This is a genomic window from Streptosporangium sp. 'caverna' (assembly GCF_003203775.1).
Taxonomy (GTDB): domain Bacteria; phylum Actinomycetota; class Actinomycetes; order Streptosporangiales; family Streptosporangiaceae; genus Streptosporangium; species Streptosporangium subroseum.
The window spans coordinates 5,481,861-5,538,502 of sequence record NZ_CP029711.1; the positions used below are offsets into that span (position 1 = coordinate 5,481,861).

Annotated in this window: 53 protein-coding genes (1 of these 53 only partly in view); 17 read left to right on the forward strand and 36 right to left on the reverse strand. The window is 70.7% G+C overall.

Annotation, left to right across the window (positions count from 1 at the left end; genetic code table 11):
* Positions 1-174 precede the first annotated feature (174 nt).
* The 11 genes from DKM19_RS24255 to DKM19_RS24305 form a co-directional block, all read right to left on the reverse strand.
* Positions 175-1,347: a CaiB/BaiF CoA-transferase family protein gene (locus tag DKM19_RS24255; protein ID WP_110698644.1), complete on the reverse strand. Its 1,173-nt coding sequence runs from the start codon at positions 1,345-1,347 to the stop codon at positions 175-177.
* Positions 1,348-1,452: 105 nt separating this feature from the next.
* Positions 1,453-2,904: an ADP-ribosylglycohydrolase family protein gene (locus tag DKM19_RS24260; protein ID WP_110698646.1), complete on the reverse strand. Its 1,452-nt coding sequence runs from the start codon at positions 2,902-2,904 to the stop codon at positions 1,453-1,455.
* Positions 2,901-4,073: an ADP-ribosylglycohydrolase family protein gene (locus DKM19_RS24265; protein ID WP_110698648.1), complete on the reverse strand. Its 1,173-nt coding sequence runs from the start codon at positions 4,071-4,073 to the stop codon at positions 2,901-2,903. The genes DKM19_RS24260 and DKM19_RS24265 overlap by 4 nt, the downstream gene beginning before the upstream one ends.
* Positions 4,070-5,041, reverse strand: a complete 972-nt coding sequence (locus tag DKM19_RS24270) for an ADP-ribosylglycohydrolase family protein (RefSeq protein WP_110698650.1) — start codon at positions 5,039-5,041, stop codon at positions 4,070-4,072. Before DKM19_RS24270 ends, DKM19_RS24265 begins: the two co-directional genes overlap by 4 nt.
* A gap of 122 nt (positions 5,042-5,163) precedes the next feature.
* Positions 5,164-6,261 (reverse strand): ADP-ribosylglycohydrolase family protein, encoded by a 1,098-nt coding sequence (locus tag DKM19_RS24275; RefSeq protein WP_110698652.1) that lies wholly within the window; start codon positions 6,259-6,261, stop codon positions 5,164-5,166.
* Positions 6,258-7,583 carry a sugar ABC transporter substrate-binding protein gene (locus DKM19_RS24280; protein ID WP_239514403.1) on the reverse strand — a complete coding sequence of 442 codons (1,326 nt, stop codon included), beginning with the start codon at positions 7,581-7,583 and terminating at the stop codon, positions 6,258-6,260. Before DKM19_RS24280 ends, DKM19_RS24275 begins: the two co-directional genes overlap by 4 nt.
* Positions 7,584-7,641: 58 nt before the next feature.
* Positions 7,642-8,460, reverse strand: coding sequence for a carbohydrate ABC transporter permease (locus DKM19_RS24285; RefSeq protein ID WP_110698654.1), 819 nt, complete (start codon positions 8,458-8,460; stop codon positions 7,642-7,644).
* Between the two features lies 1 nt (position 8,461).
* Positions 8,462-9,394: a carbohydrate ABC transporter permease gene (locus DKM19_RS24290; RefSeq protein WP_110698656.1), complete on the reverse strand. Its 933-nt coding sequence runs from the start codon at positions 9,392-9,394 to the stop codon at positions 8,462-8,464.
* Positions 9,391-10,404, reverse strand: coding sequence for a LacI family DNA-binding transcriptional regulator (locus DKM19_RS24295; protein ID WP_110698658.1), 1,014 nt, complete (start codon positions 10,402-10,404; stop codon positions 9,391-9,393). Before DKM19_RS24295 ends, DKM19_RS24290 begins: the two co-directional genes overlap by 4 nt.
* Positions 10,405-10,760: 356 nt before the next feature.
* A complete protein-coding gene (locus tag DKM19_RS24300; protein WP_239514404.1) occupies positions 10,761-11,789 on the reverse strand; it encodes an NAD(P)-dependent alcohol dehydrogenase in 1,029 nt (342 codons plus the stop codon).
* A gap of 133 nt (positions 11,790-11,922) precedes the next feature.
* On the reverse strand, positions 11,923-12,174 hold the full coding sequence (locus tag DKM19_RS24305; protein WP_110698660.1) for a hypothetical protein: 252 nt from the start codon (positions 12,172-12,174) through the stop codon (positions 11,923-11,925).
* Positions 12,175-12,262: 88 nt separating this feature from the next.
* Here DKM19_RS24305 and DKM19_RS52775 point away from each other — a divergent pair, with 88 nt between their 5' ends.
* Positions 12,263-14,464: a LuxR C-terminal-related transcriptional regulator gene (locus DKM19_RS52775; protein WP_162641708.1), complete on the forward strand. Its 2,202-nt coding sequence runs from the start codon at positions 12,263-12,265 to the stop codon at positions 14,462-14,464.
* A gap of 114 nt (positions 14,465-14,578) precedes the next feature.
* On the opposite strand, the gene DKM19_RS24315 is transcribed toward DKM19_RS52775, so the two are convergent.
* Positions 14,579-15,163 (reverse strand): TetR/AcrR family transcriptional regulator, encoded by a 585-nt coding sequence (locus DKM19_RS24315; RefSeq protein WP_162641709.1) that lies wholly within the window; start codon positions 15,161-15,163, stop codon positions 14,579-14,581.
* Between the two features lie 66 nt (positions 15,164-15,229).
* Positions 15,230-15,688, reverse strand: coding sequence for a DNA-binding protein (locus tag DKM19_RS24320; protein WP_110698666.1), 459 nt, complete (start codon positions 15,686-15,688; stop codon positions 15,230-15,232).
* 240 nt (positions 15,689-15,928) lie between these two features.
* Between DKM19_RS24320 and DKM19_RS24325 the strand changes: the two genes are divergently transcribed.
* The 3 genes from DKM19_RS24325 (at position 15,929) to DKM19_RS24335 (ending at position 17,860) form a co-directional block, all read left to right on the forward strand.
* Complete coding sequence (locus tag DKM19_RS24325) at positions 15,929-16,132, forward strand: hypothetical protein (protein ID WP_110698668.1); 204 nt, start codon at positions 15,929-15,931, stop codon at positions 16,130-16,132.
* Positions 16,122-17,042 (forward strand): RNA polymerase sigma factor SigJ, encoded by a 921-nt coding sequence (gene sigJ, locus DKM19_RS24330; RefSeq protein WP_110698670.1) that lies wholly within the window; start codon positions 16,122-16,124, stop codon positions 17,040-17,042. Before DKM19_RS24325 ends, sigJ begins: the two co-directional genes overlap by 11 nt.
* Positions 17,043-17,221: 179 nt before the next feature.
* Positions 17,222-17,860: a DUF4232 domain-containing protein gene (locus DKM19_RS24335; RefSeq protein WP_110698672.1), complete on the forward strand. Its 639-nt coding sequence runs from the start codon at positions 17,222-17,224 to the stop codon at positions 17,858-17,860.
* On the opposite strand, the gene DKM19_RS24340 is transcribed toward DKM19_RS24335, so the two are convergent.
* On the reverse strand, positions 17,851-18,810 hold the full coding sequence (locus DKM19_RS24340; RefSeq protein ID WP_110698674.1) for an alpha/beta hydrolase: 960 nt from the start codon (positions 18,808-18,810) through the stop codon (positions 17,851-17,853). The two genes, DKM19_RS24335 and DKM19_RS24340, sit on opposite strands and share 10 nt — an antisense overlap.
* 180 nt (positions 18,811-18,990) lie before the next feature.
* On the opposite strand from DKM19_RS24340, the gene DKM19_RS24345 reads away from it, so the two are divergent.
* Complete coding sequence (locus DKM19_RS24345) at positions 18,991-19,905, forward strand: helix-turn-helix transcriptional regulator (RefSeq protein ID WP_110698676.1); 915 nt, start codon at positions 18,991-18,993, stop codon at positions 19,903-19,905.
* Positions 19,906-20,103: 198 nt separating this feature from the next.
* Here DKM19_RS24345 and DKM19_RS24350 read toward each other — a convergent pair whose 3' ends face one another.
* From DKM19_RS24350 to DKM19_RS24365, 4 genes are all read right to left on the reverse strand, one after another.
* A complete protein-coding gene (locus DKM19_RS24350; RefSeq protein ID WP_110698678.1) occupies positions 20,104-20,298 on the reverse strand; it encodes a ferredoxin in 195 nt (64 codons plus the stop codon).
* A gap of 95 nt (positions 20,299-20,393) precedes the next feature.
* Positions 20,394-21,620: a cytochrome P450 gene (locus DKM19_RS24355; protein WP_110698680.1), complete on the reverse strand. Its 1,227-nt coding sequence runs from the start codon at positions 21,618-21,620 to the stop codon at positions 20,394-20,396.
* Positions 21,621-21,770: 150 nt separating this feature from the next.
* A complete protein-coding gene (locus DKM19_RS24360) occupies positions 21,771-22,976 on the reverse strand; it encodes an NAD(P)/FAD-dependent oxidoreductase (protein ID WP_110705938.1) in 1,206 nt (401 codons plus the stop codon).
* Between the two features lie 80 nt (positions 22,977-23,056).
* Positions 23,057-23,698, reverse strand: a complete 642-nt coding sequence (locus tag DKM19_RS24365) for a TetR/AcrR family transcriptional regulator (RefSeq protein WP_110705939.1) — start codon at positions 23,696-23,698, stop codon at positions 23,057-23,059.
* A gap of 180 nt (positions 23,699-23,878) precedes the next feature.
* On the opposite strand from DKM19_RS24365, the gene DKM19_RS24370 reads away from it, so the two are divergent.
* A complete protein-coding gene (locus tag DKM19_RS24370; RefSeq protein ID WP_110698682.1) occupies positions 23,879-25,345 on the forward strand; it encodes an MFS transporter in 1,467 nt (488 codons plus the stop codon).
* A gap of 277 nt (positions 25,346-25,622) precedes the next feature.
* On the opposite strand, the gene DKM19_RS24375 is transcribed toward DKM19_RS24370, so the two are convergent.
* The gene (locus DKM19_RS24375; RefSeq protein WP_110698684.1) at positions 25,623-26,054 is read right to left on the reverse strand and encodes a nuclear transport factor 2 family protein; all 432 of its coding nucleotides are present in this window, start codon (positions 26,052-26,054) and stop codon (positions 25,623-25,625) included.
* A gap of 64 nt (positions 26,055-26,118) precedes the next feature.
* On the opposite strand from DKM19_RS24375, the gene DKM19_RS24380 reads away from it, so the two are divergent.
* Positions 26,119-26,715, forward strand: a complete 597-nt coding sequence (locus DKM19_RS24380; RefSeq protein WP_239514405.1) for a PadR family transcriptional regulator — start codon at positions 26,119-26,121, stop codon at positions 26,713-26,715.
* The gene (locus tag DKM19_RS24385; RefSeq protein ID WP_110698686.1) at positions 26,702-27,511 is read left to right on the forward strand and encodes an SGNH/GDSL hydrolase family protein; all 810 of its coding nucleotides are present in this window, start codon (positions 26,702-26,704) and stop codon (positions 27,509-27,511) included. Before DKM19_RS24380 ends, DKM19_RS24385 begins: the two co-directional genes overlap by 14 nt.
* Positions 27,512-27,538: 27 nt before the next feature.
* Here the strand turns inward: DKM19_RS24385 and DKM19_RS24390 are convergent, their stop codons facing one another.
* Positions 27,539-28,246, reverse strand: coding sequence for an SDR family NAD(P)-dependent oxidoreductase (locus DKM19_RS24390; protein ID WP_110698688.1), 708 nt, complete (start codon positions 28,244-28,246; stop codon positions 27,539-27,541).
* A gap of 101 nt (positions 28,247-28,347) precedes the next feature.
* Between DKM19_RS24390 and DKM19_RS24395 the strand changes: the two genes are divergently transcribed.
* The gene (locus DKM19_RS24395) at positions 28,348-29,187 is read left to right on the forward strand and encodes a helix-turn-helix transcriptional regulator (protein ID WP_110698690.1); all 840 of its coding nucleotides are present in this window, start codon (positions 28,348-28,350) and stop codon (positions 29,185-29,187) included.
* Positions 29,188-29,194: 7 nt separating this feature from the next.
* Here DKM19_RS24395 and DKM19_RS24400 read toward each other — a convergent pair whose 3' ends face one another.
* From DKM19_RS24400 to DKM19_RS24425, 6 genes are all read right to left on the reverse strand, one after another.
* Positions 29,195-30,517 carry a serine hydrolase gene (locus tag DKM19_RS24400; protein ID WP_110698692.1) on the reverse strand — a complete coding sequence of 441 codons (1,323 nt, stop codon included), beginning with the start codon at positions 30,515-30,517 and terminating at the stop codon, positions 29,195-29,197.
* Between the two features lie 82 nt (positions 30,518-30,599).
* Complete coding sequence (locus DKM19_RS24405; RefSeq protein ID WP_162641711.1) at positions 30,600-31,745, reverse strand: aminotransferase class V-fold PLP-dependent enzyme; 1,146 nt, start codon at positions 31,743-31,745, stop codon at positions 30,600-30,602.
* Between the two features lie 259 nt (positions 31,746-32,004).
* Positions 32,005-32,889: a sigma-70 family RNA polymerase sigma factor gene (locus DKM19_RS24410; RefSeq protein ID WP_110698696.1), complete on the reverse strand. Its 885-nt coding sequence runs from the start codon at positions 32,887-32,889 to the stop codon at positions 32,005-32,007.
* A gap of 142 nt (positions 32,890-33,031) precedes the next feature.
* Positions 33,032-33,916 (reverse strand): helix-turn-helix transcriptional regulator, encoded by an 885-nt coding sequence (locus DKM19_RS24415; protein WP_110698698.1) that lies wholly within the window; start codon positions 33,914-33,916, stop codon positions 33,032-33,034.
* Between the two features lie 483 nt (positions 33,917-34,399).
* A complete protein-coding gene (locus tag DKM19_RS24420) occupies positions 34,400-35,131 on the reverse strand; it encodes an SRPBCC domain-containing protein (protein WP_110698700.1) in 732 nt (243 codons plus the stop codon).
* A complete protein-coding gene (locus DKM19_RS24425; protein WP_204358988.1) occupies positions 35,128-35,715 on the reverse strand; it encodes a helix-turn-helix domain-containing protein in 588 nt (195 codons plus the stop codon). The genes DKM19_RS24420 and DKM19_RS24425 overlap by 4 nt, the downstream gene beginning before the upstream one ends.
* A gap of 359 nt (positions 35,716-36,074) precedes the next feature.
* On the opposite strand from DKM19_RS24425, the gene DKM19_RS24430 reads away from it, so the two are divergent.
* Positions 36,075-37,472, forward strand: coding sequence for an FAD-binding oxidoreductase (locus DKM19_RS24430; protein WP_204358989.1), 1,398 nt, complete (start codon positions 36,075-36,077; stop codon positions 37,470-37,472).
* 148 nt (positions 37,473-37,620) lie between these two features.
* Here the strand turns inward: DKM19_RS24430 and DKM19_RS24435 are convergent, their stop codons facing one another.
* Entirely contained in the window at positions 37,621-38,061 is a 441-nt protein-coding gene (locus DKM19_RS24435; protein WP_239514406.1) for a helix-turn-helix domain-containing protein, read from the reverse strand.
* Positions 38,062-38,174: 113 nt separating this feature from the next.
* Between DKM19_RS24435 and DKM19_RS24440 the strand changes: the two genes are divergently transcribed.
* A complete protein-coding gene (locus tag DKM19_RS24440; RefSeq protein WP_110698702.1) occupies positions 38,175-38,897 on the forward strand; it encodes a DsbA family protein in 723 nt (240 codons plus the stop codon).
* Between the two features lie 100 nt (positions 38,898-38,997).
* On the opposite strand, the gene DKM19_RS24445 is transcribed toward DKM19_RS24440, so the two are convergent.
* A complete protein-coding gene (locus DKM19_RS24445; RefSeq protein ID WP_110698704.1) occupies positions 38,998-39,786 on the reverse strand; it encodes an alpha/beta fold hydrolase in 789 nt (262 codons plus the stop codon).
* Between the two features lie 72 nt (positions 39,787-39,858).
* Complete coding sequence (locus DKM19_RS24450; RefSeq protein WP_110698706.1) at positions 39,859-42,228, reverse strand: ATP-binding protein; 2,370 nt, start codon at positions 42,226-42,228, stop codon at positions 39,859-39,861.
* A 403-nt stretch (positions 42,229-42,631) separates the two neighbouring features.
* Between DKM19_RS24450 and DKM19_RS24455 the strand changes: the two genes are divergently transcribed.
* Positions 42,632-44,788 (forward strand): hypothetical protein, encoded by a 2,157-nt coding sequence (locus DKM19_RS24455; protein ID WP_110698708.1) that lies wholly within the window; start codon positions 42,632-42,634, stop codon positions 44,786-44,788.
* A gap of 159 nt (positions 44,789-44,947) precedes the next feature.
* Here the strand turns inward: DKM19_RS24455 and DKM19_RS24460 are convergent, their stop codons facing one another.
* The 3 genes from DKM19_RS24460 to DKM19_RS24470 form a co-directional block, all read right to left on the reverse strand.
* Positions 44,948-46,030: an LLM class flavin-dependent oxidoreductase gene (locus DKM19_RS24460; RefSeq protein ID WP_110698710.1), complete on the reverse strand. Its 1,083-nt coding sequence runs from the start codon at positions 46,028-46,030 to the stop codon at positions 44,948-44,950.
* A gap of 269 nt (positions 46,031-46,299) precedes the next feature.
* Complete coding sequence (locus DKM19_RS24465) at positions 46,300-46,968, reverse strand: NADPH-dependent F420 reductase (protein WP_110698712.1); 669 nt, start codon at positions 46,966-46,968, stop codon at positions 46,300-46,302.
* On the reverse strand, positions 46,965-47,492 hold the full coding sequence (locus DKM19_RS24470; RefSeq protein ID WP_110705944.1) for a MarR family winged helix-turn-helix transcriptional regulator: 528 nt from the start codon (positions 47,490-47,492) through the stop codon (positions 46,965-46,967). The genes DKM19_RS24465 and DKM19_RS24470 overlap by 4 nt, the downstream gene beginning before the upstream one ends.
* A gap of 94 nt (positions 47,493-47,586) precedes the next feature.
* On the opposite strand from DKM19_RS24470, the gene DKM19_RS24475 reads away from it, so the two are divergent.
* Positions 47,587-48,639 carry an LLM class flavin-dependent oxidoreductase gene (locus DKM19_RS24475; RefSeq protein WP_110698714.1) on the forward strand — a complete coding sequence of 351 codons (1,053 nt, stop codon included), beginning with the start codon at positions 47,587-47,589 and terminating at the stop codon, positions 48,637-48,639.
* A 237-nt stretch (positions 48,640-48,876) separates the two neighbouring features.
* Here DKM19_RS24475 and DKM19_RS24480 read toward each other — a convergent pair whose 3' ends face one another.
* The gene (locus tag DKM19_RS24480; RefSeq protein ID WP_239514407.1) at positions 48,877-49,500 is read right to left on the reverse strand and encodes a TetR/AcrR family transcriptional regulator; all 624 of its coding nucleotides are present in this window, start codon (positions 49,498-49,500) and stop codon (positions 48,877-48,879) included.
* Positions 49,501-49,616: 116 nt separating this feature from the next.
* Between DKM19_RS24480 and DKM19_RS24485 the strand changes: the two genes are divergently transcribed.
* On the forward strand, positions 49,617-50,462 hold the full coding sequence (locus tag DKM19_RS24485; protein WP_110698715.1) for an NAD(P)H-binding protein: 846 nt from the start codon (positions 49,617-49,619) through the stop codon (positions 50,460-50,462).
* Positions 50,463-50,619: 157 nt separating this feature from the next.
* Here DKM19_RS24485 and DKM19_RS24490 read toward each other — a convergent pair whose 3' ends face one another.
* Positions 50,620-51,729, reverse strand: a complete 1,110-nt coding sequence (locus DKM19_RS24490; RefSeq protein ID WP_110698717.1) for a ricin-type beta-trefoil lectin domain protein — start codon at positions 51,727-51,729, stop codon at positions 50,620-50,622.
* Between the two features lie 1,309 nt (positions 51,730-53,038).
* Here DKM19_RS24490 and DKM19_RS24495 point away from each other — a divergent pair.
* Positions 53,039-53,857: an alpha/beta fold hydrolase gene (locus DKM19_RS24495; protein ID WP_204358990.1), complete on the forward strand. Its 819-nt coding sequence runs from the start codon at positions 53,039-53,041 to the stop codon at positions 53,855-53,857.
* A gap of 105 nt (positions 53,858-53,962) precedes the next feature.
* On the opposite strand, the gene DKM19_RS24500 is transcribed toward DKM19_RS24495, so the two are convergent.
* Entirely contained in the window at positions 53,963-54,589 is a 627-nt protein-coding gene (locus DKM19_RS24500; RefSeq protein ID WP_110698721.1) for a TetR/AcrR family transcriptional regulator, read from the reverse strand.
* A gap of 48 nt (positions 54,590-54,637) precedes the next feature.
* Here DKM19_RS24500 and DKM19_RS24505 point away from each other — a divergent pair, with 48 nt between their 5' ends.
* Positions 54,638-55,591 carry an NADP-dependent oxidoreductase gene (locus DKM19_RS24505; RefSeq protein ID WP_110698723.1) on the forward strand — a complete coding sequence of 318 codons (954 nt, stop codon included), beginning with the start codon at positions 54,638-54,640 and terminating at the stop codon, positions 55,589-55,591.
* A gap of 16 nt (positions 55,592-55,607) precedes the next feature.
* Here DKM19_RS24505 and DKM19_RS24510 read toward each other — a convergent pair whose 3' ends face one another.
* On the reverse strand, positions 55,608-56,504 hold the full coding sequence (locus DKM19_RS24510; RefSeq protein ID WP_110698725.1) for an alpha/beta fold hydrolase: 897 nt from the start codon (positions 56,502-56,504) through the stop codon (positions 55,608-55,610).
* Between the two features lie 121 nt (positions 56,505-56,625).
* Here DKM19_RS24510 and DKM19_RS24515 point away from each other — a divergent pair, with 121 nt between their 5' ends.
* A protein-coding gene (locus tag DKM19_RS24515; RefSeq protein ID WP_110698727.1) for a BTAD domain-containing putative transcriptional regulator crosses the window boundary here: on the forward strand, positions 56,626-56,642 show its beginning. 1,960 nt of this gene lie beyond the right edge of the window; 17 of the gene's 1,977 nt are visible here — the first part of the coding sequence; the start codon lies at positions 56,626-56,628; its stop codon lies beyond the right edge, outside the window.

The following is a 56,642-nucleotide window of genomic DNA, read 5'->3' on the forward strand; positions in this document are numbered from 1 at the left end:
CAGGCGCGTGTGGGGTGGCCGGTGTCGCGTCCGTCTCGCACGAGGTGGTCGGTGTCGTGCCTGTCTCGTACGAGCGGTCCGGCGTCCTGTCCGTCTCGGGTGGTGTGGCCGATGACGTGTCCGTCTCGTGCGAGGTGGTCGGTGTCGTGTCCGTCTCCTGTGGGCGGTCCGGCATCAGACCACTCCCTTCTCGCGCAGCGTTTTGATGTCCGAGGCCGACAGGCCCAGCTCCGACAGCAGGCCGGAGGTGTCGGCGCCGTGGGGGCGGCCGGTCCAGCGGATCTCCCCGGGAGTGTCCGACAGCCGGAACATGACGTTCTGCATTCGCAGCGGCCCCAGCTCGGGATCTTCCACGGTGGTGACGGCGTCCAGGGCGGTGAGCTGCGGATCGGTCAGCACGTCGCGCACGTCGTAGATCGGCGCCACCGCGGCCTGTGCCTCCTCGAACGCGGTCAGCACCTCGTCGCGGGTACGCGCGGCGACCCAGGTGGCGACGGCCTCGTCGAGCTCGGCGGCGTGCTCGACCCGTCCCGCGCCGGTGGCGAACCACGGCTCGGCGATGTACTCGGGCCTGCCGACCAGGCGCATGACCCGCTCGGCGATGTTCTGCGCCGAGGTCGACACCGCCACCCAGGAGCCGTCCGCGCACCGGTAGGTGTTGCGCGGCGCGTTGTTCACCGAACGGTTGCCGGTGCGCGGCGGCACGATCCCGAGCTGGTCGTAGATCGTCGGCTGGGCCCCGAGCACCGTCAGGATGGGCTCGATGATCGACATGTCGACCACCTGCCCCGCGCCGGTGGATTCACGCGCGCGAAGTGCCGCCATCACGGCATAGGCGGTCGCGAGGGCGCAGATGCCGTCGGCCAGGCCGAACGGCGGCAGGGTCGGCGGCCCATCCGGCTCGCCGGTCATCGCGGCGAACCCGCTCATCGCCTCGGCGAGCGTGCCGAACCCGGGTCGCTTCGCGTACGGCCCGAACTGGCCGAAGCCCGTGACCCGGGCGAGCACCAGGCGCGGGTTGGCCTCACGGAGCCGGTCGTAGGAGAGGTTCCACCGCTCCAGCGTCCCCGGCCGGAAGTTCTCGATGACCACGTCGGCGTCGCGCACCAGGGCGAGAAGCAGGTCCTGGCCTTCGATCGTGGACAGGTTCAGGGTCATGGCCCGCTTGTTGCGGCCGAGCATCTTCCACCACAGGCCGCCGGGCCCGTGCCCTCGCGAGGGGTCCGGCTTGGCCGGATGCTCGACCTTGACGACCTCGGCGCCGAAGTCACCGAGCAGCATCGCCGCCATCGGTCCGGCGAACAGCGTCGCGAGGTCGAGGACACGGACGCCTTCCAAGGCTTTCATCGGTGTTCCTCCAGGTTCTCGGTCACGCCGTACGGGGATTCGACGCGGCGTTCCGTACGGCCCGACCTGGCGGAGCCGGTCATCGCCTCGGCCTCGTTGCGTCCGTCATGGGGCGGAGACCGCCAGGGTGCGGCGGGTGAGCTCGTCGAAGCCGATGCCGTCGAAGCCTCGCAGGCTGCTGGCCAGCCGGTTCTCCAGCGCCCACTCGGCGGGGATCTGGGACGCGCCGAGCAGGCCGCCCGCGATCGATCCCACCGTCGCCCCCGCCGAGTCGGTGTCCCAGCCTCCGGCGACCGCCCCGGCGATCGAGGCCGTGAAGTCCCCGCGCCCATGGGTCAGGGCCGCCGCGACCAGCGCCGCGTTGTTGATCGTGTGGACCCAGTGCAGATCGCCGTGACGCTCGTACAGCCGGTCCACCACCCGCTCGAAGTCCGGCTCCGACTCCGCGTCGGCCACGGCGTCCCGTACGGCCCGCGCCAGCCGTGACCCGGCGGGCACGACGGAGAGCCCCGCGGCGACGACCTCCTCGACCGAGGAGGCGACGAGAGAGCTCGCGCACATGGCCGCGACCATCATCGCGCCGTAGATCCCGTTGGCGGTGTGGCTGAGCCGGGCGTCCCGCCAGGCGAACTCGGCCGCGGTGCGGGGGTCGCCCGGGTTGACCCAGCCGTACACGTCCGCCCTGATCAGCGCGCCGATCCATTCCCTGAACGGGTTGCGCCACGTCGCGGTGCCCGGGGGCTCGACCCCGTCGAGCAGGTTGCGGTACGCCACCCGTTCCGCGGTGAAGACGCGGCCCGCGGGCAGCTCGTCCAGCCACATCGCGGCGACGTCCGCGGTGGTGAAGTCCCGGCCGGAGCGCTCCAGCAGTGACAGGGTCAGGAGCGGGAAGTTGAGGTCGTCGTCCTCGGGCACGCCGTCGATGTTCTCGGCCAGGGAGTTGACGGCGCTGCGCCTGTTCCACGGCCAGCGGGCCGCCACGTCGTCCGGAAGGCCCACCGCGGTGAACCAGCCCCGGATGGGCCAGTTGCCGGTGGCCTCCGCGATCTCCCTGATGCCCTCGCGAGGTATCTTCTCCACCGGCTTGCCCAGCACGCACCCGGCCGCGCGCCCGAGCCACGCGCCGAGCAGCCGTTCGGAGAGCCCGCCGACGTCGGCGGTCACCAGGGATGACCGTCCGGTGGCGGCCACCGGGGACGGGGCTCCGGAAACGTTCAGGGGGACGACGGAAATCCCGGACGGCTCGGAAAACCCGGACGGCACGGGAAAGGGAATCCCGGACGGTTCGGGAAAGGGAAGTTCCGACGGCTCGGGAAGGGGAGACGGGATCGCGGCCAGCTCGTCCAGCAGTTCCCCGGCCAGGCGGCGCAGCTCCGGTGTGACAGGTCCCGGAGAGGCCCCCGCCCGGGGCGGCGCGTCATGCCCCCCGGCGGAGTGCCACCGGGCGGCGATCCCCGCGACCTCCGCCGAACGGCCGTCCTCGGCCGCCTGGCGCAGCTCGTGACCGACCAGGTCCTCCGGCTGCACCCAGGTCAGCCGGACCAGGCGATCGGTCATGCCCCCTCCCCCGCCGAGGTGTCCCAGGTCAGGGAGGTGAAGGCGCTCTCGTGGGCCCGGCGCGTGGCGAGGTCGGCGGCGTGGACGCTGCGGGCCACCTCGGCGATGGACACGCCGGGAGCCACCAGGTCGATCCTGCTCGCCTCCGTCACCGGGTCGAGCCACTCCGCCGGCACCGCCTTGGCGCCCGAGAGCGCCCCGGCGATCGCCCCGCCCATGCTCGCGATCGAGTCGGCGTCACGGCCGTAGTTCACACCCCCGAGAACGGTGTCGCGGTAGTCGCCCCCGGCGATCAGCAGGAAGGCGAGCGCCAGCGGCAGCTCCTCGATGCTGTGCAGACGGCTCGGCCTCCGGGCGCCGAGTCCCTGGTCACGGTAGGTTTCCGCGACGGTGTCGTAGGGCGCGACGGCCTCGCGCAGCGCGCCGAAGGACCCTTCCCAGTGGCCGAAGCCCCGCGCCCGCTCACAGACGGCCTCGATGGCGGCCCGCGTACCGTCCTGCGCCAGGCGCAGGCACGTGGCGACCACCGAGTCCGCGCTCGCGCCCGGGCGCATGGCCTCGGCGACGGCGGCGGCGAGCACCCCGGCGGCCTCCCGGCCGTAGCTGGACTGGTGGGCCCCGGCCAGGTCGACGGCCTCGGCGTACGCCGCGTCGGGGTTGGCCGCGTTCACGATGCCGACCGGTGCCATGTACATGGCGGCACCGCAGTTGACGATGTTGCCGACCCCCGCCTCACGCGGGTCGACGTGGCCGTAGTGCAGGCGCAGGACCAGCCATTTCTCGGCGAGGAAGACCCGCTGCAGGGGTAGCGCCTCCGCCTCCAGCTCGGGGATCCAGCGCTTCTCGCCCATCATCTCGGGCACCAGATACTCGGCCGCCGCGTATGCGTCCAGGTGCCGTCCGGCCTTCTCGTACACGCGGATCAGCGCGTGGGTCATCAGGGTGTCGTCGGTGATGTGGCCGTCGCCCTTGTGGTACGGAGCGATGGGCCGGGCGTTGCGCCAGTCCTCGAAGTACGGCGGGACGATGCCCGTCACGTACCCGTCGTAGCGGTCCTGGATCTGCTCGGGCGTCCAGCCCTCGGTCGCGCCGCCGAGCGCGTCGCCGACCGCCGCGCCCGTCACGCATCCGACGGCCTTGTCGGTCAGCAGATCGTCTTGCGGCGTCATGCAAGTCCTCCAGCGATGTCGATGAGATCCATTCCTGCCAGGTCGGGCAGGCCGCAGCCGGTCAGCGTGCGCGCCGCGGCCCGCCAGCCTTCCGGAAGAGCCTCATACCCGGTGAAAGCTCCGGTGAGCGCTCCGGTCAGGGCCGGGGCGGAGTCGGCGAGCGAGGGCAGGCACGCGGCGGCGGGCACGGCCGCGCTGAGCGAGCCCCCGGACACCTCCGCGAGCGCGAGCGCCACCGCGACCGTCTGCGAGGCCGCGACGCCGTAGCTGTAGACGTGGTCGAGCAGGGCCGCGTCCAGGGCCGGGATCGCCGAGAAGGGGTCACCCGCCTTTCGCGCCACCGCGAGCGCCGTTCTCGTCGCGTGGCCGATCGCGGTGTCCTCGGGCAGCTCGGCCAGTGCCGCCTCGACGGCCGAGGCCATCGAGGCGCCCGCGACCAGCTCGGCGACCGCCGCCGCCACGGCCATGGCCGCGTGGACGCCGTCCCCGGCGTTGGTGACCGAGGCGTCGGCCCTCGGGTCGGCCCCGATCGCCCCGAAGGCGACGGCCCGTACGGCCGCCGCGTCGTCGAAGAAGTGCGGGTTGTCGTGACCGCTGGCCGGGGGCGGCTTGCCCGCCGCCAGGTTGTCCAGCGCCGAGCGTACGGAGATCCGCACGCGCAGGTCCGACCGGCCCGCCAGCCTGCCGAAGGCCTCGGCGCGGTCCTCGTGGATGGTGAGCGCGGTCCAGGCCAGCCACTCGGCGTCGTCGGACGGCCCGATCGCCAGCGGCTCGACGGGCTGGTTCAGTGTGAAGGGCACGGGCGGAGTCGTGACCCGGTGCTCCTCGGCGAAGCCGTCCAGCTCCCTCGCGAGCCGCCTGCTCCAGGGCGCGAGCAGCGCGGAGCGGTGCCGCGCGGACGGCCAGCCGGCCGCGTCGCCGATCGCGAGGCCGATGAAGGCGCCGCGGATCCTGTCCCCCGATGACATGTCTCTCCTCTATCCCTTGGCCCGGTGCCGTGAGCGTGCCCGCCGGCCCGCGCGGGCGTTCGTGCCGGTCTCCCCGCCGCTGGCCCGGTGCCGTGAGCGTGCCCGCCGATCCACACGGGCGTTCATGCCGATCTCTCCGCCGCGGCCACCAACTCGGTGGCGACGTCGAGCACGTGACGTCCGGCGACGACCGGAAGGCACCTGCCGGTGACCGGGCCGATCTCCCTGGCCCACCGCACCGGTACCGCGCTCTCGCCGCGCCCTGCCCCTGCGAGGGCGCCGGCGATCGCCGCGGTGGTGTCGGCGTCCCTGCCGAGATTGGCGGCCGCCACCACGGACGCCTCGACCTCGCCCGCGCCCATGAGGTATCCGGCGAAGGCGAGCGCGACCGCCTCGGGCGCGAGGTCCGTCCAGGGGTAGTGGCGCACGACCACGGCCGCGTACAGCTCCGCGACCGCCTCCGCCGCGTACGGCTTTCCGTCCGAGCCCGCCGCGTACGGCTCCGCGGTCGAACCCGCCGCGTGTGGCTTTCCGTCCGAGTCCGCCGCGTGCCGCTTTCCGGCCGGGCCCGCCGCGTACAGCCTTCCGGCCGGGCCCGCCGTGACGGCCGCGACGGCGGCCCGCAGGTTGCGGGAGGTCCAGGAGTCCTCGGGGACGGCGGCGATCCCGGCCTCGACGACCTCGTCCGGAGAGGCCCCGGTCATGGCGACGGCCACGGCCGCCGCGACCGCCTGGCCGCCGTAGATGCCCTCGCCGCTGTTGCTCACCACCCCGTCGACCGCGACCAGCCGGGCCGCCTCGCCCGGGTCGCCGGCGGCGAAGATCCCGTACGGCGCGGCGCGCATGGCGAGCCCGTCCGACCATCCGTGCTGGTGCCACAGGCCGGACAGCGGCGGCTCGATGCCCCGGCGGAGCGCCTGGATCGCCCCGAGCTCGGAGAAACCCGCGCCGCGCATCGGCCCTTCGATGTTCGGGATGATCTGCTCGCGGTACTCCCTGGCGACGTCGGCGGAGGTCATGGCCGAGCCGTACCTGCACAGCAGGGAGGAGGCGAAGACGGTGTACTCGGTGTCGTCCGTGCCTCCCATGCCGGGCTCGATCTCGGTGAGACGGCCCCAGCGCCGGGCGATCTCCTCCGGGGCGAGGTTCTCGGCGGGCCGCCCGAGGGCGTCGCCGGCCGCCAGGCCGAGCAGGCACCCCCGGGCGCGGGTCAGCTTCACTTGTTGTAACGCTCCAGCACCTTGTTGCCCTCCTCGACGAGCGTCTTGGCCGCCTGGTCGAGGGTTATCTTGTCTGCGAAGTACTGCTGCAGGGTGGGAGTGGCCACCTTGCTCTTCCACTCGTCGAACCCGTTCACCCGCAGGTAGGGAGCGACCACGAGGTCCTTGGCGGAGGCGGTCGCCACGTCCCAGCCGTTCTCCGTGGTCGTCATCGACGGGTCGCTCGCGGCCTTCACGCTGGTCGGGAGCAGCCAGTCACCCTTGGCGAGCTTGGCCTGGTTGGTGCTGTTCAGGAAGAACGAGATGAACTTCGTCGCCTGGTCGGGATACTTGCTGTCGGCGGCGACCGACAGGGTCTGCGAGGTGGCGCCCTGCTCGGAGGTGGTGCCCTTCAGCGGCGGGATCGTGATCCACTCGAAGTCGGCCGGGGCCTGCTCCACGACCTGCTGGCGAAGGTAGACGCCCGCGGGGAGCATGGCGTACTTGCCCGCGTAGAAGCCGGGCAGTGGGTCGGCGGTGCCCATGCCGAGCGCGGACGGGTCGGCAGACCTGTCCTTGTAGAGCTGGTCGTGGATGCGCTGGAGCACCTCGCGCTCCTCCGGGCCGACCTTGACCGTTGCCTTGGTGCCGTCGGTCGTGAAGAAGGTGCCGCCGAAGTTCAGCCCGAGGTTGAGCACCTTGTTGACCGGCGACTTCAGCGGCCAGGCCACTCCGAAGGCGCCGTCCTTGGTGAGCTTCTTGCTGATCTCGGCGTACTCGTCCCAGGTCCAGGGGCTGTCCGGGGTCGGGATGCGGACCTTCGCCGCGTCGAGCAGCTTCTTGTTGGCGATGATGACCTGCGACTCCTGGAGGAACGGCACGCCGTACACGCCCTGGCCGCCCTTGCCGTCGGCGAAGGTCACGGTGTCCCAGGCGGGCTGGGGGATGTCGCTCTTCAGGTCGGCGGGGAGCTTGCCGGTGAGGTCCATGAGGTAGCCGCGCGAGGCGAAGCCCGCGAGCGCCGGGGAGTCGTCGTGGATGACGTCCGGTGGATCACCGCCCTCGAACGAGGTGACGAGTTGGTCGTTGACGTTGTCCCAGCTGCCCTGGACGTATTCGACCTTGATGGTGGGGTTGGCCTTGTTCCACTCGTCGACGAGCTGCTTGTTCGCGGCGATGGACTCCTTCTGCCACGCGAGGCTCAGGAACTTCAGGCTCACCGGCCCGGCCTGGTCACCGCCGCCGGCGCCACCGGCGCCACCGGCGCCACCGCCCGACGAGCAGCCGGCCGTCAGCGCGGCCATCGCGGCCGCCGCCACCGCGAGTGCGGTTCTGGTACGCAAGAGATTCTCCTATCGGGGGGTGCTGGCTTCGCCATGCTTGAGGGAGGATTCGCCGGTGCTATCCCTTGACGGCGCCGGCCATCAGGCCCGATCTGAGCCTTCGCTGGATGATCGCGAAGAACACCAGGCTCGGGATCGTCGCGAGCAGCGACGCCGCCGCGAGCGGGCCGAGACGTACGACCCCCTCCGCGCCGGTGAACTTCACGAGGGTCAGTGGCAGGGTCGCCACGTCGGGGTCCTTGAGGACGACCAGTGCGAACAGGAACTCGTTCCAGGAGGAGATGAACGCGAACAGCGCCGTGGCGACCACGCCGGGGGCGAGCAGCGGCGCGACGATCTTCACCAGGGAGCGGATCCGGCCCGCGCCGTCGACCGCCGCGGCCTCCTCCAGCTCGCGCGGCACCGCGCGCACGTACCCCTGGAGCATCCACAGCGCGAACGGCAGCACGAAGGTGACGTGCACGACGGTGAGGCCGGGCAGGGTGTTCACGAGGCCCAGGCTCCGCAGCACCATGAAGAGCGGGATGATGATCAGGATGAACGGGAAGACCTGGCTGACGAGCACCCACCCGACCGCGAACCTGCTGACGAGCGAGCGGTAGCGGGCCATCGCGTACGAGGCGGGCAGCGCGAGCACGATGGTCAGCACCGAGCACGCGACCGCCACCGCTAGGCTGCGCAGCGCGCTGCCGACGAGGTCCTGCTCGCCGAACGCGTCGGCGAAGTTCGACAGGATCGGGTGGCGCGGGATCCACGTCGGGACCAGGCTCGCCATCTCCCGTGACGACTTGAGCGCCGTGGACAGCAGCCAGACCATCGGGAAGGCCAGGAAGACCACGTAGCCCAGCAGGGCGAGATACTGCAGTGGCCTGCGCATGTCAGTTCGCCTCTCGCATCTGCCGCCATATGTAGAGGCCGAGTACGGCCAGCACGACGATCACGAAGGCGACGCCGAGCGTGGCCGCGTACCCGAAGAAGCCGTAGCGGAAGGCCTCCTCGTAGGCGAAGAGCATCGGCAGGCGGGTCTGCCCGCCCGGCCCGCCCTGGGTGAGGACGTAGACCAGGCCGAACTGGTTGATGTTCCAGACGAAGTCCAGGGAGGTGATCGTCACGATGACCGGGCGCAGCTGCGGCAGCGTGATGCTCCAGAAGCGCCGGAAGGCCGAGGCCCCGTCCATGTGGCCGGCCTCGTACAGCTCCTTGGGCACGCCCTGCAGTCCCGCGAGGAGTACGACGGTCGTCTGCGGCATGCCCGTCCAGATCCCGACGACGATCACCGCGGGCAGCGCGATGGAGAAGTCGTTGAGCCAGTCGATGTTGTGGTCGAGCAGGCCGACGTCGTTCAGGACGCTGTTGAGGATCCCGGCGTTCGGATGGTAGACGAGCCGCCACATCAGCCCGATGACAACGGGCGGCATGGCCCACGGCACCAGGACCAGCACCCGGGTGAACGACCGGAACCGCAGGTCCTCGTTGAGCAGCAGGGCCAGCCCCAGCGAGGCCAGGAACTGCAGCACGGTCACCGAGACCGCCCAGATCAGGCCGATGCGGAACGACGCCCAGAAGTCCGCGTCGGTCATCAGGTCGCCGAAGTTCGACAGGCCCACGAAGGAGGTCACGGCGTTCCGCCCCGACCTGGCGTCGGTGAAGGCGAGGAAGATGCCGTAGAGCAGCGGTCCGACGCTGAAGATCAGCACCGGCACGAGCGCGGGCAGCATGAGCACGAACGTCTCGCGCCCCTGCCGGCTCCTCTTCCCCGCCCCGCGGTGATCCGCGGCGGGCCTCCGCGTCCTGTCGGCCGTCAGGGTCATGGGCCCTCCTCCCCCACGGTCGAGGCGCGGATCACGAGCCGGGGCTCGACGGTGACGACCCGGGGCGCGCGGTCGCCGTGGGCCAGCCGGTCGAGCAGGAGTTCGGCCGCCGCCCGGCCGCGTTCGGCCGAGCCGAGCGAGACGCTGGTCAGCGGGGGCCAGGCCACCGTGGCGAGGTCGGTGTCGTCCATGCTCGCCACCGCGACGTCCTGCGGCACCCGCCGTCTCTCGCGCCGCAGGACGTCGAGCGCCCCGAGCGCGATCAGGTCGTTGGCGCACAGCAGCGCGTCGAGGTCGGGCACGCGTCCGATCAGGCGGGCCGCGGCCCGGGCGCCCTCGGGGCGGTAGAAGTCGCCCACCTCCACCAGGTCCGGGTCGTACGGCAGGCCGAGCCCCGCCAGCGCCTCGGCGTAGGCGGCCGAGCGGGCGGCGCCGGGGACGGTGTCGAGCGGGCCGTTCACGAAGCCGATCCGCCGGCGACCCAGCCGGTGGAGGTGCTCGACGGCGAGGCGCACGCCCTTGCGGGAGTCGGTCCTCACGTTGTCGACGGGGGTGCCCTCGGGGACCGAGCCGATGATCACGATCGGCGCGCGGGCTGCGGCGAACATCTTCAGGTGCTCGCCGGTCACGCGCAGCGGGATCATGATGAGGCCGTCGACGTACCGCTCCCCCAGGCCGCGCAGCACGTCGATCTCGTCGGCGGCGTCCACGTTGGTGGAGTGCAGGACGAGCCGGTAGCCGGCCGCCTTCAGCAGCGGCTGGATCTCGCGGATCATCGCGAGGTACACCGGGTTCCCTATGTCGGCTATCGCGAAGCCGACCTGGTTGCTGCGCCTGGACTTCAGCGACCTGGCCGCCGAGTTCGGCACGTAGCCGAGCTCCCGTGCGGCGCTCATCACGCGGCTCTCGGTCTCTGCCCTGGTGGGCAGCCCGTTGAGCACGCGCGACACAGAGGCGATCGACACGCCCGCGCGCTGGGCGATCGTCGTGATCGTCGGCACGTCACTCACGGGTCACCTCGGTCGTCAGAAGTGGTAAACGTTTACAGGAGTGATGGTCAAAAGCCCTGAAAACGTTTACGGGGTGAGGACATGTAACCCGTCGGACATATCCGACGTCAAGTCACGATCAGATAAATCGGACGTCCGCAACGCCTCCTCGCAGAGGGTGGAACGAGTGAACCACTCCGCTCTTCGGGGAGGCTCGTTTCCCGAAGAGCGGGCCGGCTTCACCACGTCCTCACCGTACCGGCGACCGGGCGCGTGAGTGCCGGACCACACCCGCCCAGATCGCCGTGCGACACCTGCGCCGTCCTTCTTCACCGGGGCACGGCCTGGGTGGAACCACGGGGAACGCCGAGGTTCGCTCAGACGGTGATGACGATCTTCCCTCGCGCCTTTCCGGCATCAAGGTGGCGCATGGCCTCCGGCATTCGATCCAGCGAGTAGGTTCCGTCGATGCTCGGCGTCACCTTGCCCGCCTCGATGTGATCGGTGAGCCGTTCGAGGTCGCTGAAGTGCTCCTTGGGGATGAAACCGGTCAGCTTCTGGCCCACGAACCGTGACAGGACCATGGCCCGCGCCTGCCGGTCCAGGCCTCCCGTCAGGTTGCCGCCCTCCTCGCCGCCGGTGAGGACGGCCGTCCCCGTGGGCGTGAGCGCACGGCGGAGCCGTGACAGGCCGGGGTTGCCCGCGATGTCGACGATCAGGTCGTAGCGGTGGACACCGTCGGCGAAGTCCTCTCGGGTGTAGTCGATGACATGGTCGGCGCCGAGGGATCGCACCAGGTCGAGTTTCGCCGTGCTGCACACGCCGGTGACCTCCGCCCCGAAGGCCTTGGCCAGCTGTACGGCGTAGCTGCCGACGCCGCCCGACGCACCGGTGACCAGCACCTTCTGACCCTGCTGGACCCCGCCGACATCGCACACACTCCGCAGGGCGGCGACGGCCGAGACCGGAACCACCGCGGCCTGCTCGAAGGTGAGGTTCACCGGCTTGCGGGCCAGCTTGTCCTCCAGTGCCACGGCGTACTCGGCGAGAGCCCCTTTCCCGAAACCGAACACCTCGTCACCCACGGAGAACCTGGTCACCGCCGAACCGACCGCGACGACCGTGCCGGCGACGTCTCCCCCGAGCACCGGGTTCTTCGGTCTGCGCATTCCGAAGGCGAGGCGGAGCAGATACGGCCGGCCCGTCATCAGATGCCACGTGCCCCGGGAGAGACCTGTCGCGTGCACTCGTAGGAGCACCTCGTTGTCGGCGGCCTCCGGTCGGGTGATCCGCGCGAGGCGCAGGACGTCGGCCGAGCCGTACGCGTCCAGCACGATCGCCCGCATCGTGTTGTCCGCCGCCGTACCGTCGCCGCCCATCGCAGCGTGCTTCCGTTGAGCTTTCATGACCGCTTCCCTCCGTTTGATGGTTTTCATGCGCGCCGTCCTGACCGCCCGCACCGTCGTCACCGGGCCACAGCCGATCGGTCGAACAATGTTCGGTTCGTGTCTCTCCGGTACGGAGCCGGCACAGAGGCGGTCACCTGGACGAGTCGGTCCGAGGTTCGCCGTCCGCGGGGCCGTCGAGGGGCGCGATGGAGATCACCTCGATGTTGACCGACGTCAGATGGGCCATGACTCCGTGCAGGTGAGAGGCATCACCGATGTCGCCGACCAGGCGGGTGACGCCGTGGCTCGCGTGGTCGATGGTGAAGTCGTCAAGGAGCGGCCGCAGGAGCCGAGCGCCGACTCGGCCTCGGATCACGATCTCGTAGGTGGTTGGCTGGCGCATGCCTCGATCATCACGGCGAGCGGCAGGACGCTGCCTCACCCGACTCGTCATCTCACCCGGGTGAGATCCCGGCTGTAGTGTCTTGAACGTGACCACGGTGTGGGAGATGGGCCTGGCGGCTACGAAGCTGCATCCACCTGTGCCACCCGGTCAGCTGGTCCGCCGGTCCCGGCTCGACGACATCCTCGACTCCGGCGTCGACAGCCACGTCCGGCTGGTCCTGGTGAGCGCTCCGGCCGGCTCGGGCAAGTCGACCCTGCTGGCGTCGTGGCTGGCCGGCCGGCCCGAAGCCGTCGCGTGGCTGCAGGCGGAGGAGAGCGACTCGGATCCGGCCCGGTTCTGGTCCTACCTGGTCGAGGCGATCGGGCGGGCCCACCCGATCGCCGCAGGCGACGTGAAGCCGGTCGTGGTCGGTTCCAAGGGCGACGACCTCGTTGTTGTGTCCGCTCTGGTGAACGAGCTCGCCAAAATCGCCGACCCGCTTGTTGTCGTCATCGACGACTACCACCTGATCGACAACGGCAGCGTGCATCGAGGCATGGAACGCCTCATCGATCTCTGTCCGCGCCAGGTCACCGTCGTGCTCTCCACCCGGATCGATCCGCCCTTCCGGCTCGGCCGGCTCCGCGTACGCGATCAGATCGCGGAGGTTCGGGGTGCCGATCTGCGGTTCGACACCGACGAGGCCTCCGGCCTGCTCGGCTCCGCGGGGCAGTCGCTCGACCGATCTCTTCTCGATCAGCTCTGCGGCCGCACGGAAGGCTGGGCCGCCGGGCTCGTGCTCGCGGGTCTCTCCCTAGAACGGGCTAGCGACCCCGGCGAGTTCATCGAGGCGTTCCGGGGCGACGATCAGTTTGTCGTCGAGTATCTCCACGACGAGTTTCTCGCCGTGGTCGATGCGAACGATCGTCAACGCCTCCTGGAGACATCGGTTCTCGAGCAGTTCAACGGCGCCCTCGTCGATTCGCTCACCGGCACGACCGGCGGCGCGAAGTGGTTGAGCGACACCGCGGTCGTGAACCAGCTCCTGATCGGTCTCGACCGCACCGGCACCTGGTTCCGCTACCACCACCTCCTTCGCGACCTGCTCCGGCTCGAAGCGCGTCAGGCTTTCCCCGAGCGGATACCCGGCCTCCACGCACGCGCCGCGGCGTGGTTCGAATCCCAGGGCGACCATGGCCAGGCGATCGTCCATCGCCTGGCCGGCGGTGACGTCCACGGGGCGGCCCAGCTTCTGCTCGTCCATGGACCGCGGCTTCTCGCCAGTGGCCAGACCGAAACCCTCAGGGGTTTCCTCGACCAACTCGGCGACGTGGCGAAAACGGTGACGTGGTGCGCCCTGCTGTACGGCTGGTGCGAATACATCGCCGGTCGTTACTCGCAGGCGGAGGGCTGGCTCGACGTCATGATCGAGGTGGCGCCGGAGGGATTCGACCAGACCCCGGCGACCTCCCTGCGCATGAACATCTCTCTCGGCCGGGGTGACGTCGCCACCGCGCTCGACGCCGCTCGGAAGGTGACCGCGACCCATCGGCTGGTGTCGTACTCGTGCGATCTCGTGACCGCCATCGGTGCGGCCCACGCCTGGGCGGGTCAGGCCGGCGAGGCCAGGCGGACACTCCGGTTCGCCGCGGAGAAAGCCGAGGCCGAACGGTTCCGGACGGCGCACGTCCTGGCCCTCGTGTACCAGGCCATCGTGGAGCTCGACGACGGCTCCGCGGCGAGCGCCCAGATCGCCGCGTCCGCCGCGGTGGACACCGCGCAGAGGTTCGGGCTGGCCACCTACCACGGAGTCGCACCCGCGTATGCGATTCGAGCGCGAACCGGCGGCGACCCCGTCCGTGCTCACGCGGACGCGCTGCACGCCCTGAACCTGGCCAGACGGGCGTCCACCGATCTTGCGCTCGGTTACGTCCTGACGGCCTGCGGCGACACGCTTGCCGGCCTGGGTGATTCCGCCGGAGAGCCGCTCCTCGCGGAGGCCCGGTCCGTCTTCGCCCGGTGCCCCGACCCCGGCGTCGCCGGTCGATACCTGACGCGCGCCGAATCTCGCCATGGCATCGCCGAGGTGAGCGGCAGTCGAGTCGCCACGCTCGTCGAGCAGCTGACCGAGCGGGAGATGGCCGTCCTGCGGTATCTGCCCGCGAACATGTCGCAACGCGACATCGCGTCGGAGCTGTATGTGACGCTCAACACCGTGAAGACACACTGCCGCGCGATCTACCGCAAACTCGGGGTCGGCGACCGCAAAACCGCGGTCCAGGCAGCGCGAGACCTGCGCCTCCTCTAGCGCCGCGTTCCCCGGAGAACCCGGTCTTCCTCACTGCCGGCCGAGGTGGCGTGCACCCTCGATCACCGCCGGGTCGATGATCGCGCTGAAGCCGCCTTGACCGTCCTTCTGGGACTACGGCGTCGCCGAGATGGCGTCGAGCGCGGCCTCGAGGTAGGGCACGAGCTTTTCCAGGTCTCCGGTGGTGAGAGCCCTGTTCCCCAGGATGTCGCGCATGAGCTGCACGCCGGAGCAGACGGCGATCAGCAGGGCGGCGCGTCCGGCCGCGTCCGGACCGGCCAGCTCGTCGGTGACCACGCGCTGGTAGTTGCGTTCGAGGTTGGCACGCATGATCGCGGCGGCGCGTTCGTTGGAGGCCGACCGCAGAGCTATCAGCATGCCGTCGGCCGGCTCGGGCGTGCTGTCGACCAGCAGGGAACGGGCCGCCTGATGGTTGTGGCCCGGCCCCATCATCATCGTCTTCTCGAAGGCGAGGTCGACGACCTCGGTGAACAGGCCTTCCTTGGAGCCGAAGTAGCGGCCGATCAGCCGGGCGTCGACACCGGCACGCGCGCCGATGTCGCGTATCCCGGCCCGGTCGTAGCCGAGCTCGGCGAACACCTCCCGCGCCGCGAGCAGGACCGCCTCCCGCGTCGCCGTGGCGTCGCGACGCCGCGGAGGGACCGGATCAGACGTCGAGCGGGGCCGGCCGCTGCTCACCCGCTCGCTCATCACACAGGCCAGGATACATGGGCCGTTCACATGTCATCAGCTGAGGACATCGCCTCATGATCGCCCAGGAACCTCGGGAGCGTCCTCGGTCAGGCGGCTGGTCAGCCGTTCGTAGCGCTGCCTGGCGGCCTGGGAGGTGCCGAGTCCGAGGCCGAAGGCGATCTCCTGCCAGGTGAGACCGCGGCCTCGTGCCATGAGAAGGAGCCCGGCCTCCAGCTGGTCCATCTCGGCGCGCGCCAGCGGAACGAGCGTCAGGGCGGCGGTGATATCGGCGTTGTCCACCTCCGCCTCGGCCTCTTCGAGCTGTGCGGAGCCGCCCGCGAGAACCGACACGAGCCTGATGGCCTCGTGCGGGCCGAGGACGTCGGGGTGAACCTGCCGGGAACGCTGCGCCTCGGTGGTCGCATGCCGCTCGGCGATGCGCAGGAGGGACGCGTACACGCGGTGCGCCCGCACCTGACCGGGATCGGGAGGCGTGAAGGGATCGAACGACTGACCGGGTTCGGAGGACATGCGTCCAGCATGGATGATCAAACAATTCATTGTCAACACAGCGAAGCAAACAATCTGTTCACATCACCCGTACGGATTCCGGACCGGTGCCCCGGCAGCCGATCGATGGCCTGCCCCCGCATGCCGGGCGCCGACACCGGCCGTCCGGCCCGTGGTGGGGCGGCTCTTCACGAGGCCCCGCCCCTCGGGGTTTCTTCACATTTCCGCAGGCTGCGTCGCCCAAAGGGTATGAAGACGAACATGTCACGGCAGAGAACGGTCATCCTCGGGGGAGGTCACGCGGGGGTGATGTGCGCGGACCGCCTCGCCGGCACGGTCGGCGATCGGGTGTCCGTCACCCTCCTGAGCCCGATCAAGGACTTCGCGGAACGCCTCCGGCCGCACGAGAGCAGACCCCGCACCGGCGCGGCCCCGTACCCGCAGGAGAGTCGCCATGCCGGATGACGAGCCGGAAACAGGCCCCTCGGTCTTCGGTGAGCGTGCCAAGCTGATGAACATCGCGTTCAGGATGCTCGGCACCACCCACGATGCCGAAGACATCGTGCAGGAGGCTTACGCGCGGTGGTACGCCATGTCCGAGGAGGCACGGCTCGCCATCGAATCACCGCCCGCCTGGCTTGTACGGGTGACCGGCAGGATCTGCCTGGACCACCTTGCCTCGGCGCGAGTGCGGCGCGAACGGTACGCCGGCGAATGGCTCCCCGAGCCGCTCCCCGACCACTCCTCATGGAGCAGCACCGCGACGCTGGACCAGGCAGGCGGCGACCCCGCCGACCGCGTGACCCTCGACGAGTCCGTCAGCATGGGCATGCTGATCGTCCTCGAATCCGTGACCCCCGCCGAGCGGGTCGCCTTCATCATGCACGACGTCTTCAAGATGCCTTTCGCTGAGATCGCCGACATCGTCGGGCGCACCCCCGCGACCTGCCGGCAGCTCGCGACGTCCGCCCGGCGTCACATCGAGTCCAACCGCCATCAGGCCATCGCCCCCGACCAGCATCGCAGCGTCGTCTCCGCGTTCAAGAGCGCCTGCGGAACGGGGAATCTCGACACGCTGATCGATCTCCTGGATCCCCGCGTCAGCGTGCACACGGACGGCGGAGGCAAGGTCCGCTCGGCCCGGCGTCCCATCCTCGGCCCCGAGAAGACGGCACGGTTCTTCCTCGGCCTGCTACGGAAGGAACCCGGCCAGGAACTCACCGAGAAGAACGTCAACGGGCGTCCCGGGCTGGTCATCTCCCACGACGGCGAGGTCGTCGCCGTCATCGCCACCGAGGCCCGCGCCGGCCGCATCACCGATATCTGGATGATGGTGAATCCCGACAAGCTCCGCGCCTGGGAGCGTCACCGCTGAATATCGGATACCACGCGTCCTCCCCTCCGTTCTTTACCCGAGATGTCTTTACCCGAGATGTTCGACGTAGCCGGCGCTTCGTCGACGCCGGCCGTGGTTCGGCGGCGACATGCCCCGTGACCTGGAGGTCGGCGAGGCCCCGGCTGAACAAAACCCATGCGGTGTACGTCTAAGAGGACATGGAACGAATCAACAGGGCTGGGCGGCGCGCGGTCGTATCCCTTCTGACAGCGGGCACGCTGGTGGCGGCGGTGGCATGCGCCTCACCCGGGCAGTCCGGAGCGGACGTCACGACGGCAGGATCGGGCTCCGCGCGACCTCTGGAGCGTCCCGCCGTCAAGAGCCCGGCCACGGACGTGCGGCTCGGGAGCTTCAGGACCGCGAGTTCGTCCACCGTGGAGGCGGCGGCCAAGCGTTGCAGCACCGGAGGGCTCAAGGCCCGCGTGGGGGCGGTGAGCGCGGGGGCGGGGCAGCGCTACGCGCCGCTGGTGCTCACCAACACGTCCACGAAGTCCTGCTGGGTCTACGGTTTCGTCGGTTTGATCATGTTCGACGGCAGGGGCGACGCCCTGCGCACCAGGGTGCGCAGGGAGAGCGTCCGGCCACAGCGGATAACCCTGCGGCCGGGTGCGGGCGCCCACGCCAGGATGCACTGGACCGTGACGGTGACCGGGCACGAGTCCACCTGCCCCACCTCGGCGCGGCTGATGGTCATCGCGCCGGACGAGGTCGCGCACCTTGAGATCCCCTTCACCTCCGTGATCTGCGACGACGGCCGCCTGGACATCACCCCGATGGCGGCGGGCACTCACCTCTGAGCCTCCCCGCCCCCGTGGCGGTCGTCCGGCTTCGGCGCGCCCAGATGGGCTCCGAAGAAGTCGGCCAGCTTCGCGACCGCGGTCGGCAGGTACTCCTCCCTGTCATACAGGTCGACGTGGGTGGCGCCGTCGATCCAGAAGAGCTCCTTGGGCTCCTGGGCCTTCTCGATCGCCTCGCGGCTGAGGTAGGCGGTGGCCGCCTCGGTGCCGGCGATCATCAGCAGTGGGCGGGGTGAGATGAGGTGGACCAGGTCGAAGGCGGAGAACTGCGCGATCAGGTCGATGCTGCGGAGCACGAACCGGTTCTCCGACCGCGGGTGGTGGCCGCGCGGTGTGCGGTAGTACTCCCAGCCGTCGTAGGTGTGCCGCCCGAGGCTCCTGGCCTCCTCCTCGGTGTCCGGGTGGATCTGCTGCGGGCGCGCGGGGCCGCCCCGCGCCTCCTCGACGCGCGCGACGCCGGCCGCGTCGAGCATGCCCTGAAGGATCTCCGGGCTCTGCTCGCGGCCGATGCCCTCGCGGAACAGGCTGCCGGTGTCCACGGCGCTGACCGTCGCGACGGCCTTGATCCGGTGATCGGTCGCCGCGGCGGGCGTGACGTAGCCGCCCGAGGCGCAGACGCCGAGCGCGCCGATGCGCTCGGCGTCCACCTCGTCCCGGAGGCTCAGGAACGTGACGGCGGCCTTGATGTCCTCGACGCGATGGGACGGATCCTCGAGCAGGTGCGGCTCCCCTTCGCTCTCCCCCTGGTAGGCGGCGTCGAAGGCCAGGGTGACGAAGCCCGCGCGCGCCAGGCGTTCGGCGTAGATGCCCGCGGTCTGCTCCTTCACCCCGCTCATGGGGTGCCCGACGACGACGGCGGGGCGGCGGCGGCCGGCCTGAAGATCGTCGGGTGTGTAGAGGTGTCCGGCGATCTTCAGGCCGGCGCTGGAGAAGGTGACGTCTGTTCTCATGGTGGTGCTCTCAACCGCGTAAAAGGGACGGGACTCGCGAACATGCGAGCTCCGGCGGCCGTCTGAATCCTCCGGCCGCACGCCCCACCATCGCGCCGCCCGGTACGGGGTGCCAGGGAAGGTGCTGCCTATGCGGGCCAGTACCAGGCACGCGGCCACGGCCGGGCGCACACTGGAACCATGGAACACCGTGGCGACCCCTCCGGCGGCCCCTCCGGCGGCAACGAGCTGGGCGACTTCCTGCGCGCCCGCCGCGCCGCCCTCGACCCGCACCGGTCGGGCCTGCCGGACGACGGCCGCCTGCGCCGGGTGCCCGGTCTGCGCAGGGAGGAGCTGGCCCAGCTCGCGCACGTGAGCCCCGACTACGTCGTACGGCTGGAGCAGGGCCGGACCCGCCGGGTGTCCCGCCCGGTCCTCGACGCGCTCGCGGACGCGCTGGAACTCGCCCCGGACGAGCGCGCGTACCTCTTCACCGTGGCCGACGTCGCGCAGGCCGCCCCCGCGCGGCAGCCGGCCAGGCAGCAGGTCGACCAGCAGCTGCGGCAGCTGCTCGACGGCATGCACGGCATCCCCGCACTGCTCCTGAACCGCCGCCAGGACGTGCTGGCCTGGAACGCCGCGGCGGTCGCCCTGCTGATCGATTTTGATGCGCTGCCCCCGGGCGAGCGCAACCTGATCCGGCTGACCTTCCTCGACGACGCCTACCGGGCCCTGTACGCGGACTGGCCGCGCGCCGCGCGCGAGTGCGTGGCGGTCCTGCGGATGGAGGCCGGCCGCAACCCCGGCGACCCGGCCCTGACCGCGCTGGTGGGCGAGCTGAGCGTACGGGATCCAGACTTCAGGGCCTGGTGGGGAAGCCACCAGGTGCGCGGGCCCCGGCAGCTCAGCAAGACCTACCGTCATCCCGTGGTGGGTCCCCTCACGCTGGACGTCCAGCAGCTGTCCATCGACACGCAGCCCGACCAGCGCCTGGTGGCCTACACCGCCCCACCCGGCTCCCCCTCCCAGGAGGCGCTGCGCTTTCTCCTCCAGTGGTCCGCCCACACCGCCGACCGGCAGGATGATCACGCCGCGGACGGGAAGGGCCGCCGCTGAATCGCTTGACGTCGCGGCTCGCGCCCGCCGCCTCAGGATCCCCGATCACGGCCGGAGGGGAGTCGCGTGGTCAGTCGTCCGCGGCCTGCGCGGCCCTGCTGCCGACGCCCCCGGTCCGGCGGCCGCGCCGAACGAACCGGCGCCTCGCGAGGCGCCGGACCGCGCTCGCGCCCTGGTGCGCCCCGCGACCGCTCGCCCTCACTCCTCGATGTGGATGGCCAGGGCCGGGCAGACCACCGCGGCGTGCCGGACGTCGGCGGCCTGCTCCGCCGGCGGGTCGGGGTTGAGCAGCACGGCGACGCCGTCCTCGTCGCGCTGGTCGAACACCTCCGCGGCGGCGACCACGCACTGTCCGGAAGCGACGCACTTGTCCTGGTCGATGGTTACCTTCATGAGATCCCCCTTGTTGTTGTCCGTCTGCCGTGCGAGAAAACGTTGTTGCCTGTCCGCCGTACGAGGTTGTTGTCTGTCCGCCGTACGAGGAGATGTCACCAGGTCACGGGGAGCTCGTAGACCCCGTAGACGGACCCGTCGTGCTTGAACGGGATCTGGTCCAGATCCCCGGCCAGTCGCAGGGTGGGGATGCGCCGGTAGAGGGTGCTGTAGACGACCTGCAGTTCCATCCGGGCCAGCGGCTGGCCCAGGCACTGGTGCACCCCGAAGCCGAAGGCCACGTGGTGGCGGGCGTCGCGCTGGATGTCCAGCCGGTCGGGGTCGGGGAAGGCCCCGGGGTCGCGGTTGCCGATGTCGTTGGCCACGATCAGCCCGTCGCCGGCGCGAATGACCTGCCCGTCGATCTCGATGTCCTCCAGCGCGACCCGGCGGCGCCCGTTGTGCGTGATGTGCAGGTAGCGCAGCAGTTCCTCCACCGCCGAGGAGACCAGCTTCGGATCGTCGGCGTCGCGGAGGAGGGCCAGTTGCCCGGGGTTCTCCAGCAGGGCGAGCGTGCCGAGCGCGATCATGTTGGCGGTGGTCTCGTGCCCGGCGATCAGCAGCAGCACCCCCATCTGGGCCGCGCCCTCCCGGGACAGCTCCCCGGTCTTGATCCGCTCGGTCAGCTGGGACAGCATGTCGTCGCCGGGGTTGACGAGCTTCTCGTCCAGCAGGTCGTTCAGGTAGCCGGCCAGCCGGCCGAGGGCGGCCGACCGCTGCTCGGGCGTCGCGCTCCGCTTGATGATGGTCTTGCTGTTCTCCTGGAAGAAGTCGTGGTCGGCGTACGGCACCCCGAGCAACGCGCAGATCACCAGGGAGGGCACCGGCAGGGCGAACGCCTCGACCAGGTCCACCGGTTTCGGTCCGGCGAGCATGGTGTCGATCAGATCGTCCGTGATCTTCTGCACGGCCGGCCGCAGCGCCTCCACCCGCTTGATGGCGAACGGAGCCGTCACCATCCGCCGCAGCCGGGCGTGCTCGGGATCGTCCATCAGGATGAAACTGATGGGTGACGAGCCCCTGATGGGGGTCGGGCTCGGATAGCCGGGCCGGGTGACGTCGACGCTGATCCTCGGGTCGGCCAGCAGCGCCCGTTGCTCGGCGTAACGGGTCACGATCCACGGGGTGCTGCCGTCCCACAGGCGGACCTTGGCGAGCGGGCCCTCCTCCTGCATGGCATGCAGGGCCGGGGGCGGATCGAACGGGCAGCCCGCCGCCCTGGCCATCGGGTACTCCGGAATTTCGGCGGGGTGCTCACCCGCCGGATTCAACGTGCTGGTCATTGATTCCTCCAATGGAACCCGTACCGCAACGTGTCTGCGGTAGGCATTGATGCGCACCTCCCCGATGAGGGGTCGGCGCGTCGGACGAGAGCGGAACAGAGCGCTCGGCGGTTGTCGCCGAGGACGGTGCCGAGCCGCCTTTCCCGGCTGTCATCGCAGGGCCGGTGCGAGGTCGGGGAGTGCGTCGATGACCTCCTGCCGTCGTAGGCGGGTCTGTTTGGGCATGTTCCAGCCGAGGACGCCGGTGACCCTGCCGTCGTGGCGGTAGAGAGCGACGAAGCGGCGGCTCGCCGGGTCACCGTCGGTCACGGTCACCTCGGCGCCGGCGGGCAGCACCCCGTGCACCTGGATCCTGGCGTCGAACTGGTCGGTCCAGAAGTAGGGCACGGGTCTGTAGGGCTGGTCATCGCCGAGGATGTTGGCCGCGACGGTGTCGGCCTGCTCTATGGCGTTGGTCCGGTTCTCCAGCCGCAGCGAGATACCGAGCCGGTCGTGATGCCAGCGGGCCACGTCGCCGACCGCGTAGATCCCCTCCGCCGCGCGGCAGCGGGAGTCGCACACCAGCCCGTTGTCGGTCCGCAGTCCGCTGCCCGCGAGCCATTCGGTCGCCGGGTCGGCCCCGATCGCCACCACGACCACGTCGGCCGGCAGCACTTCGCCGGTGTCCAGACGCACGCCCGTGACCCTCCCGCCATGGCCGGACAGCCGGCTGACTCCGGCGCCTAGCCGCAGGCGGACCCCGCGCTCGGCGTGCAGTTCGGCGAGCAGTCCCGCGACCAAGGGCCCGACCTGGCTCGCCAAGGGGGCCGGCTGAGGGCCGGCCATGGTGACCTCGAGGCCCATGCCGTGCGCGGTGGCGGCGATTTCGGCGCCGAGCACGCCCTCCCCGACGACCACGAGCCGCGAGGAGGCCAGCAGGTCGGCCCGCAGCGCCAGCGCGTCGTCGAGGGTGCGCAGCACGTGGACTCCGGCCAGATCCGCCTGCCCGGGAAGCGTCCGGGGTCGCAGTCCCGTGGCGACGACCACGGTGCCGGCCCGTAGGGCGCGCCCGGACGCGGTGTGGACGGTGCGTGTGGCCGGGTCCAGGCCGACGGCCGGGTCGGCGAGGACAAACTCGGCGTCCAGGGCGGACAGGGCCGCCTGCGGTCGCAGGTGAGCCCGTTCGGGGTCCCAGACGCCGGAGAGGACCTGTTTGGACAGGGGCGGCCGATCGTAGGGCAGGTGTGGCTCGGCGCCGAGTACGGTCAGGCCGCCCCGGTAGCCCTTGCGCCGCAACGCCTCCACGGTGGCGAGTCCCGCGGCGGAGGCGCCGACCACCAGAACGCCGCGGCCGTCCTCGTTCGCGATGACTTTCATCGTCAGCTCCTCCTCTGTCTGCGATTCGCCGAGCCGCAACGGGTCCCGTTGTGGAAGGGTCCGCCGCGGCTCCGTCATGGTCAGGACACGACCGGTGCCAGCCACAGCCCGACGAGCGCGTCGATCAACCCGTTCGCGGCGCCGTGCCAGCTGGACCGGGGTGTGGGGGTGTCATCGGCGAGAGCGCGCTCGCGCTCGGCGCACATGTGCACCATGAGCTGACGGGCCATGTCCTCACGCTCGGCGCGCACCTCGGCCGGCAGCGAGGGAAGGCACCGGTTCAACCCGTCGATGATCTGTTGCAGCGAGGGCGAGGTGAGAGACTCCTCGACCATGATCTCGCGGAGTGCGGGATCGGTCATCACCTGGGCGCCGAACCGGGCGAACCACGTGGGACTGCCCAGGGCGGCCAGATGGTCGGTCACCGGGCGCACCAGGCAACTCACCCAGTCCCGTACATCGGCGGGCTCGATCTCGGCCACCATCCGCAGGCGCAGCCGCTCGATCTGCTCGGCGTGTTTACGCGCGATCGCGCGTACGAGATCGGCTTTGGTGCCGAAGTGGTATCCGACCGCGGTGTTGTTGCCCTGGCCCGCGGCTTCGCTGACCTGACGGTTGGACACGGCGAACACCCCGTGCTCGGCGAACAACCGCTCCGCCGCCGCCAGGATCAGCTCCCGCGTCGCACTGACCTGCTCGGCTCGGACGGTCTTGCCGGTCATGGTCGCCACCGCACCGGAACGTCGCGCGACCCGCCGTCGCATCGGCTCACCAGGACCTCCTCCGAAAACCGACCTCCAATTCATGATCAGTTAACCTGGCCTGTTAGCTTAAGTCAAGCGACTGATTTAAAATCTACCAAGTCGCGTACTTCCGCAACTGCCAAAAACGGAGACTTTGCCATGCCCCATGTCCCTGAACCTGTAGGGGCATCCGCCCCCCCGCGACCGAATGCCATCGTGATGGTGCTGGCCTTCTCCGGGATTGTGGTCTCGCTGATGCAGACCCTGGTGATCCCGCTGATCCCCCAACTTCCCACGCTCCTGAACGCCAAGGCGTCCGACACCATCTGGGCGATCACCGCCACGCTGCTCGCTGGCGCCGTCGCGACGCCGGTCGTGGGACGACTTGGAGACATGTACGGCAAGCGGCGCATGCTCCTGGTCAGCATCGCCCTGCTGGTTGTCGGTTCGGTCATCGCCGGCCTCAGCGACACATTGACGCCCATGGTCATCGGACGGGCCCTTCAGGGTCTGGCGGCCGGTGTCATCCCGCTGGGCATCAGCATCATGCGCGACGAACTTCCGAGCGAACGGCTCGGCTCGGCGACCGCGCTGATCAGCGCCTCGCTGGGCGTGGGCGGCGCGCTCGGGCTGCCCGCGGCCGCCTTCCTCGCCGAACACGCCGACTGGCACGTGCTGTTCTGGGTGGCGGCGGGTCTCGGCGCCCTCGCCGGCGTACTCGTGCTGACGCTCGTGCCGGAGTCCGCGGTCCGCTCCGGAGGACGATTCGACCTGCCGGGTGCGGCCGGACTGTCGGCCGCGCTGCTCTGCCTGCTGCTGGCGATCTCCAACGGCGCCGGCTGGGGCTGGAACAGCGCCCTCACGATCGGCCTGTTCGTCGCCTCGGCCGTCGTGCTGGTGCTGTGGGGCTGGTGGGAACTGCGTACCACCCAGCCGCTGGTGGACCTGCGCACCACCGCACGTCGCCAGGTGCTGTTCACCAACCTCGCGTCCGCCGTGTTCGGCTTCGCGATGTTCGCGATGTCCCTGGTGCTCCCGCAACTGCTGCAGCTGCCGAAGAGCACCGGCTACGGGCTGGGACAGTCGATGATGGTCATGGGCCTGGTGATGGCGCCCTCCGGCCTGGTGATGATGGCCACGGCACCGCTGTCCGCGCTGATCTCGAGGGCCAGGGGCCCCAAGGTGACGCTGATGCTCGGCGCCGTCGTGGTCGCCGCCGGCTACGGCCTGGGCGTCGCGTTCATGTCCACCATCTGGCAGCTCGTGCTCGTCTCCGCCGTGATCGGGGCCGGCATCGGTCTCGCGTACGGGGCGATGCCCGCGCTTGTCATGGGGGCCGTGCCCGTGTCGGAGACCGCCGCCGCCAACAGCCTCAACACGCTGATGCGGTCCATCGGCACCTCGACCTCCAGCGCGGTGGCCGGTGTCGTCCTGGCCCAGATGACCATCACGCTCGGCCCCATCAGCGTCCCCTCCGCGGACGGCTTCCGCCTGGTCATGATCATCGGCTCGGGCGCCGCCCTCGTCGCCCTCGCCTTCGCGGCCTTCCTCCCCGGCCGACGCCCGGCTTCCGCCACGCCGGCGACGCACCCGGTCTCCGCGGTACCCGCCAACGCGGCTTCGTAGGCCGAGCACGGCGGGGGCTCAGGCGAATCGTCGTCACCCGCCGCTGAGAACCGGTGTGACAGGGAACGATCCGTTCCCTGTCACACCGGCGATTCTCCGAGTGTTCTCATCCGCGGCGTCCCGTCGACCGCGTTGATCTCTTTTCTGTCCTGGGAGCGACCACCGGGCGCCTGCTCGATGGGCGGCGGGCGCGAGATCCGCCCCTCCCGGGCCCCGCGCCACGGGAGGTGGTCATCACCGACCCCGGCCGACCCGTTTCAGCCGGCAGGGCCCCGCTCTAGTGATCAGCCGATGCCGGGATGAGGCCGTCGGCGACGAGGCCGGCGTGGACCGCTTCGCCCAGCGCGTGGACCGCGGACTGCGGGCGGACCATCACCGTGAACTCCTTGATCAGGCCGGCCTCGTCGAACTGGAGGAGGTCGATGCCATGGATCTGCCTGCCCTGCACGGTGGCGCGGAACAGCAGGACGACCGATGGGGCCTCGGTGCCGCCGGCGCTGGTCTGGGCGGTGCCGTCGAGGTTCCCGATGTAGCGGAAGTCCTCGAAAGTGCGCAGCAGGACGCCGAAGAGGCCCGTGACCAGGGGCTTGCCCTCGAAGGGGGTGAATTTCACCGGGCTGTACAGGCGGATGTCGTCGGTGAGCAGGTCGCTCAGAGCGGCGAGATCGCGGTGTTCGACGGTGGCCCGAAAGCGGTCTGCGGTAGTCATGACTGCACCTTTGTAGTCAAGGAAGCGATTAGTCACTTTATTGACTATCATGATGGAGGCGCGTTTGGAAAGAGAAGAGGAGGGCGTCTCGATGGCGTTACGGCACGCCGTACTGGCGGCACTGCTGGACGAGGAGCTCAGCGGATACCAGCTGGCCAAGGCGTTCGACATGGGCGTGGCGAACTTCTGGCACGCCCTGCCTCAGCAGCTGTACACGGAGCTGGCCAAGCTGGAGAAGGACGGGCTGGTCACCGGCCGGGAGGTGGTCCAGGACACCCGGCCCAACAAGCGCCTTTTCAAGGTCACCGAGGCCGGTCTGGCCGAGCTGGAACGGTTCGCGGCAACCGCCAACAAGCCCTCCTTCATCCGCGACGACCTTCTCGTCACCGTCCAGGCCGCCGACCACGTCGACACCGACGAGGTGATCGCGCAGCTCACGGAGCGAGCCGCCTTCGCCGACGCGAAGATCGAACTGTTCGGCGGGCTGCTGCGGCAGATGCGCGGCGACAGGAGCGAGGAGGAGTTCCTGCGCCACGGCGAACGGATCGGTCCCTACCTGACCTGCCTGCGCGGCCTCGCCTTCGAACAGGGCAATCGAGACTGGTGCCACCGGAGCGCGGCGATCCTGAGGGAGAGGCGGACGGCTCATGCCCAGCGGTGAGTATCTACGCTACGTCGCCCTGGGCGACAGCCAGACCGAGGGGCTCGGCGACGGCGACGACATCACCGGCCTGCGTGGATGGGCCGACCGGCTCGCCGAACAGCTCGCGGCGGGCGGCTCCCGTCTCCAGTACGCCAACCTGGCCGTACGCGGACACCTCGCCGCCCAGATCCATGCCGAACAGCTCGGCCCCGCCCTCGCCCTGCGCCCCGACCTGGCCACCGTCGTCGCCGGAGTCAACGACCTGCTCCGGCCCCGGTTCGACGCCGACGAGGTGGCCGGCCACCTGGAGGCGATGTTCGCCGCGCTCACCGCGCAAGGCGCCTGCGTGGCGACCCTCACCTTCCCCGACATCGCGAAGATCACCCCGCTTGCCCGGCCGATCAGATCTCGCGCCGTCTCCCTCAACCACCGCATCCGCGCCGCGGCCCTCCGCCACGGGGTCGTCGTCGCCGAAACCTCCCACCACCCGGTCGTCACCGACCCACGGCTGTGGAGCCGGGACCGGCTCCACGCCAGTCCCCTCGGACACGAGCGGATCGCCGCCGCCGTCGCCCACGCGCTGCGACTGCCCGGCAGCAGCGACGCCTGGACCCACCCCCTGCCTTCGCCGGCGGTCACCTCCTCCGGATGGCGCGCCGCGGCCGTCGAACTGCGCTGGGCCGCCGTCTTCCTCGGTCCCTGGCTCGGCAGGCGCCTGCGAGGCCGCTCCTCCGGCGACGGCCGCACGGCCAAACGCCCGAACCTCCTCCCCCTCCCGGCTCTCCCCGGGGAAAGCGGACCGGACCGACGATGACCTTTTGAGGATCACGCCCGGTTCGGATCACCAGGGGAGGGCGCCTTCGACGTCGAAGAAGCCTCCGGTGGGGCCGTCGGGGCCCACCTGCGCCATGCGCACGATGATCTCGGCGCCCTGCTCGACGGTCTGGATGCCGGTGTTCCCGTTCAGGTCGGTCTTGGTGAAGCCGGGCTCCACCGCGTTGATCCGCATGTTCGGGAACGCCTTCGCGTACTGCACGGTGATCACGTTGACCGCGGTCTTCGACGCCGGGTAGGCCACGCCCGGGTAGGCGTACGTCGGGGTGCCGGGGGTGGTGACCCGGGTCAGCGAGGCCAGGCCGCTGCTGACGTTGACCACGACCGGGGCGGCGGAACGCCGCAGCAGCGGGAGAAACGCGTGGAGGACGCGCACCGTGCCGAAGACGTTCGTCTCGAACGTCTTCCGTATCACGTCGGCGGTCACGTCCGCGGGGCCGATCACGACGTTGTTGTCGCCCCTCTCCTCGACGCCCGCGTTGTTGATCAGTACGTCCAGCCCTCCGTCGGCCTCGATGACCCTCACCGCTGCCTCCACGGACGCGTCGTCGATGATGTCGAGCCCGACCATCCGCGCGCCCAGCTGTTCTGCGGCCCGGCGTCCGCGTTCGACGTCCCGGCTGCCGACGTAGACGGTGTGACCTGCCGCGATGAGTTGGCGGGCGGTCTCGAAGCCCAGCCCCTTGTTCGCTCCGGTGATCAGTGTTGTTGTCATGCCCCCAGGTTTCCGTGCGGCGGCACCGGCAGCCAGTCGTCCCGCCGTCCTGGGATTACCGGTACCAGGCACGTCCCCGACCGGCGGTGTTTACTGAGGGCATGACGGCGACGGAATTCGGTCAGGCGATGCGGCGCTGGCGCGACCGGGTCTCGCCCGAGACCGCCGGGCTGCCCGCCGGCGGGCACCGGCGCGCGGCCGGGCTGCGCCGCGAGGAGCTGGCCCTGCTGGCGGGGATCTCCGTCGACTATGTCACCCGCCTCGAACAGGGCCGGGCGACCAACCCGTCGGCACAGGTCGTCGAGGCCCTGGCCCGGGCGTTGCGGCTGTCGGGAGACGAGCGCGCCTACCTGTTCCGGATGACCGGGCTCGTGCCGCCCGGACCCGAGACGGTGCCCGCGTACATCACCCCGAGCGTCCAGCGGATGCTGGACAGACTGACCGGCACTCCCGTCGGGGTCTACGACGCGGCCTGGACGCTGCTCATGGCCAACCCGCTGTACGCGGCGCTCATGGGCGACCCGTCCGGGTGGCGGGGCCACGAACGCAACGGCGTGTGGCGCAACTTCCTCGGCTCGGGCAGCCGGGTCCGGCAGACACCGGAGGCACATCGCGCGTTCGAGGCCGGGCTGGTCGCCGACCTGCGCTCGACCGCCGGCCGGTATCCCGCCGACCAGCACCTGCGGCGTCTGGTCGCGCAGTTGCGCACGAACAGCGACCGGTTCGCCGAGCTGTGGGACGCGGGCGTCGTCGGCTGGCAGCAGGCCGCACGCAAGACCGTCGAGCACCCGCAGGTGGGCCCCCTGACGCTGGACTGCGACGTGCTCAGCGTCGCGGGCAGCGACCTGCGCATCATGATCTACACGGCCGAGCCCGGCACCCAGGACGCCGAACGGCTCGCGCTGCTCGCCGTCCTCGGCACCCAGACCCTCGTCGGGTAGCGGCCCGTCAGCACGGACGCAACTCGCAGGAGTGGCTGAGGAAGTTACCGAGCCGGCCTTCGGCGTCGCCGTTTTTGTAGGCGTAGGCCACGCCGGTCAGCCCTTCCCCCTCCCGGCGGAGGGCCAGTCCCAGGACGGGGCTGTTGATCCGGGCGTCGGCGGTCGGCAGCTGCACCGGGAAGGTCGCCTGGACGTCCCAGGCCTGCGACGCGCCGGCCAGGCTGACGGCGCCCTCACCGTCCAGCCGCAGCTCGACCCGGCGATCGGCCAGCACCCGCAGCTCGACCGGCACCTCCTTCTCCGGGGTGCTGATCCGGCCCTCCCAACGGCCCTCGGGCAGGTCCATCGGGTGCACCGGGTCGTGGATCACCGGGGTGATCTGCTCGACCGCGTATCCGGGGACCAGCGTGCCCAGCACGTACTGCAGGATCGCATCGCGGGCCGCCTTGTTCGTGGAGTTGGACAGCACCGCCACCGAGAGCCGCCGCTCGGGCACGGCGACCACCATCGCCGCCACCCCGCCCCCGCCGCCGCCGTGACTCTGCACCACGGGCCCGTCGCCGTACGACACGCTCCAGCCGAGTCCGTAGCCCACATGCTCGTTGATCGGCGGTGCGTCCCGTACGGCGGCCGCCGTGTCCGGCTTCAGCAGGCGCTCGTATGACTGGGCGAAGAGCGCCAGCTCGCCGGCGGGGGCCCAGCCGAGGGTGGCGCCGGGGTGGCCGCAGTCGTAGTCCGGGTACGCACGGCCGTCGACCGTGTACCGGATCGCCGACGGCGCCGGGCCCGGATAGGTCCGTCCGACGTGGCAGCCGGTGAGCCCGAGAGGCTCGAACACCCGCTCGCGGACGAACGCGCCCAGCTCCTGCCCGGTGGCCGTCTCCAGCAGCCGGCCCAGGAGCCGGTAGCCGAGGTTGGCGTACGCGAAGCCGGTGCCCGGCCTGCGGTACAGCACCGTATAACGGTCCGCGTCGATCGGCCGCTCACCGTCGCCGTAGTCCCAGGCGTAGTACGCGCCGAGCCCGCCCCGGTGCTGCAGCAGCTGACGCGCCGTCGGCGCGGGCCACCGGAAGTCACCCGGCACCGGCGCGTCCAGGTCCAGCAGCCCCTCGTCGGCCGCGAGACAGACAGCGGTCGCCGTGATCGGCTTGGTGACGGAGGCCAGCCCGTAAACCGTGCCGGGCGTGGCCGCACGCCCGCCGGCGACGTCGGCCAGCCCGTACGCCCCGGTGAGGACCACCTCGCCCCGCTCGGCCACCGCGACCGAGACCGACGGGCAGCCGTGCTCGGCCAGTGCCTCGGTGCAGTACTCGCCCAACCTGTCCAGCATGCTCGCCCTCCCCGGCCGAAACGCAACAGGACAGACAGTAGCCCGATGCTCTCGAGCCGCGGTCGGCGGTGCTCCCCGGTCGTCAGAGGGTGTCGGCGAACCGGCGCACGGTCTCCTCCGTCGTGGAGACGTGGGGCGAGAGCCGCAGCAGCCCGCCGCGGACGGCCGCGGTCACCCCGCCCTCGGACAGCCGGGCCAGCGTGGCCTCGGGAGCCTCGCCGGGCAACCGGAAGGACACGATCCCGGCCCGCCGCCGCTCCGGCCAGTCGTCGCCGAGGACTTCGGCGCCGCGGTGACGCAGCACGTCGAGCAGCACGGCGACGACCTGTCCGAGCCGGTCGGCCAGTCGTGTCGTACCGGCCTCCACGACCAGGCCGAGGGAGGCGTGCAGCCCGGCGATCGCCTCCAGGTCGGTGTTCGTCGTCAGCAGCCGGTCCGGCCCCTCGGCCGGTGCGCCCAGCTCGGTTCCGGCACTCCCCCCGTACGGATCGGCCAGGCCCGTCCAGCCGCCCAGATCGGGTGCGATCAGTTCCAGCGCGCGGGGCCGTACTCCGAGGATCGCCGCGCCCCATCCGGAACGCAGCCACTTCTGACCGCCGGCCACCACCACGTCCGCGACGTCCAGGTCCAGCTCGGTGACCCCGAAGCCCTGGATGGCGTCGACGATGAGCAGGCGGTCGGGGCCGAGCACCTCGCGGAGTTCGGCGAGCGGGGCCTTCCACCCGGTCCGGTAGTCGACCGCGCTCACGGTCAGCCCGACGACGCCCGCGTCGAGCGCCGACCGCAGCGCCCCGGCCGTGATCCGCCCGGCGTCCTGCGGCACCCGCCGTACGGCCGGACCGCCCCGCGCCGCCGCCCGGAGCCACGGCACGGCGTTGGCGGGGAACTCGCCCTCGGGCACGAGCAGCGTGCCGGAGGCGGCCAGGCCGAACGCCGTGGCGAACAGGCCCGCCGTGGTGGACGCCGCGAACGTCACCCCGACGTCGCCGCCGATCACGGCTGCGGCTCTCTTGCGGGCCGCCTCCCGGATCTCTTCGAGTGGTCCCACCGGGTCGGAGGTGGCCGTGACCCGCAGGGCCGCGTGCCGTGCGTCGACGGCCGCGCGCAGCGGGGGCCCGACGTGGGCGAAGTTGAGGTAGCCGGCGGGCTCGTCGCAGTGGGCGACGTACGCGGCCAGCTCATCGGGCGCGCGGTCGCCGGTTGTCGCGGAGAGGAACTGCCTGGTCAAAAAGGCTCCCGGGGGACGCGATAAAGAAGAAAAACATACAAGACGCCTTCGTGGCCCGCCTTCACCGCAAAGGGCTACGCGTGCTGGACTCGTCGCGACCGGCATTCCGCGCGCGCCGGCACGCGGACCGTGGAGCCCGGCGCACGGACCGTGAGCCCGACGCATGGACCGTGGAGCCCGGCGCACGGACCGTGAGCCCGACGCATGGACCGTGGAGCCCGGCGCGCCGAGCGCGCGGAATGGCGGTGCGGGCGTCGTGTCAGGCGTCGAGAACGGCGAGATCGAGTTGGCGGAGGCGATCCGGGTCCGCGATCACCTCGATTTCGGTGATCTTGTCATCGGTGATCGTGAAGACGAGCACCAGGAACAGCCGTCCGCGGGGGGCCATCACGAGTCCGACCGCTCCGTTTATCAGCGCCGGCTGGGTGAACCGGACCCGTTCCGCGGCGGCGGACGCGCCCTTGGCCACGGCGTGGGCACCGTGGAACACGATGGGTGCGGAGGTGGGGCCGACCGCCCGGTCGGCGCGGAACACCACGTCCGGATCGAGCAGCGCGACCAGCGCGTCGAAGTCCCCGCCGCGTGAGGCGGCCTGGAAGGCCTCGACGACTCGGCGCTGGCGGGTCAGATCGGCGTCGGGCACCGAGGCGACCCCTCTGACCCGGCGGCGGGCGCGGCTCGCGAGCTGCCTGGTCGCGGCCGGGGAACGCTCGATCATCGGGCCGATCTCGTCGAAGGGCACGGTGAACATGTCGTGCAGCACGAAGGCGAACCGCTCGGCCGGCGTCAGCGTGTCGAGCACCACCAGCAGCGCCAGCCCGACCGAGTCGGCCAGCAACGCCTCCCCCTCGGGGTCGCTCCCGTCATCGTGGCTGATGATCGGGTCGGGCAGGTGCGCCTCGAGAGGTTCCTCGCGCCGCTGCTCGCGCGAGCGCAACACGTTCAGGCACACGCGCGCGACCACCGTGGTCAACCACGCACCGAGGCTCTGCACGTTGCCGGTGTCGGCGCGGTTGAAGCGCAGCCAGGCTTCCTGCACGGCGTCGTCGGCCTCGCTCACCGAGCCGAGCATCCGGTAGGCCACCGCTCGCAGATGAGTCCGATGCTCCTCGAAACGCTCGGTCAGCCGTTCGCGCTCATCCACCGTGTCACATTCCTTACTCGCGAGGTGTCGTAACAGTAGACCCGCGAAATTCAGCCGATGTGACCGGGAGGCAGGCTCTCGGGCCGCATCTCCTCGCCCGCCGTACGGTCCGCCCCGAGTCGGCGGGGGTGTTCGCCGGTCGTCATGCCGACTTGGGTGTTCGACCCGTTCTCGCGACGGTGTGCCGGTGCCGTCTGGCCGGCTGCCTGGCGTGGGTGGTCGAGAGCTCGCGCAGCTGTCCGGCCGCACGACTACCGGCGGCCGCGGTGAAGGCGACGAGCAGCTGCCCGAGGCCCTCGGTTCTGAGGATCTGGCATTCCAGGTCGAGCATGCCGACCTCGGGGTGCACCAGGGTCTTGGTGCCGGATCGGCAGATCGCCACCCGCTGTTCCTGCCACATCCGCTCGAACTCGGGGCTGCGGGCGCGGAGCGTGCCGATGAGCCGGTCGGCCTCCGAGTCTCCGACGTGCACCGACCGCGCGCGTAGCTCGGCCACCCGGGCGCAGCCCTCCTCCTCGTGCTCCTCGGGCGGGTGGATCGCCCGCGAGGCCGGGTCGGTGAACCAGCGGTAGGTGCTGTTGCGGGCGTCGCCGGTGTAGATCGAGTGATCGCCGAGCAGGGCGGCGGCCGCCGGGTTCTGGATGATCGTCTCGCCGAGGAGCGTCATGACCTGGGCCGGGGAGTCGCCCAGCCCGGCGACGAGCTGCTGCAGCGCGGGAGCGACGTGCCGGCTGAGCGCGGGCCGCGGGGGTGGTTCGCGGTCGGCGACCCGGTACAGGTAGTCACGTTCGTCGGCGGTCAGGCGCAGAGCTCGTGCCAGGGCGTCCAGGATCTGCGGCGACGGCGGCCCGATGCGGGCCTGTTCCAGACGGCGGTAGTAGTCCGTCGACATGGTGGCCAGCTCGGCGACGTCCTCGCGCCGGATCCCCTGGGTACGCCGACGTGACCGGGCACCCAGACCGATCTCGTCGGGCTGCATCGCCGCGCGTCGGGAGCGCAGGAAAAGGGCCAGTTCGTCGGAACTCACACCGCCATTATCCCTGCTCAGGCCGCCGGCCTACCGTCGTGAGGCAGCCCGCCGGTGCGACCCGGGCATCGGTTGAGTGACTCCACGGCCCGGATCCCGGCCCGCACGCGGCACTTGGGCCCGCGCGGGCCGGACCGGAAAAATTCCGGAACCACCGGGGACGGCCGTCTCGAAAGCCCTACTCCCACGGACACGTTCAGTGGCGGCGATCTCACGGACGGCCAGGGTCGCCTCCACCGCGAATCGGCTCGCGCCTCGGGAAGAGGCCCGCGGGCACCGCCACCCGGGCGGCACCGGCGGCGGTGCCGGCCCTGGCCACTCTGCAGCGACCGGCCGGCAGGTGGCCCGGGTCGCCACGGGTCGGTAGGTGCACACGCGCGCCCGGACCGCCACCGGTCGGTAGTGCACACGTGCACGCCCGGACCACCACCGGTCGGTAGTGCACACGCGCGCGCCGGACCGCCACGGGTCGGGACCGGCCGGTCAGCCGAAGCGCTCGGCCATCCAGGCCTCCCATTCGGCCTGCTCGTCACGGCCCGAGAAGTTCTGGTGGCCGAGCACGATGGCGTCGCCGCGGGCGGCACCGGAGTAGATGAACCGGTACAGGCCATCGGCCGTACGGACGCCCAGGTTGACGGGCAGGTTCGCGTAGTAGACGACCCCGGCGGAACCGTCCGGGAGCAGGACCTCGTCGCCCTCCCCGACGTCCGGCGTGGCGTCCAGCGACTCCGTGACGATCTTCCAGGCGGCGTCCGGGCCGCCCGCTCCGGGCCGGAAGACCGTGGTGACCAACGGGGTGCGGCCGGTGAAGTGCGCGAGGTACTGCTTGAGGGTCTCCAGGTAGATGGGCCAGCCGGCCTTCATCGCCTCGAACTCGGTCTCCCAGTCGTCGCCGAGCATGCCGCTCTGCACGAGCCGCAGCACGGCCGTGCCGCCGTCGCGCCCCTCGATGAGATACTCCATCGCCATGAACCGGCCGTCGGGGGCCTGCGCACTGCGGGTCGCGAGGCGGGTGCCCGGCTCGTAGGCGGTGATCGTGGCCTGCTCGGTGTGGCCCATCATCGTGAGGCCGGCGGGACCTCCGACCGACGTGCCGAGCTCGGTGTGTCCCATGAACCAGGAGTCGACGCCCGGCCCGGTCGCGATCGCGTCCCAGACCTGCTCGGGGGTGGCGCCGAGTTCGATTTCCTGATTCAGCTCGAACGGGTGCGTCATGTGGATTCCTTCGTGCTCGGGTGGACTGCGACGACGATTCGGTGGTCGCGGCCGCGCTCGGCGGACTCTTCGTGGTACTTGGACACCAGGGCCGTCACGGCCCCGGCGAGCTCCTGGACGAACGCGGCCCGGTCGGCGGCCGAGGCGAAGCGCACCTCGCCGTCGATCGCGAAGGTCGCGACGCGCTTGCGCGCCTGGGCTGCGCCGGTGATGAGCGCGCCGACGTCGCGGACCAGCCGGGCCGCGACGGCCAGCAGCCAGCTCGCCGACAGCTGGTCGGGTGAGCGGGCCGGGTCGGGCTCGACCGACGACAACGCGATCGGGGAGATCACGTAGGAGGCGGCGGTCGCGCGCATGATGCGCTCGGTGACATTGCCCTTGCGCCGCTCCTCGATCATCTCGACGAGCCCGTGCGCCTCGAGCGTCTTCAGGTGGTAGTTGACCTTCTGCCGGGACAGGCCGACCTTGGCGGCCAGCATGGTCGCGGAGCCGGGCTCGCTCAGCTCGGCCAGCAGCCGGGCCCGGATGGGGTCCAGCGAGACCTCGGCGGCGGCCGGGTCCTCGATCACGGCGATGTCCTGCATGACCACAGGTTAGATCCGACAAATTATATTGTCAAGGAAGCCTTATTTTCCGGACCATCGCGCTTCCCAAGCCCAGGCGAGCCCGCAGGAGTCGGCGCCGGTCTCGATGAGGCAGCCGCCACGGGCGAGGCGACCTCCACGGGCGAGGCGGCCGACGATGACGGCGCCGACGTCGACGGCCGCGACGGCTCATCGATGCGCCGGAGACGTCACCGGACATAGCCAGGGCAAGGTTCTCCCCTGGTAACAACATGCGCGGTCGGTAACAGTTGGTGCGCGACAAACGGGTTGATTTGTCTGTCTTATGCATATTCCTGCAGTTTGCAGGTGATTTGCCCATGCCCCGGGGGGAACAGCAAGTGACCATCGAAAACATGCGGTCGGAGAGATCCGGACGCGACCTGTCGTCGCTGCGAGGGCTGGCGGGCGGGGGCGTCTATCTGCCGGGCGACGAGGAATACGATCGCGCCCGGACGACCTGGGCGCTCGCCGTCGACCTGCGTCCCGCCGCGGTGGCCTTCCCGGACAGCGCGGAGGAGGTCGCGGCCGTGGTCCGGGCCGCCGCGGCCGCCGGGCTGCGCGTCGCGCCACTGGGTAGCGGGCACAACGCCCACCCGCTCGGCGACCTGGCCGACAGCGTGCTGATGCGTCTGTCCGGTATGGCCGGGATCAAGATCGACACCGAGGCCCGCCGGGCCCGGGTCGAGGCAGGCGCCCTGTGGTCGCCCGTGGTGGAGGCGGCCGCGGCGCACGGCCTGGCCGCCCTGCACGGATCGTCGCCGGATACCGGCGTGGTCGGCTACTCCCTCGGCGGGGGCATCAGCTGGTACGCCCGGTCGCTGGGACTGGCCGTCAACAGCGTGACCGCCGTCGAGCTGGTCACCGCGGACGGCTCGCTGCTCCGGGTCGACGCCGAGCACGGGCCGGAGCTGTTCTGGGCGGTGCGCGGGGGCGGCGGCGCCAACTTCGGAGTGGTGACGGCGATCGAGTTCACGCTCTACCCGATCGAGACCGCGTACGCCGGCATGCTGGTCTGGGACCTGCGGGACGCCCACCGGGTGCTGAGCCGGTGGGCGCGGTGGGCCACCGACGCGCCCGATGCGGTCACCACGTCGTACCGGCACATGGGATACCCGCCGATCCCCGAGATTCCCGAGCCGTTCCGCGGGCGGGAACTGGTCATCATCGACGGCGCCGTACTGGCGGACGACGCCGAGGCGGAGCGGCTCCTGGCGCCGCTGCGAGAGCTCGGACCCGAGATAGACACGTTCGGCCGGGTTCCGGCCGCGTCACTGATGCGGCTGCACATGGACCCGGAGCAACCCACGCCGGGCGGCGGGCGGTCGTCGCTGCTCGACGAGCTGCCGCCGGCCGCCGTGGACCGGCTGGTCGAGGTCTCCGGCGTCGACTCCGGCAGCTCGCTCTTCATGAAGGCGGAGCTGCGCCAGCTCGGTGGGGCGCTCGGACGCTCACAGCCCGGCGCGGGCGCGGTGACGAGGCTGGACGGCCGGTTCCAGCTGATCGCCGGCGGCATAATGGTGGGCGAGCTCGCCCGGCAGACCATCGCCGACTGCGAGCGGGTGGTCGACGCGATGGCGCCCTACTCGCGCGGGCGGCAGTATCTGAACTTCCAGGAGGAGGCCGTGGACCCGTCGACCGGCTACGACGCCTCGAGCTGGGAGGCGCTGCTCCGCATCCGCCAGGCCGTCGACCCCGGCGGGCTCTTCCAGGCCAACCACGAGATCCCACTCGGCTGAGAACTTCGATCACCAGGGTGACGGCGCACCGGCTCCGAGAACGGCCTGCGGCGAGCACGTGGGGCGGCCGAGCGTGGTGGTGCGGTGCGCCGACCGGGCAGATCACACCCGATATGTCCGGTGCGGGACCGCGGTAGGCCATGCGCCTTCAGGACGCGTTCTGCGATGCGGCGTCGTCGAAAGCGGTCTGGTGGCGGCGGATCTCGGCGTGGTGGTCGGAGGACCAGGACGCCATGGCGAGGACGGTGGACAGCAGCGAGGTGCCGAGGCCGGTCAGGGCGTATTCGACGCGGGGCGGCACCTCGGGGTAGGCGGTGCGGTCGACGAGCCCGCTGCGCCGCAGGTGCTTGAGGGTGAGGGTGAGCATCCGCTGGGAGATGCCGGGGATCGCGCCCGCGAGGTCGGAGTAGCGGGTCGGGCCGTCGGCGAGGGTGCCGATGATCAGCACGCTCCATTTGTCGCCGACGAGGTCGAGGATCTCGCGGATGAAGTCGGCCTCCTGGTCGTCCCAGTGGGCGCACGGACCCGGGACGTGCCGTACGTTCGCGCGCACATCGGTCCGCGCCGCCCCCAGCTTGCTCGCGCTCACATCTGCCCCCTCTTCTTCCCGATCACGCACATGAATGTGCCTTTTGTACGACTTATCACGCTAATGCAGAGTGAGGTTGCGAACAGGTAGTAAGTGGTCAGGAAGGCAAACCCATGAAGATCGAACTCTGGGCGGACATCGTCTGCCCGTACTGCGGGCTGATGGACAACCGGCTGCATCTGGCTCTGGATCGCTTCGAGCACGCCGGCGACGTGCAGGTGGTCCACCGCTCCTTCCAACTCCACCCCGACCTCCCCCGCGAGGGCGTCACCCAGCGCCGGCTGTTTCGGATGGCCGGGATGCCGGCCGCGACCGGCGAGAAGCTCCTGACCTCGATCGAGGACGCGGCCCACGCGGAGGGACTGGACTCCTACCACGCGCTGGAGCGGACCCTCGGCCCGACCGACCACGCCCACGAGCTGCTCGCCCACGCCGCCGCCCAGGGCCGGGGCAACGAGGTGTGGACGGCGATGTTCCGCGCCCACTTCGGGCAGGCCCGCAAGCTGTGGACCGTCGACGAGGTCCTCGACTTCGCCGAAGAGGCCGGCCTGGACCGCGGCGAGGCCGCCGCGGCGCTGCGTGAGCGGCGCCACCGCGCACAGGTGGAAGCCGACCAGCGCGAGGCCGAGCGCCTGGGCGCCCGCGGTGCGCCGTTCCTCGTCATCGACGGCAGGTACGCCATCCCCGGCGCCGTCGACACCGACCAGCTGCTCGCCGCGATGACCCGGGCATGGCAGGAGAGCCACCCCGTCCCGCAGCCGCTCCCGGTCATCGCCGAAGCCGGCGGCGTCTGCGGCCCGGACGGCTGTGCCGTCCCCCAGCGCCCCGTCCACTGACCGCCCCACCCCGATCGCGTCCGGCACCACCGACGACCGCCTCACCGAAGGTGCCGGCATCCTCCGCTGACGGGGGTGACGCCACGGACGGGGTTTCTGGTCACCCGGCCAGGATTTTGGCGAATTCGGCCGGATGGCTCAGGTGCGGGAAGTGGCCGCCGCCGGGGAGAACGGTGACGGTGACGTCGGGCAGGACCGACTCCAGCCACCGCCGGTAGGGTGGGGCCGGCTCGTCCCCGCTCACGTGGCGGTAGGCGATGCCGCTCGAGCGGATGACGTCCATCTCCCGCGTCCGGCGTTCGCCGAGGTCTTCCGCGGGCGTGACCAGGATCTCGTTCCAGTAGCCGAGGAGAAGATCCTGGCGGGGGGTCGTGGCCGTCCGGACCAGCTCCCGCGCGTCCGGCGGCAGCAGTTCGATGTGCATGCCGGCGAGCAGGGAGGTCCAGATCTGCCCGTAGGCCGGGCTCCGCAGCACCGGCTCGGCCTGGCGCAGCATGTCCCCGAAGCCGCCCACCAGCAACGGCTGGTCCACATTCACGACGCCCCGCACCGGATACGTCGCCGCGTAGACCGTCACCAGCGCCCCACCGAGCGAGTGCCCCACCATGATCGGCGCGTCGAGTCCGGCGTCGTTCACCGCCCGATGCACAACCGCGGCGACCTCACCGAGACCGTAGGAATCGCGCCGTGGCGAGTCCCCGTGCCCGGGCAGGTCGAAGGCCAGCACCCGCCGGCCCGGATCGACGACCGCCAGCTCCTCCAGGACCGGCCCCCACTGACGCCGGTCATAACTGAGACCGTGCAGCAGGACCAGCGGCGGCCGATCATCAGCCGTGCCATGGCTGTCAGCGGCAAGATCACCAAAGTACTGCCGACGCGCATCGGACATGTCCGTCTCCCATTCTTGAGGCTCTGCCCGGGAGGCGTAAATCCGACGTGCACAACTTGTACGTGGTACGGGTCACACCCTCCAGCGCGCCGGACCACCCGGAGCCGGCTGATACCGGAAGAGCCGGCCCGTACGCAGCGACGCCCGCAGATGAGCCCCCGCCAGCGGCGCGGCCGACTCCACCCGTTTGACGGTCGCCCACAACGTCCGGGTCGCGTTGACACGGGCCCGTTCGGCCTCACCGGCCTGGGCCCGCGGCCGGCCGCCCAGCCCGCTGGCCCGCCGCAGTTCGGCCAGCAGGGCGGTCCGTTCCGCCTGGACGACCGCCGCCCGCTCGGCGTCGCCGGCCCGGTCCGCCGCGTCGAGCCGCTCGTCGAGCGTCTCCAGCCGCCGCCGGTAGGCCGTACGGGCGGCGTCGTCGAGAACCGGATCACCGTCGGGCACCCGCAGGCCGGCGCCTCCCGCGACGAGATCCAGCGCGGCGATCTCCTGCCCGGGCGCGGCCAGCAGGGCCCGTAGGTACCGCATCCCGCGCCCGTCGCGCAACCGGACCGTTTCGGCGCCGGCGTCGAGCCGCCAGTCGTCGCCGTCGCGGCTCAGCCGCCACTCGTCGGCCGGTGGGGCGAGCGTGGCGAGGACTCCCCCCATGCCGAGACGCTCCGCGATCGAGCGGGCCCGGCCGAGATCGTCGCCGGCCCGGATCCGGTCTCCCTCGCCGTCGCGTGCGGACAGCGCGCGGGACCGGGCGACCAGCGTGTGCGCGAGCCAGGGCAGCGCTCCGACGCGTTGCTCCAGCGCGGCCGCGTCGTCCAGATGGGACACCGCCCGGTCCAACCGGCCCAGCCGGATGGCCAGCCGTCCCAGGTAGTCGTCGACCGGCCCCGTGATCGTGTTGGCGCCGCCCCAGACGACCAGGCGCCCCCGGTAGGGAAGCAGCGCGTCATACAGGGCCTGCGCGGTCTCCGGTTCTCCGACCCGTGACGCCACGATCGCCAGGTCGGCCAGGACCCCCACCCAGCGCGGCCCTGATCCGGCGAGTACGGCCGGCAGCAGCCGTTCCAGCTCGAGGCCCGCCTCAACACCGCGACCGGTCTCGGCCAGTGACCGGGCGGCGGCCGCCTCGAAGAAATGACCGGGCAGCCGCCGGGCGAGGGCCTGCCAGGGATCCACCAGCGACTCGAACTCGCCCCGCATCGCGGCGACCCCGCCGTGCAGTGACCCGACCAGGCGATCCGTGTCGATCAGTCCCGCCCGCCGGCCACGCACGGCCACCTCGCCCGCGAGCGTCACCGCCACGTCGAACCGGCCGCGAACCGTCGCCAGCATCGACTGGCGTGCCAGCACCACCACCGCCGCTTCGGCGTCGCCGGCCAGTTCACCGGCCCGGGCATAAGCCGTGAGCGCCGCCTCAGCCGGTCCCAGCTCGCCCAGTTCTGCCAGGGCGATGAAACGCCAGAACAGTCCGCGCCGCTCGACCACTGCGTCGCCGGCCCGCCGAGCCTGCTCCACGATCTCCGATGCGGTGGTCAGCCGTTCATGGGCGGCGGCCGGATCCCACAGCGCGTGCAGCCGGCAGTCGAGGACCTCGGCGATCGTGCCGGGGCTTCCGGTCATCCGGGCCAGCGTCACCGCCTCGTCGATCAGCTCGCGCCGGCGTGCCCCGGCCGACGAATCGCCCAGCATCTCGCGGGCGAGCCGGGCCAGCACCCGGGCCCGGGTGGTGGGCGGCAACGGGCGTTCGAGCGCGGCCTCCAGCAGGCGGATCAGACCGACGTCGAGTTCGAGGAACTCCGCCCGCGACGGCGCCGTCAGCGCCAGATGGATCACGGCGTCGGCGTCGGCGTCGAGACCGGCCAGCTCACCGGCGAGGCCGATGGCGGCTCCGGGCAGGCCGCCCGAGGCCAGCCACACCGCGTGGACCGCCTCGGCGGGCAGATCTGCCGTCAGGCCGGCGAGCTCCGGTTCCGTCAGGCCACGCAGACGCAGCTCCGGCGTCACCCCGAGAGGATTCTCCGCGGTCGCGATCAGCACGGTCGCGCCGGAACCGAGGCGGGACGCGAGCAGAGCCAGGAATGCCACGGCCCGCGTACCGGCCCGGTCGACGTCGTCGACCACGAGCAGGCGCGGTCCGCCGCGGGCGATAGCCCGGGCGGCGCGATCGAGGTCCCGGGGGCCGGCGTCGGGCGGCAGTTCGCCCGCTTCGAGATCGCCCAGCACCTGTTCCCAGATCAGCAGACCGGAGTCGAGGTCCGTTCCGGCCGCACGGAGCACCGGTATCCCCCGGGCGCGAGCCAGATCCGCGGCGGCGCCGGTCAGCGCCGTCTTACCGGCGCCGGGCGGTCCGGTGACGATGAGGTGTCCGCCGATCCCGCCCCCGGTCGCCGCCCGGTCGAGCAGCCGTTCCACCGCGGCGAGCTCACCGCGGCGTCCGATCAGAGTCACTTACGCAGCGTATCGGCGGCCTCTCACGCCGACGCGAGAGGCCGGAACGCACTCGAGCTCCAGGCGACAGGAGCAGCGGATCGCAGATCTGAGATCTGCCGTCCGGCCGGCCTTGACGAGTCGCCGACGGACGATTCCGCCGCCTCCTTTGCCTGTGGGCAGTAGGTTTCCGGTCCATCCTAAATGATCTTGAATTCGAACCGATGCCTTTACAATGTAGATTAATAAGAGTCTGCGGGTTCGGCCTCACCAAACTGGAGAGGTGACCCGGCCACCGTCTCACCCGCACCGTCCACCGATTCGGCGAATGGACGCGGAGCCACCACCCACGAGTGATGATCGACTCTGGGTGGCAGCCCGTTAGAGTTGGGCGCTTCGCCCCCCTTACCCCCGGGAACCGCCCGTGCGCCGCTATCCCCTCGGCTGGATCGCCGCCGCCTTCGTGGCCCTGGTCGTCGTCTCCGGCGTCGCCGCCGCGGTGACCGGCGACGCCTGGCTCGCCACGCTGGTCGTCTACCGGAGGCTCGCCGACCGTCCGGTGGACATCGACGGCGGCCGCGTCCTGATGCTGGTCGCGGTGGGGGCGTTGCAGGGCTGGGGACTGTGGCAGATCCTGCCCGGGCGGCAGGGCGGCGAGAAACCGGGCAGGGACGCCCGCCGGTTGCGGATCGCGCTGTATGTCTCGCTGGCGATCGAGCTCGCCGACCTGTCCTGGACGGACATTCCCGAGGAGGTCGTGCAGGTCGCCGTCGTGGTGCTGCTCTACCGGGTGATGCGCGGGGTCTCCCGGACGTTGCGGCTGGTCGCGCTGGCGGCCGGGCTGTACCACCCGGCGCTGCTGCTCACCATCGTGCTGTTGGAGCTGTTCGGGCTCGACGGTGAGGCCCTGTGGCAGTCCTCTCTGGGAAGCGTGCCCTGGCTGGTCTGGATGGTGCTGACCCTGGTGGCCCAGGCGAAGGACGGCCGGTGGGGGCGGGTCACACTGTGGGCGGGAGCGGCGGTCGTCGCCGGGCCCTTCCTCGTGCCGGACCTCATGATCAACTCGTTCAGCCGATCGTACGTCTGGTACGCGGGCGGCCATCTGGCGCTCGACGTGTTCACGCTGGTATGGCTCGGCCGGTCCGCCCGTGATCTCGGGAACCGGCCCCGGGATCCACGTCCCGTCACGCCTGCGAGCCCGTCGCGCCGGTGGCCCCTGCAGGCCGTGGCGGTCGCGCTGCCGCTGCTGCCCGCCGTGGCCAACCTGGCGGACGGTGTGTTCCTCTGGATCGGGCCGCGAGGGGCGATCGCGTCCTGGTTCTCCGGTTGGTATCCGATGCAGCTCTGGCTTCCGTTCGATCTTCTGGTCGGAACGGGCGGGGCCGCCGCACTGGTACTGGCCGCGGTGCTGCGGCGGACGCGCCGCCTCGTGATCGGAACGATCTGGGCTCTTCTCCTCGCGGCGGTGGCAGGGCTGGCGACCGCGGCCACGACGGCAGCCGGCGACTCGAGGGCCACCCACGGCAGTATCTTGATATTTCCTGACTGGATGTTCACCTCCTCGCTCGGTATCTCACCGCTGTGGTACAGCCTCGCCTTCACGGGTTCCGCTCTGCTCCTGCTGTTTCTGTACGGTGACCGCCCCGCCCGTCGCAGGCCGTACCGGGTGTTGCCGGCGAGCATGGCCGCGTCCGCAGTGCTCGTCCTGGTCCCGGTTTCAGACCACGCGCCGGGTCCGATCACCACGGCGAGCGACTGCGAGGCGAAAGGCGACTACGAGACGGGACGCACCCCACCGCCCCCCATGACCGGCGAGCAGGCGTTCATCTGCACGGTGCGCACCGCCCGCGTCCCATCGCCTGTCGGCGGCATGCCCGACCGGATGCTGGTGGCGTACGGACACCGCCTCTGCGGTGTTTACACCCGCGAGAACCCGCAGGAGATGGCCCGATTCCACAAGGCGTACGGAGTCAGCCCGGGAGACGAGACAGCCCTTCTGGCCGACATCTGTCCGAAGGCCGCCGAGACCCTCAGGGTGGCGGCTGAGGAGGAGGAGCGCGAGATGCTCGCCCACGAGGCCGAAGAGCAGGCCAAATGCGACCAGGCCCCCCGCCACCGCCCCCTGATCACGCCGGTGTCGGCGATTCGGCAGGAGAAACCCATCTGGCCGGAGCTGCCCCTGGAAACGTACGAACAGGGTGGGGAACCGGAGGACGGGCCGCCTCACCAAGTGGAGGGCGGCGACCTGGTGGCTTCCGCACCCGGTCACCTCCAGGTCTTCCTCAACACCGAGTACCGCGCCTGCGTCACCACCGAGGCGTACGACCGCCGCCCGCCGGTGGAGACCAAGGGCTGGCAGAACGTCGTCGAGGTCGGCTACGAGAGCCCGGAGGGTCGCATCGTCCTCGCCGACAACCTGACCGGCATCCAGCTCCCGGATCTCGCCGCCCTCGGCAAGGGCCACTACCGCGTCCGCGTCCACTACGCCTGGCTCTCCTGGAAGGGCACGAGGCAAGGGGGGCAGCGGCTGCTCATCATGACCTACCCGGGACGCGGCGACCACGTGACCGTCCACCGCTGACGACAGGCGTCCGCGGGAGAGGTCGTTGTCCGCCGATGAACTCGGCACAGGCCAGAGCAGGAAATCCGGGCACCCGGTTCTGCGAGCCGACGGAGCCGCGCGGTCCGGCGGCGGTGCCACGGCCTCGGCGCGGATGCGCGGGCCGCTCAGCGTATGTGCTCAGGCCAGGAGTTCGCGGACGCGTGGGACGACCTGTGTCCCGTAAAGCTCGATGTTGGTCATGAGTGCTCCGTGTGAGAGGCCTCCCATGCCGTATTTCAGGTCGAAGCGGTTCGCACCGAGAGCGGGGAGATTTGCCGCGATCTTCTTCGCGACGGTCTCCGGCGACCCGACGTAGAGCGCCCCGTGCGGCCCGATCTCGTGGAGGAAGGACTCCTTGGTCGGGACGGCGAATCCGCGGGTCTTGCTGACGTTGCGGATGACCTCCAGGTAACGGGGCCAGAACTCTTCGCGAGCCTGCTCGTCGGTGGCGGCGACGTGACCGGGCGAGTGCACTCCGACCGGCAGGGCGGCGTGCCCGAGTGTCTCCAGGGCCTGGTGGAAGAGCTTGGAGAAAGGAGCGAAGCGCGACGGGGAGCCGCCGATGATCGCGAGCATCAGCGAGAATCCATGGCGTGCGGCGCGGATGACCGACTGGGGACTGCCGCCGACGCCGATCCATGTCGGGAAAGGTCCGGACTCGGTGTGCGGCACGACGTCCTGCTCGCTGAGCGAAGCGCGGGTTTTGCCCTGCCAGGTGACCGGTCCGCCCTTGAGCAGTTCGGCGAAGAGGTGGGATTTCTCCTCGAAGAGCTCCTCGTAGTCGGCGAGGTCGTAGCCGAAGAGCGGGAACGAGTCGATGCTGGAACCGCGTCCCAGGATGACCTCCGCCCGGCCGCCGGAGATGGCGTTGAGCGTGGAGTAACGCTGGAACACCCGGACGGGATCGTCCGAGCTCAATACCGTGACCGCTGACCCGAGGCGGATGCGGGTCGTGCGCGAGGCGATCGCGCCGAGTACCACGTCGCTGGCGGACAAGGGGAAATCGTCGGTGTGATGTTCACCGACCCCGAAGAAGTCCACGCCGACCTGGTCGGCCAGGACACCTTGTTCGACGACGTTCCGGATCGTCTGGGCATGTGAGAGCGGGCGGTTGTCATCGTCGTAGGTGACGTCGCCGAAGGTGTCGAGGCCGAGGACGAGGGGGAACGTCGTGGGTTCGCCCACGGAAGCTCGTACGGCGGGCGACGGGGTTGTGGTCACGTCGGGTCTCTCTGTCTGGTTGTGGATCGGGTTGAGGGTGAGCGGGATGCTCTGTACGGCTTCGGGGCTCTGGACCGGTCGCGCCCGGTTCGGCGCTCAGGACCGGGCGCGACCGGTCCAGGGCTCAGGACCGACTCGCGCCCGGTTCGGCGCTCAAGGCCGGCTCGGACTCCGCTCAGGGCTCAGGACCGACTCGCGCCCGGTTCGGCGCGCAGGGCCGGTTCGAACTCGGTCCGGGGCTCAGGACCGGCTCGAACTCGGTTCGGCGCTCAGGACCGGCTCGAACTCGGTTCGGCGCTCAGGGCCAGCTCGAACTCGGTCCGGTGCAGCGATGCGCCGAAGACGGGGTTGCCGGGTTCGAAGAGGCGGCCGGCGCTCAGGCTGTCCAGACGGACGGTGTCGTAGCCGATGCGCTCGATGACGTCCGCCACGAGCTCCACGGCGGCCGGGTCGTCGCCGGCGACGCCGAGCGCGCGTCGTTCCGGCGAGCCCTCAGGCCGGCGTTCGTCCTCAAGCTCGTGGTAGCCGATGTGGTTGAAGGTCTTGACGATCGTCGACCGGGCGAGCCGACGCTGAACGATCTCGCTGCTGCCGTACCGGCGATCTTCGAACATCTCCTGGACGCCGTCGGTGGGCGGCCAGTAGTTCATCGTGTCAATGACGATCTTGCCGGCGAGCAGGGCGGGGTCGAAGGCCGCGAATTTGTGGAGTGGGATCGCCAGCACCACGATGTCGGCGTCCCTGACGGCATCGGCCGCCCATTGCGACTCGGCTCCCGGCACCAGCACGCGGGTGATGAGCGCGATCCTCTCGGGGTCGCCGGAGGCCGCGATCGTCACGTGGTAGCCGGCGGCGATCGCGACCCGCGCGATCGCCGGGCCGACGTGCCCCGCACCGAGTACGGCGATCCGCGGCAGCCGCGGCGCTCCGCCGGTCATGAGGATTCCCCCTTGGTGGAAACAGCGGGAGCAACGGCCGGCTCCGGGTGGAGATGGCTCTGCAGCGTCCGCAGGATGTCGTCGAGCGCCTCGAACTGCTCGGGCGTCAGGGCGTCGGCGAAGTGCTTCTTGATGGCCCTCATATGGGGTGCGGTCGCCCTCCGGAACATCTCCGCGCCCTCGTCCGTGAGCGAGACCTCGGCACCGCGGTTGTCCGTGGGGCAGTCGTCGCGACGGATCAGACCGCGCCCCTCCATTCGCCCGAGGTGATGGGACAGCCGGCTCCGCTCCCAGTCGATGGCCGCCGCCAGCTCCGATGATCGCAGCCGCCTGCCGTTCGCCTCGCTCAACGCCAGCATCACCTGATAGTCGGCCGGCGAGAGGCCCGTTTCCTGCAGCAGCTGCGTCCCCAGGATTCTCCGGAGCTCGGCGGTAGTGTCGATCAGCGCCCTCCAGATCGCGAGCTCCCCCACCGCCATTCGCCGCCGCGCCACCGCACCGGTGGCCTGGGCACCGTCTCTCATGATCCACACTCCATCTCATTGACGTGTCAATCATATCTCATATGATTGACACGTCAATATTGATGCGTCAATCACACTCTCGGAGGAGATCGCGATGACGAGCACGTATGGAGAGCACCCGATCGTGATCGGTGTCGACAGCTTCGGGGACATGACCGTCGGCGGTGACGGTAGTCTGCTCAGCCAGCCGCAGAACATCCGCGAACTCGTCGCGGAGGGAGTCCTCGCGGAGGAGTCGAGCCTCGACTTCTTCGGCCTGGGCGAGCACCACATCGAGGAGATGCCGCTGTCCGCACCGGACCTGGTCCTGGCCGCCATCGCCGCCCGGACCTCACGCATCCACCTGGGATCCGCGGTGACGGTGCTGAGCTCGGACGACCCGGTGCGCGTCTTCCAGCGGTACGCGACCCTGGACGCCCTCTCGTCCGGACGCGCCGAAGTGATCCTCGGCCGTGGATCCAGCGTCGAGTCGTTCCCGCTGTTCGGATTCGACCTCGCCGACTACGACCGCCTGTTCGAGGAGAAGCTCGAACTGTTCGCCCGGTTGCGCGCGGAGAAGCCCGTCACCTGGTCGGGAACCACGCGGGCCGCCATGCCCGGGTTGCAGGTCTACCCGCGCACCGCGGGCGGGTCGTTGCCGACCTGGGTGGGCGTCGGCGGAAACCCGGCCTCCGTCGTGCGCGCCGCGCGTCATGGATTCTCACTGATGCTCGCGATCATCGGCGGCAATCCCGCGCGCTTCGCCCGGCTGTCCGAGCTCTACCGGGAGGCCACGGCGCAGGCGGGTCTCGCTCCCCTGCCGATCGGGGTGCACTCCCCCGGGCACATAGCGGCCACCGACGAGCAGGCGAAGGAGGAGTACTGGCCCACCTATGAGACCTTCATGCTCGACGCGCGCAGGCAGCGAGGGTTCCCGAAGATCACCCGCGAGTACTTCGAGCACGAGGTCGAATACGGCTCCCTCTACGTCGGCTCACCGGAGACGGTCGCCCGGCGCGTCGTCAAGACCATGACGGCCCTCGGCGCCGGCCGCTTCGATCTCAAGTACGGCATGGGCCCGATGCCGCACGCGACCCTCATGGAGAACATCCGCCTTTTCGGCACCGAGGTCGCGCCACGGGTGCGCGAACAACTCCGGACGCGGTAGAGACGGAGGCATGTCCCCCGGGGCATCGGCAGGCAGGCGACCAGGCCCTCGGGACACCCCCCCCCCGCGCCGTGCCGGAACCGCGACCGACGCCGGATGCTCGGCGACGGCTTCTCCGATACCGCCGGAGGCATCCGGTGACGACGGCCGGGCGGCCGACCGGACTCCGCCGCGATGAATCCGGCTTCGCCGCGGAACCGCGTGGCGGGGACGTCCGGCACGATGAGAGGCAACGATCTACGCGGGGTCGCCGGGGTCTTCCGACGGCCGGCCGAGCGAGTCGATCCAGCGTTCCAGCCGGTCGCCTTCGCGGACCATGAGCTCGGGGTCGCGGAAGGTGTTGGTGAGCAGCGAGATCCCCTGGTAGGCGGCGATCAGGGCGACCGCGAGGTCGCGGGAGTCGCTCCGGCCCATCAAACGGAACTGTTGCTCGCTCCAGTCGATCATGCCCTGCATGACCTTGGCCGCGGTGCGGTCGAGACCGTCGGCGCGCTTGCCGAGCTCCGAGCAGAGGGTGCCCGTGGGGCAGCCGAACCGCGCGGCGAGGTCGCGTTGCCCCACCCAGCCGCCGATGAGTGCCTTCAGCCGGTCCTGAGGGGTGGAGAGCCCCTCGAACGAAGCGATCATCGTTTGGAGGCCCTGCGCGTGCGCGCCGAGGGCCGCCTCGACGAGGTCGTCCTTGGTCTTGAAGTAGTAGTAGACGTTGCCCACCGGGACGTCGGCCGCCCGTGCGATGTCGGCGAGCGTCGTCTTCTCGACGCCCTGCTCATGCAGCATCTTCACCGCGGCGGTCGTCAGCCGCTCCCGCTTGCCCCGCCCCGTGACGACCGGGGCCCGATCGCTTCTCTTCGAGTCAGTCACCTGACTAACTATAGACAGCCGCGATCAGGCTGGCTATGTTTGCAACCAAGTTAGTCAGCTAACTCAGTCGGGAGAAAATTCCCGGCGCAAGTGATCGCAATCAATGGGAGAAGTTCATGATCGTAGTGACCGGGGCCACCGGCAACGTCGGCCGACCGCTCGTGCAGGCACTCGCGGCAGCCGGTGAGCGGGTGACGGCGGTGTCCCGAGGGGTCTCGGAGGTGGCCGTACCGGAGGGTGTCCTGCACCGGCAGGTGGACCTGGCCTCCCCGGAGAGCCTTCGGCCCGTTTTCGACGGCGCCGACGCGGTGTTCCTCCACGACGGCGGTGCCGGTGCGCACCTGCTGAGCCCAGAGGACATCCTCGACGTCGCGAAGGCCGGGGGCGTCCGACGGATCGTCCTGCTGTCCTCCCAGGGAGTCGTCACCCGGCCGCGGTCGTCCTCCCACGGGGTCGGGGGACGGTCCACCGAGGACGCCGTCCGGCGGTCGGGCATGGACTGGACGATCCTGCGGCCCGGTGGCTTCGCCTCCAACGCCTTCGCGTGGGCCGAGACGATCCGCACGCGGCGCACGGCCGCCGCGCCGTTCGGCGATACCGGGCTGCCGTTCATCGACCCGGCCGACATCGGCGAGGTCGCCGCGGCGGCCCTGCGCGAGGACGGTCACGCCGGGCAGGCCTACGAGCTGACCGGGCCCGCCCTCAGCACGCCCCGGCAACGAGCCGGGGAGATCGGCGACGCGCTCGGCGAGCCGGTCCGGTTCATCGAGCAGACCCGCGACGAGGCCCGCGCGCAGATGCTGCAGTTCATGCCCGAGCCCGTGGTCGAGACCACCCTCGCCATCATCGGCGAGCCCAACCCCGCCGAGCAGCGGATCAGCCCCGACGTCGAGCGGGTCCTCGGCCGTACGCCCCGTACGTTCGCCGAATGGGCGGTCCGCAATATCGCCGCCTTCAGGTGACACACCCGAGGTGACGTTCCACACCGCCGTGACCATCGGCGCGGGCGTCACCTCGGGCATGATCGCCAAAGTGTCGGCCAGGCCGGTGCTCCTGGCCGGCCTCGTGCTCAGCGTCGGCGGACCACGCGAGGTGCGCCACTCCCCCGGGCGTACGCGGTCATCGCACGGACCAGCGTTGCGCGTTGGTGCCGTTGCAGGTGTACAGCTGCACCAACGTCCCGTTCACGGTTCCGCTCGCCGCCACGTCGACGCACTTGCCCGACCCCGTCCCCACGATGGTGCCGTTCGCGTTGAACGTGAACTTCTGCGCCGCCGTGCCGTTGCACGTCCAGATCTGGATCTTCGTACCGTTGGCCGTGCCGTTGGCGTTCACGTCGAGGCAGCGGTCGCCGTAGACACGCAGTTCACCGGCCGCGGTGCGGGTCCAGCGCTGGTTGGTCCCGCCGTGGCAGTCCCAGATGTGTATCTGCGCGCCGGCGGTGGTGCTCGCCCCGGAGACGTCCAGGCAGCGGTTCGCCTGCGGGTTGACCAGCGAGACGGCGGCGCCGACCGGCGGTACGGACACCTGGGTGAGGCTGCCGGGCACGGACTGCAGCGCGGAGAACCAGCGCGCCGCCATCTTGTCGTAGCCGCCCGCGTTCGGGTGGAGACCGTCGGCGAGGTCGGCGGTGGTCAGCGCGGAGTGCATGTCGACCAGGTGGGTCATCGGCCCCTTCTGCGCGACGATGCCGGGGACGGCGGCGTTGAACCCCTGGATCCGCGACTCGAACGCCGGGTCGGCGGCCGGCGTGACCTGCGCGACGAAGAGCTCGACCGTCGGCGCGTTGGCCCGGATCTTGTCGATGAGCGCGGACAACCGGGCCGGCGCGTTGGCGATGTCGTAGTTCTGGCCCATGTCGTTGGTGCCGATGTGCAGCAGGATGGTGCGCGGGGTGTAGTTCTGCAGCCAGCCGACGATGTTCGCGTCGAGCTGGTCGATCCGCCACCCCGAGTGGCCCTCGTGGTCGTGGTCGCCGAGAGCGGCCGGCCCGTTGAACCCGGATCCGACGAAGTCGACCGTGTGCCCTCCCGAGACCATCCGCTGCCACAGGTTGATGCGGTAGCCACCGGGCACGTTGAACCCGTCGGTGATGGAGTCGCCAAGCGGCATGACCCGTACGCCACCGTTCGACTCGGCCTGCGCCGGCGTGAACGGCGCCACCGTCAACCCGGCGGTGAGGACAAGCCCGAGCCCGGCGGCACAGAGCCGCCTGAGGTTCCATCGCATAGCTGATCCTTTCGTCTGCACCGTCCCGGAGGCGGACCTCAACGGGCCGTTACGGCGGGAGCCGTCACGACGGGAAAGGACCTGCCGCGGTAGGGATGGTGCGTCGTTCAGGGGGGTGGAAAGGTCTGCTGTCGGTCGGTGCGGTCCCGGCTCAGAGGTCGCGTGGCCCGAGTTCGTCGTGACCGGCACTCCGGCCTCGCCGGTCACCGGGAACGTGAAGCATGCCATGCCCGGAGCGAGCAGTGGCGATCAACTCGGTCGTGACCCCGTCGCCGGGCGCAACCGCATACGCGCCGGAGCCGGCCGACTCCGCACTGTTGGAGAGGTTCGACGTCGCGGTGCCGTCGGCGGCACCGGTGGCCGGTCGGATCTGGATGAGGGCGGACGTGATAGGGCGCGCGCCGTGTGCCTCCTACGGGGGTGACAACGCCTGTCAGATCTTGATCGTTCACTGTGGGGTCAGGGCGACATCATCTCGACGAGAGCAATCGATCGGATAATCGGACGGGCGTAACCCGCTGTCAATAGAGATCACCGATGTTTCTTTCTCTCCACAGGTCACGGCCTTGGTTTCGATATCGGAATGAGGCCGCGAGCGACTCGGCACAGATCACGGGCGGATCACGGCAGCCGGACCGGCCTTGATGACAGCGGCTGTAAACGGTGGCCTTCAGGCGGCCTCGCGCGATGCGCCGTCGTCGAACGCCGAAGCCACGGACCCGTCCCGCGAACGACGCGAACCGCATCGCCGTGCCTTTCTCCCGGGAGCGGCACCGCGAGGCGATCCCGTAATCGGCCGGCGGGTAATGCGGGGTCAGGTAACCCGCCGACGCGGCGATTCCGTCTTCGGACAGGGTGAACGATCACGATGCCGACGACCCCGCTCATCTCCGTAGCGCCCCCCATCAGAGTGCTGACCTGCACCGATCCGCTACGCTCGACCCGAAGAACCACCGCGGGGGCCAGGTCACGGTGCCATTCGGCGAGGTCACCCGCCCGCGGCAGAGCCGCTATCCCGAACACTCGGGCGACGATAATTCCTCGCGCATCACCGTGCACCGAGTTCGCCAAGGTCGCGCTTTCGCAGGGGTCTCAAATGATGGACAGACGAACATTTTCCAAGGCGGTTGTCGCGGGAGCCGTATCGGCTTCAATGGGCGGCCTCTCAACCGCATCGGCTTCGGCGGTCACGCACGGTGAATCCACAGGTAACTCAGAGCCATCGCCGGGACTCGGGCCGGTCCATCATGTACGCACGGATCTGCTTGACATCGCCTACCACGAGGCCGGGCCGGCCGACGGCAAGGTCGTGATTCTCACCCATGGATGGCCCTTCAGCCCTGACGCCTATCTCGAGGTGGTCCCCGACCTGATCCGTCAGGGTTTCCACTGCTACCTTCCCTACCTTCGCGGCCACGGCCAGACGAGGTTCCTCGACAAGAACACCTTCAGGTCCGGTCAGCAGGCCGCCCTCGGAGCGGACCACAGGGCGTTCATGGACGCGCTCCACATCCCGCGTGCCATCTTCGCCGGATACGACTGGGGCGGTCGCGGCGTGAACGTCGCCGCCGCGCTGTGGCCGGAACGCTGCACCGGACTCGTGTCCGTGAACGGCTATCTCGTCCAGGACCTCGCCGTCGCGCAGGAGCCGCTGGCTCCGGCGATCGAAGCCGGATACTGGTACTTCTACTACTTCCTCACCGAGCGTGGGCGGAAGGGGCTGATGCAGAACACCAAGGAGCTCGCTCGCGTCGTATGGAGCAGAAACTCGCCGGAGTGGCGGTTCACCGAAGCCGAACTCGACCGTGCGGCCGAACTCTTCGACAACCCGGACTACGTCGACGTCGTGCTCCACTGTTATCGCCACCGGCTCCTCGCGGTGCCCGGAGATCCCCGCTACGACGAGCTTGAGGCGCGTCTGCTGAAGCAGCCGCCGATCACGGTCCCCGCCGTCACCCTCGACGGCAAGGCGGACGGGGTCGTCCCACCGACCGACGGGACCGCGTCGGCGCCACACTTCACCGGACCACGCGTGCACCACGTGGTCGCCGGAGCCGGCCACAACCTCCCGCAGGAACGTCCGAAGGCCTTCGCCTCCGCGGTCCTCGAGGTCAGCCGCCTCCGCTGACCCCCTGGGATGCCGGCCCTTGAGGGGTGACCGGACGCCCCGTGGCGCCGGCGCTCCATCGAGAAACAGGGCACCGGCCGCGGCTCGTCGATGCCCGGCGCCGTATCACTGGCCTCTGGAGAGAGGCAGCCGGACGGCCGGCGGAAGCGGCATCGAGACGGGGTTCGCCTGGAACGACTGGATCATCAGGGCCGCGAAGCGGCGCGACGCCGCCACCCTCATCTCGGGTGACTCGGCGCGGATGCCCTCGTTCGCCATCAGCGCCAGGCTCATGTCCTCCAGCACGAAATCCCCCCGCAAGGAGCCCGCCTCCTTCGCGCGCCGCACCAGTTCGAGCAGCAGACGCAGCGTGCGATCACGGTCCGCGGCGAGGCCGGCCGCCTGGGGAAGCGGCGAGGTGAACGCACGGGCGAAGCCTCGGTCGAGGGCGTGCACCTCCATGAGCTTCTCGATCACCAGGCAGAACCCGTTCCACGGGTCGCCCACCGCCAGACCCTCCTTCACGATGGTCGAGCAAGAGGCCATCTGCTCGGCGAAGGCCTCGGCCATCAGCGCTTCCTTCGTCTGGAAGTGCCTGTAGACGGTCGCGACACCGACCTCGGCGCGCCGGGCGATCTCCCGGATCGGCACGTCGAGTCCCTCGGCGGCGAAGGCCACGCGAGCGACCGTGAGGATGCGCCCGCGGTTGTCGCGGGCATCCGAGCGGAGCTTCGTTATCACTTGGGCCGTCACCGCTCTCACTTTAGCTAAACGGACGGGGTGTTCCGTTACGTTCGGCCCATGAGAGCAGTTCAATTCACTGAGTACGGCCCGCCCGGCGTTGTGCACATCGCCGAGGTGGAGGCACCGCACGCCGGACCCGGCCAGATCCGCATCGCCGTACGGGCCTCCGGAGTATCGCCCGGGGAGACGTACATCCGCTCCGGGACGCTGCGTGACGTGGTGCCCACGACGTTCCCGTATCGGACCGGATTCGACGCCGCGGGCGTGGTGGACGAGGTCGGCGACGGTGTCACGGGCGTGAGCATCGGCGACGAGGTGTTCGGCATGACCGATTCGGCCGCGCGCGGCGCCAATGCCGACTTCGCGGTCCTGGCCGCCTGGGCGCCCAGACCTGCCGCGTGGAGCTGGGAGGAGGCGGGCGGCGCCGCGGGCGGCGTCGAGACGGCCACCCGGGTCCTCGACCGGCTCGCGGTCGGCACCGGGCACACCGTGCTCGTGCAGGGCGCGGCCGGTGGGACGGGTGCCATCGCCGTCCAGTTCGCGGTCGCCCGCGGCGCCACCGTCATCGGTACGGCGAGCGAGCACAACCACGACTTCCTGCGTTCCCTCGGCGCGGAGCCGACGACGTACGGGGCGGGGCTCGTCGAACGGATCCGCGCGATGGCGCCGGCCGGAGTGGACGCGGTGTTCGACTGCGCCGGAGGGGCACTGCCGGACCTCGTCGCCATCGCCGGCGACCCGGCGCGCGTGGTGACGATCGCCCCCGACCTCACCGCGGCGGCCCACGGCGTCCACATGTCGCACGGAGCGCCGGCCGACAAGACGGGCGCGGCCGTGGGTGCCCCCGCCGACCCACTGGCGTTGCACGGCCTCGCGATCGCGGTCACCCTCGCCGGCGAGGGCCGGCTGAGGGTTCCGGTCGCGGCGGCGTTCCCGCTCGCCGAGGCCGCGGCCGCGCACGAACTGAGCGAAAGCCGCCATGCCCGCGGAAAGATCGTGCTGGTGAACTGAGAGAAACGCCCGGCCGCTACCCCTTCTCCCCGCCCTGGCGGGTGAGCAGGTCCCGAAGGGCCTTGGCGATGTCGGCGGGGGCCTCCTCGGCCATGAAGTGACCGCAGGTGACGGTGCCGTGCCGCAGGTCGGATGCCCAGGTCCCCCACAGCGCCGCCGCGTCGAAGCCGAGGGCGGCGCCCCAGTCCTGCTGGAGAACGGTGACCGGCATCCCCAGCCGGTTACCGGCGTCCCGGTCGGCTTGGTCGTGGTCGACGTCGATGCCTGCGGAGGCACGGTAGTCGGCCACGATCGAGGGCACCGCGTCGCGGCAGGCGTTCAGGTAGGCGGCGCGGACGTCGGCGGGGATCGCCTGCGGGTCGTTGGCCCAGATGTCGAGGAAGTGGCCGAAGAAGGCGTCCGAGCTGGCGGCGATCATCTGCTCGGGCAGGCCGGGGGGCTGGGCCATCAGATAGAGGTGGAAGCCGACGGCGGCGCTGGCGCCGTGCATCACCTTCCACATGTCCAGGGTCGGCAGCACGTCGAGGCTGGCCAGGTGGGTGATCGTCTCAGGGTGATCGAGTCCGGCGCGGATGGCGACCAGGGCGCCGCGGTCGTGTCCGGCCAGCGCGAAGCGCTCATGTCCCAGCTCACGGGCCAGGGCGACGATGTCGGCGGCCATGGTGCGCTTGGAGTAGGTGGCGGGGCCGGTCTCGGCGGGTTTGTCGCTGGCGCCGTAGCCGCGCAGGTCGGGGCAGATCACGGTGTGGTCGGCGGCGAGGTCGGCGGCGACGTGCCGCCACATCAGGTGGGTCTGCGGGAAGCCGTGCAGCAGCACGATCGGCGTGCCCGAGCCCCCGACGGCCGCGTTCAGGGACACGCCGTCGGCGACGGGGACGCGCCGGTAGTCGAAGCCGGGGATGACAGTCGTCATGGTTTTGCCCTTTTTCCATAGGTGAGCAGGTGTCCCCCAGCCTGCCGGGCGCGAATGAGCATCGGATGAGCGCGCTATATCGTGGCCGGAGGGGCCATGCCCCGGAAAGGGTGGTCAACGGGTGCGGGTCGTGTTCGG

Coding starts and splice junctions, on each gene's coding strand:
- DKM19_RS24255 (WP_110698644.1), bottom strand. CDS start 1,347: ATGAAAGCCTTGGAAGGCGTCCGTGTCCTCGACCTCGCGACGCTGTTC.
- DKM19_RS24260 (WP_110698646.1), bottom strand. CDS start 2,904: ATGACCGATCGCCTGGTCCGGCTGACCTGGGTGCAGCCGGAGGACCTG.
- DKM19_RS24265 (WP_110698648.1), bottom strand. CDS start 4,073: ATGACGCCGCAAGACGATCTGCTGACCGACAAGGCCGTCGGATGCGTG.
- DKM19_RS24270 (WP_110698650.1), bottom strand. CDS start 5,041: ATGTCATCGGGGGACAGGATCCGCGGCGCCTTCATCGGCCTCGCGATC.
- DKM19_RS24285 (WP_110698654.1), bottom strand. CDS start 8,460: ATGCGCAGGCCACTGCAGTATCTCGCCCTGCTGGGCTACGTGGTCTTC.
- DKM19_RS24290 (WP_110698656.1), bottom strand. CDS start 9,394: ATGACCCTGACGGCCGACAGGACGCGGAGGCCCGCCGCGGATCACCGC.
- DKM19_RS24300 (WP_239514404.1), bottom strand. CDS start 11,789: ATGAAAGCTCAACGGAAGCACGCTGCGATGGGCGGCGACGGTACGGCG.
- DKM19_RS24305 (WP_110698660.1), bottom strand. CDS start 12,174: ATGCGCCAGCCAACCACCTACGAGATCGTGATCCGAGGCCGAGTCGGC.
- DKM19_RS24320 (WP_110698666.1), bottom strand. CDS start 15,688: ATGTCCTCCGAACCCGGTCAGTCGTTCGATCCCTTCACGCCTCCCGAT.
- DKM19_RS24325 (WP_110698668.1), top strand. CDS start 15,929: ATGTCACGGCAGAGAACGGTCATCCTCGGGGGAGGTCACGCGGGGGTG.
- sigJ (WP_110698670.1), top strand. CDS start 16,122: ATGCCGGATGACGAGCCGGAAACAGGCCCCTCGGTCTTCGGTGAGCGT.
- DKM19_RS24335 (WP_110698672.1), top strand. CDS start 17,222: ATGGAACGAATCAACAGGGCTGGGCGGCGCGCGGTCGTATCCCTTCTG.
- DKM19_RS24340 (WP_110698674.1), bottom strand. CDS start 18,810: ATGAGAACAGACGTCACCTTCTCCAGCGCCGGCCTGAAGATCGCCGGA.
- DKM19_RS24345 (WP_110698676.1), top strand. CDS start 18,991: ATGGAACACCGTGGCGACCCCTCCGGCGGCCCCTCCGGCGGCAACGAG.
- DKM19_RS24350 (WP_110698678.1), bottom strand. CDS start 20,298: ATGAAGGTAACCATCGACCAGGACAAGTGCGTCGCTTCCGGACAGTGC.
- DKM19_RS24355 (WP_110698680.1), bottom strand. CDS start 21,620: ATGACCAGCACGTTGAATCCGGCGGGTGAGCACCCCGCCGAAATTCCG.
- DKM19_RS24360 (WP_110705938.1), bottom strand. CDS start 22,976: ATGAAAGTCATCGCGAACGAGGACGGCCGCGGCGTTCTGGTGGTCGGC.
- DKM19_RS24365 (WP_110705939.1), bottom strand. CDS start 23,698: ATGACCGGCAAGACCGTCCGAGCCGAGCAGGTCAGTGCGACGCGGGAG.
- DKM19_RS24370 (WP_110698682.1), top strand. CDS start 23,879: ATGCCCCATGTCCCTGAACCTGTAGGGGCATCCGCCCCCCCGCGACCG.
- DKM19_RS24375 (WP_110698684.1), bottom strand. CDS start 26,054: ATGACTACCGCAGACCGCTTTCGGGCCACCGTCGAACACCGCGATCTC.
- DKM19_RS24385 (WP_110698686.1), top strand. CDS start 26,702: ATGCCCAGCGGTGAGTATCTACGCTACGTCGCCCTGGGCGACAGCCAG.
- DKM19_RS24390 (WP_110698688.1), bottom strand. CDS start 28,246: ATGACAACAACACTGATCACCGGAGCGAACAAGGGGCTGGGCTTCGAG.
- DKM19_RS24395 (WP_110698690.1), top strand. CDS start 28,348: ATGACGGCGACGGAATTCGGTCAGGCGATGCGGCGCTGGCGCGACCGG.
- DKM19_RS24400 (WP_110698692.1), bottom strand. CDS start 30,517: ATGCTGGACAGGTTGGGCGAGTACTGCACCGAGGCACTGGCCGAGCAC.
- DKM19_RS24420 (WP_110698700.1), bottom strand. CDS start 35,131: ATGACGCACCCGTTCGAGCTGAATCAGGAAATCGAACTCGGCGCCACC.
- DKM19_RS24425 (WP_204358988.1), bottom strand. CDS start 35,715: ATGCAGGACATCGCCGTGATCGAGGACCCGGCCGCCGCCGAGGTCTCG.
- DKM19_RS24440 (WP_110698702.1), top strand. CDS start 38,175: ATGAAGATCGAACTCTGGGCGGACATCGTCTGCCCGTACTGCGGGCTG.
- DKM19_RS24445 (WP_110698704.1), bottom strand. CDS start 39,786: ATGTCCGATGCGCGTCGGCAGTACTTTGGTGATCTTGCCGCTGACAGC.
- DKM19_RS24465 (WP_110698712.1), bottom strand. CDS start 46,968: ATGACCGGCGGAGCGCCGCGGCTGCCGCGGATCGCCGTACTCGGTGCG.
- DKM19_RS24470 (WP_110705944.1), bottom strand. CDS start 47,492: ATGAGAGACGGTGCCCAGGCCACCGGTGCGGTGGCGCGGCGGCGAATG.
- DKM19_RS24475 (WP_110698714.1), top strand. CDS start 47,587: ATGACGAGCACGTATGGAGAGCACCCGATCGTGATCGGTGTCGACAGC.
- DKM19_RS24485 (WP_110698715.1), top strand. CDS start 49,617: ATGATCGTAGTGACCGGGGCCACCGGCAACGTCGGCCGACCGCTCGTG.
- DKM19_RS24490 (WP_110698717.1), bottom strand. CDS start 51,729: ATGCGATGGAACCTCAGGCGGCTCTGTGCCGCCGGGCTCGGGCTTGTC.
- DKM19_RS24505 (WP_110698723.1), top strand. CDS start 54,638: ATGAGAGCAGTTCAATTCACTGAGTACGGCCCGCCCGGCGTTGTGCAC.
- DKM19_RS24510 (WP_110698725.1), bottom strand. CDS start 56,504: ATGACGACTGTCATCCCCGGCTTCGACTACCGGCGCGTCCCCGTCGCC.